The following is a 57,671-nucleotide window of genomic DNA, read 5'->3' as shown; positions in this document are numbered from 1 at the left end:
GCGGTTCCAGAAATGGAAATCGAGGACGATGAGGAATTACTGCGCTCACTCGAATCGATCGAGGAATTCGAGCGCCGCCTTGCCCTGGAAGAGGGGCTTGAGGACCAAGACCAGTCCGAACCGGAGGGAGGCGTAATCCCCGCCCTCGCCGATGGCGATCCGGTCGAAGAAATCGGCGATGCCCCGATCCGCGATGCCGAATTGCTCGAACCGCTGCCGCCGCTGGCAAGTTTCGAGGTCGAGCCAGTAGAATTCGCCGAAAGCGAAGCCGATCGCGAACTACTCGAAGTTGAATATGTCACTGAGCTAACCGGGATCGAAGATGCCGACGCGCAGACCGAGATTTCGGTGCGAGACATGTTCAACGATCTTTCCGCCTTGGAGAAAGGCGATGGCAAGGCCGCCAATGTTGCGCAGGTCGCTGCGCGGCTTGAGGAAGACAGCCAACTGATCGAACGCATCCTGGCATCGGAGGGCTGGTATGAGGCCACGATAAGCACGCGGATTGATCGCTCGGGCGCCGCCAACGGGCAACCGCTCGCGGCCCTTCTCCAAGTCTCTCCGGGCTCGCGCTACACCTTCTCCGCCATCGAAATCGTTGCGGAGCCCACCGAGCCAACTGATCTGATATCGGAGAACCTCGCGCTCCAAGTGGGCGAGCCGATTATCGCGACCCGGGTCCAGGGTGCCGAGGCGCAGGTGGCGATTGCGCTGCCCGAGCAGGGTTATCCATTCGCCGAAGTGGGTGAGCGCGATATCCTGCTCGATCAGGACACCAAGGAAGGCGTCTACACCCTTCCCGTAAACATCGGACCGAGAGCACGGTTCCGCGGGTTTACGACAACAGGAGATCTCGCGTTCGACGCCAAGCATATCGATGTGCTCGCGCGTTTCGAACCGGGTGAACTCTATGACAGCCGCAAGGTCGACGATTTGCGCCAGGCGCTGGTCGCGACCGGCCTGTTGAGCACGGTAACCGTGCGGCCGCAGCGAACCGGGGAGATCGCCGAGGGCGCAACCGAGTACGTTGAGATTGCAGTCGAGCAGGATGCCGGTCCGCCGCGTACGATTGCCGCGAGCGCCGGTTTTGGCACAGGAGAAGGCGCACGCGTCTCGGGCAGTTGGACACACCGCAACCTGTTCCCTCCAGAAGGCGCAGTCATTGCCAGCGCTACGCTTGGCACCGCCGAGCAAGGGCTGAGCGGGACTTTCCGCCGTGCCAACGCCGGACGGCGCGATCGCACCTTCGAAGCGGTGGCAGAGGCATTTCACAGCAGCTACGATGCGTTCGAGGCCTTTACCGGACGACTCGCTGCTCGCGTCAGTTACGATTCCACGCCGATCTGGCAGAAGCGCCTGACCTATGCCTACGGCGCCCAGATCATCGGCACGGTCGAGGACGATTTTTTCGAGGCCAGAGGCGTACGCGAGAACCGGACATTCCTGATCGGCGGCCTCACCGGTCAGGTCGGTTTCGACCAGTCGGACAGCCTGCTCAATCCTACCAGCGGCTTCCGGCTTACCGCACTCGTCGAACCGGAAGGGTCGCTCCAAGGCAATTTCTCTCCATATGTCCGGGTCCGCCTCGATGGCTCGGCCTATTACCCGATAAGCGACTCGATCGTCATCGCAGGCCGCGCACGCGTCGGCACGATCCAGGGTGCGGCGCGGTTCGATCTCGCGCCTTCGCGCCGCTTCTATGCGGGCGGCGGCGGGTCGGTACGCGGCTTCGGCTTCCAGCAGTTGGGGCCCCAGTCACTCGAGCCCAATCCCAGGTTCGATCCCGATGATGCTGAAGAAACCGACGATCCGCTCGTGTCCCGCCCCATTGGCGGGCGCAGCGTCAATGAAGCTGCCGCCGAAGTGCGCTATCGTTTTGGCAACTTTGGCGTCGTGGCGTTTGTCGATGTAGGGCAGGCCTACCGTGACGAGTTCCCCGATCTTTCCGATCTGCGGATCGGTGCCGGCCTCGGAGCGCGCTATTACACCAACTTCGGCCCCCTGAGGGTCGACATCGCGACGCCTCTGGATCGCCGCCCCGGTGAATCGCGCATCAACCTCTATCTCTCGATCGGCCAGGCCTTCTGATGGCGGAGGATGTCGATCTGGCAGAAGCCGACGCGCAGGACCACGCTGTGCCGCAACGATCAGGCAGGGCTCGCATCGTGCTGAAATGGGCGGCAATTGCGCTGGCCGGACTAGCGCTGCTGGTTGCGGCCCTGATATTCGGATTGAACACCAGCGCCGGGAAGCGGTTGATTTCGGACCAGATCGCAGGGCTGGAGAGCGAAAGCGGCATCAGTATGAGCATCGGCCGGATCGAAGGCTCGATCTATGGCGCGATGGTTCTCCACGATGTCTCGCTGTCGGATCCGAAAGGGGTTTTCCTCACCTCCCCACGGGTCGAGCTGGACTGGAATCCGGCAGCCTATCTTGGCAGTCACATCGACATCCATTCGCTCAACAGCCGAGTGGTGCGCCTTCAACGCATCCCCGAGCTGAACGAGACGGATCCGGACGATCCGCTGTTGCCCGACATCGACATCGATATCGGAAGCTTCACGATCGAGCGCTTTGTGGTCGAACCTCAGGTCACGGGCGAGCGGCAAGTGGCGATCATGTCGGGCAATGCCCGGATCGCAGATGGCAGGGCGCAGCTCGAATTTGACGGGCGCACGATCGGCGGTAGCTCGGATGAGGGCGGAGACCGTTTGGCGCTGGTGCTTGACGCTGTTCCAGAAGAAAACCGGCTGAAGCTGGATCTTGAACTGGTCGCCCCGTCGGGCGGCGTCATTGCTGCAATTGCTGGCATCAATGAGGAATTGGGAATCCGCGTCGCGGGCGGCGGGGATTGGGCCAAGTGGGACGGAGCGCTCACGGCTCGTTCGGGTGCGCAGCAGATTGCGCAACTCGCGCTAACCGCGCGCGACGGTACACTGGGAGTCAAAGGCCCCGCGCGTCTGGCGAGCCTGTTCGAAGGGCCGACCGCCGCGCTGCTTGGGCCAGAAATGACGGTCGATATCGAAGCGCAGGCCGAAGGTCGCCGCCTTGACCTCGCCGGAAGCCTCACCAGCGCGGCAATGCGGGTGAACACCAACGGAATCGCTGATTTGGGTGAAAGCCAGTTCGAAGAACTCAATGCGTCCTTCGTTCTGCTTAGACCTTCTGCATTGGCGCAAAATCTGCGCGGAAGCGGCCTGCGCGGCAGGATTGTGCTCGATGGCGCATTCGCGGCGCCGACGGTTCAATACCAGCTCAATGCCAATCGCCTCATCCTCGATGAAATGGGGATCGAGAACCTGCGGGCCGAAGGGGAAGCACGGATCGATGCGGACCGAATCCAGATACCCGTCAGCGCCAGTGTCGCCCGCATAACGGGGCTCGATACGGTGGCCGGTGGGGCACTGGAGAATATCCGGCTTACGGGCGATCTTGCAATCGACGGGCCGCGCATCCTGTCCGATAACATGCGGATCCGTTCGGACCGGATCGATGCGACACTGATCCTCGCCGCCGATATGTCGAGCGGGATCTACACCGGGGCGATAGACGGCCGGATCGACAACTACCGGATCGAAAGCGTCGGCATCTTCGATATAACGACCGACCTCGATCTCGAAACCGAGCGCGACGGATTTGCGCTTGCGGGTCGGATCGGAGTGCGGTCGCGCCAGCTGACGAATGAATCGGTTCGAGAGTTCCTCGGCGGTCCGGCGGTCGCCGGTGCCGATGTCCGCTATCGATCGGACGGGAGCATAACCTTCCGCAACCTTCGGTTGCGCGCTCCGCTCGTCACGGTGACGGGGGGCAGCGGCAGCTATAGCCCGAGCGGCCAGATTGCGCTCATCGCCGATGCCGATTCCAGCCGCTACGGCCCGATCGGGATCAGGGTCGCGGGCACCATCGCCGATCCGCGCGCCACGATCACTGCCGAGCGGCCGGGTTTCGGCATCGGTCTGGCGAATTTCGAAACCGCGATAACCGCCGCTGCGGGGGGTTACCGGCTCAATGCGCGCGGCGATACCGATTATGGGCCTCTGATTGCCGATATCATCCTCGGTAGCGGCGAGGTCGCCACCATGGAGATTTCCAGTGCCAATCTCGGCGGGATCGATTTCAGCGGATCGTTGCGTCAGACACCCGCCGGTCCCTTTGCTGGCAGGCTTGTTGCAAGTGGTAACGGCGTCGACGGGATTGCCACGCTCGGCGCTGCCGGTCCGCATCAGGAGGCGCTGATCAACCTGCGCGCACGCAATGCAGCATTAGGCGGTCCAGCGCAGTTGAGGATCGGCTCCGCTATCGTCGATGCGCGTGTGGTGCTGCGCGACACGCCGACGGTCGCTGCCGACATCCAGTTGGCAGGGGCGCGGCTGTGGGGACTTACCGTTGCCGCAGCGCGTGCACGGATAGACTATCAGGATGGAAACGGCACCGCGCGCATCCTGGCCGAGGGACGGAGCGGCGCTCCGTTCCGTGTAGCCGGCAATGTCCAGATGACCCCAGACCTGTGGCGCGCCGCAATCGACGGACGCATGCGCGGGATTAGCTTCAAGACTGTCAAGCCGGCGCGGATTGTACCGCGCGACGGGGAATATGAGCTGCTCCCCACCACGATCGATATCGGCCGCGGCTCGGTACGGCTGGCCGGCCAGTACGGGACCGGCCTCAAGATCCAGAGCCGGCTCGATTCGGTCGATCTCGAAGTCGTCAATGCTTTCATGCCGGGGCTTGGCATCAACGGCCGGGCGAGCGGAAGCCTCGACTTTGCCCAGGAGACCCTCACCGCCTTTCCAAGAGCCGATGCCCGCCTGACGATCAAGAACTTCACCCGGACCACGGCCGTTTCGGTAAGCCAGGCGACGGACATCAATGTTGTCGGCAAGCTGCTCGCCAGCGGCGGCGACGCGCGCGCTGTATTCCGGCGGCGCGGTTCCGTGATTGGGCGGATGCAAGCGTCGCTCAGCCCGCTCCCGCCTGGATCCGGCCCCTGGCTCACCCGACTGCTTGAAGCTCCACTACGCGGCGGTGTGCGCTACAATGGACCAGCGGATACCCTGTTCTCTCTCGCCGGCCAGCCAGACCAGCGTCTCTCCGGTCCGATCGGAATAGCGGCCGATTTCTCCTGCCGGGTTTCGCGCCCGTGTCTTGACGGAATCGTGCGCGCCAACAAACTGACATATGAAAACCAGACTTACGGTACGCGGCTTTCCGATATGAAGGTTGAAGGACGCTTCAGCGGCGAACGGCTGGAAATCGAGCAGCTGACGGCGGCAGCCGGGGACGGCTCCATCGCAGCAACGGGATATGTCTCGCTTGCTTCCGATGATGGCTATCCGATGGACCTCCGCGTCACGCTTGACGATGCGCGTCTCGCGCGCTCCGAAACACTCGATGCCACTGCCACAGGTGAGTTGCGCCTGAGCAAGTCTGCGGGGGCCGATGCATTGCTTTCCGGCGCGATCCTGCTTCCGGATACCCATTACGAGATCGTGCGGGAAGGCGCCGCGCAGGTTCCCGAACTCAGCGGCGTGCGCTTCAAGCCTCCCAAGGGTCCGCAGCGGATCACTGGCGACGAACCGGCAGACGTGGTGCCCGGTATCTTCTCGCGCTTGCGCCTCGATATCGCACTGGAAGCACCCAACCAGCTCTCCGTATCGGGCATGGGGCTCGAATCCGAATGGAGCGCGGACTTCCGGGTGACCGGGACAAGTTCGGATCCGCGACTATCCGGGGAAGTCAGCCTGATCCGCGGCTCGCTCGGTTTTGCCGGCCGGCGCTTCGAACTGAGCGAAGGCCGGATTAACTTTACCGGTGGCCGGGAGGTAAACCCGTCGATCCTGCTCGTCGCAACCGAGGATATCGACGAAATCCAGGTAAACGTGAATGTCTCCGGTCGGGCGCTGAACCCGCAGGTCAACTTTACCAGCTCGCCCGGTTTGCCGCAGGATGAGATCATATCGCGTATTCTTTTCGGTAGTTCGGTCGAGAACCTTTCAGCCATCCAGGCAGTGCAGCTGGCATCGTCGCTCAACTCGCTGCGCAGCAGCGGCGGCGGACTCAATCCGCTCGGCAAGCTTCGCTCGGCGACGGGTATCGACCGGCTACGTATCTTGGGGCCTGACGAGGCAAACGGGCGCGGCACAGCGCTGGCGGCGGGCCAGTATCTCACCGACGATGTCTATATAGAGCTGGTAACCGATGCGCGGGGATTTACCGCCACGCAGATCGAGGTGAGCCTCACGCCTGCGCTGTCTGTCCTCAGCCGGGCCGGCGGTTCCAACGGAACCGATGTCAATGTACGCTACAGGATCAACTACTGATGCGCTGGCTGGCGATCCCTGTCCTGCTGCTGGCTTCAATCGCAGCAGGTTGCAGCGACGAAGAGGACTTCGACGAGCGCTACGAGGACACGCACCGGGAGATCACCGAGAGGGCGAAGTCGATCGATGCCGAACTCGTACGGGAGGAAGGCGCTGCAGCCGAGCCCGGCGCCAATGCGGCCCAGCCCGAGACGACCAGCGACGAGTAGCTGACGCAAAAAATCCCCGCCCAAACGGACGGGGATCAATGCGCGATCGAGGTGCGAAGTGAACGCCTACGCGGTTGCCGGTGCAACCGACGTTTTCGGCGGGGTGTTGTCGTTGGTCGAGCTCTTCTCAGCGTCTTGCTTGTCAAGATATTTCTTCACCGCGTAGCCGCCGGCACCTAGCACCACCATCGCGGGAATGCTCATGCGGGCAATTACGCTGGTAGCTAATACACCCAGCGCAGCACCTGTCGGGCCGCCAATGCTAGTGGTCTGTTTGGCGACTTTGTCGCCTACGAATGCTCCGATTACCTTGCCAATCATGCTTTAATCTCCTTTTGCATGATCAACGACTTAATCATCTGATTGTTCCGGCAATCAGTGTCCGGTGGCAGCCCCAGCCCCCCTTGGGACACGAATTGATTCGACCAGCCGGTCGATTTCTGCAGGGGGCTGCGCTGTCATCCTGGCAACCGCAATCGCCACCGCGAAATTGATGAGCATCCCCACCACGCCGATCCCCTCGGGCGATATACCGAACAGCCAGTGCTCGGCGGTATTGTCAGCCGGATTCCAGAGTTTGAACCATGCGATGTAGAGAAAAGTGAACCCTAGGCCGCTCACCATCCCTGCAATTGCGCCTTCGCGGTTCATGCGCTTGGAGAAAATGCCCATGAAGATCGCCGGGAAGAGCGAAGCAGCTGCAAGACCGAAGGCGAAAGCCACCACCTGCGCCACAAAACCGGGCGGATAGATCCCGAGGATCCCCGCCACCACAATCGCTGCGGTCGCGGCCAGTCGAGCCGCCAATAGCTCGCCCTTCTCGGTAATATCGGGTTTGAATGTCGACTTGAGCAGATCGTGGCTGACAGAGCTGGAGATCACCAGCAGCAGGCCCGCCGCAGTCGATAGCGCAGCAGCGAGACCACCCGCCGCCACCAGCGCGATCACCCAGCCGGGAAGCTGCGCAATCTCCGGATTGGCCAGCACCATGATGTCATTATCGAAATAGACCTCGTTGGCATTGTCAGTTGCGGCGTTGTCCAGCAGCCGCTCGCCCGAATTGCCACTGCCGCCTTCGGTGTAGACCGGCGCACCTTCAAACGCGGCGCCCGGAGCAATCTGCATCACCCCGTCGCCATTTTTATCCCGCCAGGCGATGAGGTTGTTCGCTTCCCAATTCTTGAACCACGCGGGCGCCTGAGCATATTCGGTCTGGTCGACTGTCTGGTTGAAATTGATTCGCGCAAAGGCCGCCACAGCCGGCGCGGTGGTGTAGAGCAGCGCGATGAAGACCAGCGCCCAGCCCGCCGATTTGCGCGCGTCCGATGCTTTGGGCACGGTGAAGAAGCGCACGATCACATGCGGCAGGCCGGCGGTGCCAATCATCAGTGCGGCGGTGATGCAGAACACGTCGATCATTGACTTGCTGCCATCGGTATACGGGCCGAAGCCCATTGCTTGCAGCGAGCTGTCGAGCTTCTCGAGCACATACATGCCCGAACCATCCTGCACCACCGAACCGAGACCCAATTGCGGCACCGGATTGCCGGTGATCAGCAGCGAGATAAAGATCGCTGGGACCATATAGGCGAAGATCAGCACGCAGTATTGCGCCACCTGCGTATAGGTGATGCCCTTCATCCCGCCGAGCACCGCATAGAAAAATACGATCGCCATCCCGATGATCACGCCTATCTCGACTTCGACATCGAGGAAGCGGGAGAAAACGATTCCCACGCCGCGCATCTGGCCCGCGATATAGGTGAAGCTGATGAAGATCAGGCACACCACAGCCACGGTGCGTGCTGCCTTCGAGTAATAGCGCGCACCGATGAAGTCGGGCACGGTGAATTGCCCGAATTTGCGCAGGTAGGGCGCGAGCAGCAACGCCAGCATCACATAGCCCCCGGTCCAGCCCATGAGGTAGACCGAACCATCGTAGCCCAGGAACGCGATGAGCCCCGCCATCGAGATAAAGCTCGCCGCGCTCATCCAGTCAGCCGCCGTGGCCATGCCGTTGACGACCGGATTGACCCCGCCGCCCGCGACGTAGAATTCCTTGGTCGATCCGGCACGGCTCCAGATCGCGATGCCGATATACAGCGCGAAGCTCGCGCCCACGAAGAGATATATCAGCGCCTGCGTGCTCATTGATCTTCTCGTTCTGGGGGGTTCTCCCCTTGCGAGGTGTCCTCGTCATCGTCGAGCGCATAATGCCGCTCGATCCTATGCATCTTCCAGGCGTAGAAAACGATCAGCGCAATGAAGACATAGATGGAGCCTTGCTGAGCGAACCAGAAGCCGAGCGGAAAACCGCCGATCATGAACTGGTCGAGGAAATCGCGAAACAGGATGCCTGCGCCGAAGCTGGCGAAGAACCAGATGCTCATCAGCCAGCCGAGCAGGCGCAAATTTGCGCTCCAATAAGCCCTGGCGTGGTTGCCGTCTGTCTCTGCGGCTACCGAATCCGTGCTCTCGTCCATCAAACTCCCCCTCGCGGTGCAGTCTGCCCAGACCACACCGTAACGCAAGCGCGGATTTGAGAGGCAGGGATCGCGCTAACGCTGCGCTGCGGTCTTTTGCCTTAAGGCGGAGGCTGGCGTTTCGATCGGGACATCGAAGCGCCGGACATAGTCACCCAACTCGTCCCGCACTTGGTCGGGAGTGAGGCCAAACTCTTCCAGGCTGTAACGATGCGGATGCCGCTTGAGTGAGCGCGAACGATCAAGATAGCTCTCCATACCTGGCACCGCAGGCTCCATGTCGAGCTCGAGGAAGCGATAGACCCGCTCCATCGTGCCGCGCCAATCGCTTTCCATTTCTTCGTACTGGACATCGATCATGCGATCAGGCGGGATCGCCGAACGCGCTTCCTGCATCCGCTCGACCTGCAGCCGCGTCTTGCGCAGCCATTCGCGGCCCATACGGGCAGGATCGGCATGGTCCGAATAGATGATCGTCTGGTTCCAGGCGAGCGACGTCGCGCTGCCGACCACGGCATTGGGATCGCGGTGGGTGAAGATCAGCCGCGCATCGGGGAACACCGTCAGCAGGGCCTTCAGATCGAGCATGTGCTGCGGCGTCTTGAGGATCCATGGGCGGATCGATGAAATCTGCTGCGACCAGCCGACAAGGCGGAGAAGATCGGCAAGGTAACGATAGGCTGGCGTTGCATCCTCGCCCTCGCACCAGCGCCCGTATTCTGGCACGTGCCACTGCGCTTCGTGCTTCATACCCCACATCGATGCGACAAGCAGCCCGAGTTCTTCCTCTGGCTCGAACGGACCTGTGGGATGGATCGAGAGCGTCCGCGGATTGGCCAGCCTCGCCACCCGCATGATCCGCTTGGCGAGGACCGGGCGGAAGTCTTCTTTCTTGCCCTCCAGCACTTCATTGAAATCGGGGCGCGGCACCGGGCTGATCGTCTCAAAGCTGCGCATATGAGAAAATCGCCGGTCGCTAGCGAGGAGCCGATGCATTCGCGTGGTGCCCGAGCGCATCGGCCCAACGATCACCACCGGGCGTTTGATCGGGCGCGCAAGGACTTCCGGATGACGCTTGAACCACATCTGCGCCCACAGCCGGTCTTTCAGCACCTTGTGGAATTGCTGCATGGCGGAGAAATCGCCCGCAACATTCAGCCGTGCTTCGTTGCGGACCGATTCCAGCAGCACCTCCATCGGTCCCTCGAACCAAGGGTCGCCATAGTCATCAAGCCCGGTTGCCGCCGCGGCCTGGCCGAGCAGGAAGTCTTTCTCTAGCCTCGCAGGCTGCACCATTCCCACCGCGCGGCCAGCGCGGACAAACTTTTCAGCAATGTCTATAAACGCAGTACGGCTGGGCGGCTGGATCGGTCGCTGGTCCAAGATTTCTCGCCCCCGCTGCGTAAAGGCTCCAAAAGCCCTTGTGATCCAATCCTCTAGCGGATCGAATGTTCCGATCAACCCCGCCGCAATTTTGCTCGCCAAGCTGGCTGGCATTTGTTCGCGCGAGAGGGCATATGCCTGCGCCATGCACGATATCCGCATGATCCGCGAAAATCCGGAAGGTTTCGACAAGGCGCTGGAGCGCCGCGGCGCAGAGCCGCTGGCCCACGCTATAATTGCGCTCGATTCGCGTCGGCGCGAGGTCACGACCCGTCTGCAAGAGATGCAGAATCGCCGTAACGAGGCCTCCAAGGCGATCGGTCAGGCGATGGGCAAGGGCGACACCGAGACAGCTGAAGCGCTCAAGGCCGAAGTCGCCGAAATCAAGCAATCGATGCCCGATTTGGAAGAGCAGGACCGCGCGCTTGCGAAAGAGCTGGAAGACGCGCTGGCGGTGATCCCGAACTTACCGGCAGACAACGTTCCCGCAGGCGACGACGAAGAGGGCAATGTCGAGGTTTCACGCTGGGGCGAACAACGCAATTTTGCGTTCGATCCCAAGGAACATGCCGATCTTGGCCCCTCACTGGGCATGGATTTCGAGACCGGCGCGCTCATCTCGGGCGCACGGTTCACGTTCCTTCGCGGCGATATGGCGCGCCTGCACCGCGCGCTCGGACAGTTCATGCTCGACCAGCAGACCCGCGAGAACGGCTATACCGAATGCAATCCCCCGGTGCTGGTGCGCGACGAAGCCATGTACGGCACCGACAAGTTACCGAAATTTGCGGACGATAGTTTTCGCACCACTGACGATCGCTGGCTAATCCCGACGTCCGAAGTTAGCCTGACCAGTTCGGTCATGGGCCAGATCGTCGACGATGCGGCGCTGCCCATGCGGTTGACCGCGCTGACGCTGTGCTTCCGCAGCGAGGCGGGCGCGGCAGGCAAGGACACACGCGGCTTTATCCGCCAACACCAGTTCGAGAAGTGCGAGCTGGTCAGCATTTGCCGCCCCGAAGAATCCGAAGCCGAGCACGAACGCATGACCGCAGCAGCCGAAGGTATCCTGCAGGCGCTCGACCTGCCCTATCGCAAGATGCTGCTGTGCACAGGCGACATGGGATTTGGCGCGCGCAAGACCTATGATCTGGAAGTGTGGCTGCCCGGACAGGGCGCCTATCGCGAGATATCCTCGTGCTCGAACACCGGCGATTTCCAGGCGCGGCGGATGAACACGCGTTACAAGCCCGAAGGCTCGAAGAAGACCGAGTTCGTCCATACGCTCAATGGCTCGGGCCTTGCGGTCGGGCGCACGCTCGTCGCGGTGATCGAAAACTATCAGCAGGAGGACGGTAGCATCACCGTTCCCGAAGCGCTCGCGCCCTATATGGGCGGCGTGGCGAAGATCGAGCCTGCCGCCTGATGCGCATCCTCGTCACCAATGACGACGGAATCCATGCTCCCGGCATCGCGCTTCTTGAGGAAATAGCCCACGCGATCAGCGATGACGTGTGGGTTTGCGCACCGTCGGACAACCAGACCGGAGCGGGCCATTCGCTGACCCTCTCGATGCCGGTGCGCATGCGCAAGCATACCGATCGCCGTTTTTCGGTCACCGGAACTCCAACCGACGCGGTGAATATCGGCCTCAAGCAGGTGCTCGACAGCCCGCCCGACTTGCTCCTGTCGGGCATCAATGCCGGGGCGAACCTGGGCGACGACATAACTTATTCGGGCACAGTTTCGGCAGCGATGGAGGGCGCGCTTGCCGGGGTGAAGTCGATCGCGCTGAGCCAAGTGATGACGCGCGAGCGCCCGCCATCCGGTGACCGTTTCGACGCGGCACGCGGCTGGGCGGAGAAAGTCATCCGCCTGATGCTGGATGTCCCCTTCGCCCCGCGCACACTTGTGACGGTCAATTTTCCGTGGTGCGATGCCAAGGACGTATCGGGCGTGCGCGTGGTGCGCCAAGGTTTTCATGACTACGCCCGCTCCTCGGTAGTCGAAGCGCACGACCCGCGCGGCTTTCCCTATTACTGGTTTGGGCTCGACGCGATCGAGAACACTCCTGATCACGGCACCGACCTTGAAGCTATTGAAGGTAATGCGATTTCCGTCACTCCGCTGCAACTGGACTTGACCCATCACGCCTCACTCGAAAGACTGGGCGAATGCTTCGGATGATCCGCAGATGAGCGAACGCCGCACCGACTGGGGTTCTGAGAAGGCTCGCCGCCAGACGTTTCGCGGGCGCAAGTTCCGTCCGCTGCGGCGGGCGGTCAGCATCCCGGTATGGGGTGATCTGGGATTGCGTATCGGCTTTGCGCTGTTCCTGATCTTCGTCGTCATCATGATCCACTGGTGGGATCGTGCCGGGCTGGTCGATAGCGTCGATGGTGACATCAGTTTCCTCGATGTCGTCTATTTCACCATGATCTCGGTCACGACTACCGGGTTCGGCGATATTGCCCCGGTAACCGATCGAGCACGCCTGATCGAAGCCGTTATCGTCACACCAATCCGCTTCGCCGTGTTCTTCATTTTTGTCGGCACGGCCTATACCTTCATCATCAAGCGCAGCTGGGAGAAATGGCGAATGGCCCGTATCCAGGAGCAACTCACTGGTCACATCGTGGTTTTGGGCTACGGCATTTCGGGCTCGGAGGCGGTCGAGGAGCTGATCGAGCGCGGAACCGAAGCTTCCGGGATCGTGATCATCGACCCCGACGAAGAGCGCTTGCGCGAAGCCGAAAAGCTTGGCTGCAACGTCATGGCTGCCGATGCAACGCGGGACGATACGCTCAATGCCGTACGCATCGAAGAGGCTCAGCGCGTGCTCGTCTCTGCGGGCCGTGACGATACATCGATCCTGATCGTGCTCACGGTGCGGCATCTCGCGCCCGATGTTCCGATCAGTGTCGTGGTGCGCGCGAATGACAACGAGCTACTGGCCCGCCAGGCCGGAGCAGACAATGTTATCAACCCTGTCCGCTTTACGGGGCTGCTGCTGGCTGGCTCGGCCAAGGGCGCTCATATCGCCGATTACATGGCCGATCTCGCTTCGGTCACCGGGCGCGTGCAACTGGTCGAGCGCGAGATTACCGAAGAGGAATGCGGCTGCGCCATCTCGGAACTCCATAGCGGCGGGCGCGGATTACGCATTTACCGCGACGGCAAGGCCTTGGGTTTCTGGGAAGAGGAATGCCAGAACCTCCAGCCGGGCGATATCGTGGTCGAGATCATCCCGACCGAGAACGGCACAACCAACGGCGATGGGCAAGACAGCGAGAAATAATCCGTCTGACTCGTCGGGTCACAGTTTGCCTACGGCATGTAGGCGTGGACCAATCCCATCGCGATGTAGAACAGCAGCCAGTAGCCTGCATCGATGAAGAACAGCGTCTTGCCCTTCTGGCTGAACAGGTAATTTGTCCCGATCGCCGGAACGATAAAGCCGAGCGCGGCCCCGAAAGCCGTCATCACCTTGGCGAAAACCGATAGCTCGGCTCCGTAGCTGGCATAGCTCGCAAAGGTATGCGCCAGAGTCCAGCTCGCCACGAGCGAGAACAGAAACGCGCCGCCATAGATCATGCCCATCTTGCCGTCCTTGACCTGTTCTTCGGTCAGGCCGACCGCGCCCATCCACTTCTTGCCCATCACGGGACCATACCAGATGCCGCCCACGACGAATCCGGCCAGTGCAGCCAGCACGATCGCCAGCCAGTTGACTTCAAGCATGTTTGCCCCCCTCTCCCACTCAAACTGCTGCAAAGTGTAGCGTAAAGCTGCAATCGGGTGTAGGGGCGCGCTCCGATGAGCGAAGCAGCAACCATATTACCCGAACCGAAGCGCGTTGGCATGGTCAGCCTCGGCTGTCCCAAGGCTTTGGTCGATTCCGAGCGTATCCTTACGCGCCTGCGTTCCGACGGCTATGCCATGAGCCCGGACTACGCCGGCGCGGACGTGGTGCTGGTCAACACCTGCGGCTTCCTCGACAGTGCCAAGGAAGAAAGCCTCGAAGCGATCGGCGAGGCGATCGCCGAAAATGGCCGCGTGATAGTCACTGGGTGCATGGGCGAAGAGGCCGAGACGATCCGCGCGCGCTTCCCGCAAGTGCTCGCGATCACGGGGGCTCACCAGTACGAGGATGTGGTCGAAGCGGTGCATGAAGCCGCGCCGCCGAGCCAAGGGCCATTCGTAGACCTGATCCCGCAGCCTGAAGTAAAACTCACTCCGCGCCACTACAGTTACCTCAAGATTTCAGAGGGGTGTAATCACTCCTGCGCCTTCTGCATCATCCCGCAATTGCGCGGCAAGCTGGCCAGCCGCCGCATTGATGCGGTGCTGCGCGAGGCCGAAAAGCTGGTGGCGGCAGGCACGAAGGAACTGCTGGTCATCAGCCAGGATACCAGCGCTTACGGGGTTGATACCCGCCATGAAGAGCGAGATTGGAAGGGCAATCCGGTCCGCGCGCATATGACCGACCTGGCGCGCGAGCTGGGCCAGTTGCGCACGTCTCAAGGCGACGTGCCTTGGGTCCGTCTGCACTATGTCTATCCTTACCCGCATGTCGATGCGGTAATCCCGCTGATGGCCGAAGGTTTGCTGACACCTTATCTCGACATCCCGTTCCAGCATGCATCGCCGAGCGTGCTGCGCGCCATGAAGCGCCCTGCCAACGAAGCCAAGATCCTTGAGCGGCTGAAGAAGTGGCGCGCGATCTGCCCGGAGATCGCAGTCCGCTCGAGCTTCGTAGTCGGCTTCCCCGGCGAGACCGAGGACGATTTCAGCTATTTGCTCGATTGGCTGGAAGAAGCGCAGCTCGACCGCGTGGGCGCTTTCCGGTTCGAGCCGGTCGAAGGCGCTGCAGCCAATCTCCTGCCCGATCCGGTCCCCGAAGCGGTAAAAGAAGAACGCTATGCTCGGGTCATGGAAGTGACCGAGCGGATCAGCGCTGCGAAACTGCAGGCGAAGATCGGAAAGACCATCCGCGTAATCATCGACGAAGTCGGCGAGCCTGATGAAGATGGCGACATCGGTGCCACCGGCCGCAGCCAGGCCGACGCGCCCGAGATCGATGGAGCAGTCTACCTGCGCGATGTCCCTGCGGCTCTGTCACAGGGCGATTTCGTCGACGTGACAATCGAAGACGCCGACGCGCACGATCTCTACGGCGCGATTGCGCGCTGATCTGTGCGGATGGCCCGGAGGTGGAACCCCCGGGCCATTGCCAATCTTGCGATTATCCGCCCTGTAATTCCTTCACCAGGTTCGGTGCCGGATAGAGCGTTTCGAGCGCCACCTGAATCGCCTCGGTCGAGACCGAAACCGAGCGGTTCATGGTGCCATCGTAGCCGTAGTTCCCGCCGATCGAGTGGATATTGCCGTCAAACGCGGTACCGATAACCGTCCCATCCCTGTCGATTACCGGTGAACCCGAATTGCCGCCAATGATGTCATTGGTGGATACGAAATTGTAGGTGGCGTCCGCATCAAAATGGCCCTTGTGCGCAGCGAACGCGGACGGAAGATCGAACGGCTCGTAGCCCGTTGCGCGGTCATAGGTACCGCCCATTAGCGTACGATAAGGCACATCCTGGCCGCGCTCTTCCCAGCCCTTCACCTGGCCGTAGGATATGCGCAGCGTGAATGTCGCGTCCGGATAGACGCTGTCACCATAAGCAGCGAAGCGGGCATCAGCGAGCTTGCCGTTGGCGATCGAAAGCGGCGCCGAATAATTCTCGTCGATCCACTTCTGGTTCTGGCGCTGGAGCGGCTCCAGCCTCAGGGCGTACTGGATCAGCGGATCATCCGAAGCCTCGATTGCCTCCATTCCGCCTTCCCATAGGGCCTTGCGCACTTCAGGATCAGCCAGCTTGGTTTCCGTCACCAACCGTTCGGCCAATGCCTCAGGGCTTTCCTTGCCCAGCAACAACTGGCTCTGCGGATCGCCAACGCCGAGGTATTCCCGCGCCTTAGAAAGGCTCCATTCCAGCCACATTTCTTCGAGCCACGGATAGATCGGCTTGGCATCGGTGATGTTCTTTTCGAGCAGCGGCAGCGCACTGTTAGTGTAGCCGGGCAGCCTTTCCGCATTGGGCTTTTCGCGCTCGATCGCAGCAGTCACCAGCGAATTCGCGTAACCGAACAAATCGCCCGATGGAGTGTCGTAGCGATTGGACAGATATACGTTGCGCAGTCCGGCGACAGCAGCGTCAATATCCGACCATGGATCGCCGATTTCCGCATTGCCAGCCACCTGCGCCCGAAGATCGGCCTCTTGCGCTGCCAGCCTGCCCATAAAGCCGGCATCGTTGAGCGCCCTCGACCAGCCGATGAACACTTTGAGGCTGTTCTCGATCTGGTCGAGCGTATCCTTGCCTTCACGGGTCTTCTCAGCAGACTGGCTCATCTCGTTGATAAGCCGGCCACGAAATTCCGACACGGTCGCCAAGAGTATCGGCACCTGGACCTCACGATTGAAGGCCAGCCTGCTCTGCGTATAGAGGCGCGAAGTCGATCCGGGATTGCCCACAACGAAGGTGATCTCGCCTTCTTCGGGAGCGCGCGGATTCCACTCAAGGTGGCTCGGCGTGCTCACCGGCTTGCCGTTTTCGTAGGCGCGCAGGAAGCTCGCATCCATTGAGTAGCGCGGGAAATTGAAGTTGTCGGGATCGCCGCCGAACTTGCGCGCGCGATCTTCCGGAGCCCAGGCAATCCGAACGTCCGAGTACTTGCGGTACTTGTAGAGCTTGTACTCGCCGCCGCCATAGAGCGAGACGACCTGGCAACGCTCGGTCGCCAGATCGTTACAATTGGCGGATTCGATCTCTGCGATTTTGGCATTGCGCGCCATGGTCAGAGCTTCGCCAGTCATACCAGCGAAAGACGCCTTCACGTCCGAAGTGACGTCGCTGATCGAGGTTACGACTTCGGCTTGCTGACCGGGGCATTCCTTTTCGTCCGCGCGGCTGGCGGCGATGAAGCCCTTCTCAAGCAGGTCATTCTCACTTGTCGAATTGTCGAACAGGCAGGTCGAGATGCAGTGATGGTTGGTCAGGATCAGCCCATCTGGCGATACAAAACTGGCCGAACATCCGCCAGTGAGCCGGACAGCTGCAGCCTGCACCTTGTCGAGCCACACCTGGTCGGGTGCCCAACCGTAGTCCTTGGTCATACGCTCGGTCGGGAAGGCGTCGAACGTCCACATGCCTTCATCGGCCTGCGCCGAGGTCGCAGCGAAAGACGCGCTGACAAGTGAAACACCAGCAATAAGCGCTGAACGTAACTTCATAATCTACTCTCCGGTTGCATTTGAAACCGCAATTGGCGATTTGCCCTTGCCAAGTCCAGCCATTCGCTAAGCTGAATGACGATTTCTCACATTGGTGAAACTTACTTGCCTCGCAATCGTTTCGAGAACACATGACAATCCGGATCCAGACCAACTTCACTTTCCAGTGCGACCAGCCGACCGACGTGATGCTGCAGTTCGAAGCAGCCGACATTCCGGAACAGCACCTGCACGAGGTATCGAGCAAGATTTTCGCCAATGAGAACTTCGCGCGGGTGCCCGCGCAGGACGATATCGGCGAGCGGATCTGGCTCAATGCCGAAGGGCGGATCGACATTGCCTATACCGCGCAGGTCGAGATCGAGCGGATGACCCCCTCGGTCTCAGGGCTCGACAAACTGCGCCCGCGCGATCTTCCTGGCGATACAATCAAGTACCTGTTCGATTCGCGCTATTGTCAGGCCGATCGACTGCAAAGCTTCGTCGAGGCCGAGTTTGGCGATCTCGAAGGTGGAGCGCGGATTGCCGCATTCCGTGACTGGATCGCAGAACACCTGACCTACGAGCCGGGAAGCAGCAATGCCAACACCACTGCTCTCGACAGCTTCGTCGAACGGCGCGGGATTTGCCGCGATTTCGCCCATGTCATGATCGCCCTGAGCCGCGCTTCGGCAATCCCCGCCCGCTACGTCGCCTGCTATGCACCGGGCGTTACCCCGCAGGACTTCCACGCGGTGGCCGAAGTCTTTCTCAAAGACGGTGACGGTAGAGCCGGCGGCGCGTGGCACCTGGTCGATGCAACCGGAATGGCCGAGGCGGCGGAAACGGTGAAGATCGGCGTCGGCCGCGACGCAGCCGATGTCAGTTTCCTGACCAGCTTCGGCAGCATACAGTTGCTGGACCAGCAAGTGAACGTTATCACGGGCTAAGCCATTCTATTCCGCACGCCACTGGCGAGCGGGCCGCATCACTGCTAGAACAAATGCTGCGATGCACCAATTGGGCGCGTCGCCCCTGCAAGTCCGCAGCTGGCAGGATCGTATTTGGGGAGACGATTGGACATGGATTTCACAGCCGACCGGCTGCTCTTGTTTGGTGCGACGGGTGACCTGGCGCAGCGCATGCTGCTGCCATCGCTGTGCGCTCTCGATGCAGATGGCCTGTTGCGCCCCGATCTCGAGATTATTGGAACTGCGCGTTCGGATATGGACGATGCGGGCTACCGCCAGTTTGCGCGCGAAGCGCTGGAAAAGTACCTCCCCGCCGATCGCCGCGGCAGCATGGCAAATTTCCTCAATCGTCTGTCTTACCAGTCGCTCGATGCAACCACTCTCGATGGGTTTGACGCCTTGGCGAAGAAGGTCGGCGAACCCCAGCATGGTCTCGCGATCTTCCTTTCGACCGCGCCGAGCCTGTTCGAACCAACCATCAAGGGACTGCAGCATGCCGGGCTCGACGGCGCGAATGTCCGAATGTGCCTGGAAAAACCGCTCGGAACCGATCTCTCTTCTTCGTGCGAAATCAATGACGCTGTCGCCAGCGCCTTTCCCGAAGAGCGCATTTTTCGCATCGATCACTACCTCGGCAAGGAGACGGTCCAGAACCTCCTTGCGCTCCGTTTCGCCAATATCCTGTTTGAGCCGCTGTGGAACGCGGCGCATATCGATCACGTCCAGATAACGGTTGCCGAAACCGTCGGGCTGGAATCGCGCGTCGCTTATTACGACGATTCCGGCGCCCTGCGCGATATGGTGCAGAACCACATGCTGCAGCTGCTCGCGCTGGTCGCGATGGAACCGCCTTCGAGCTTCGATGCAACCGCCATCCGCGACGAGAAGGTCAAGGTACTGCGTGCATTGCGCGAAGTGGGCGAGGCTGAAACGGTTACCGGACAATACCGCGCCGGAGCGATTTCGGGCGAAGCCGTTCCGGGATATGACGATGAACTGGGCAAGGAGTCGGACACCGAGACCTTCGTCGCCATCAAGGCGCATGTCGACAATTGGCGCTGGAAAGGCGTGCCTTTCTACCTGCGTACCGGCAAACGCCTGCCCGAACGCGTGACCGAGATCATCGTCCAGTTCAGCTGTGTGCCGCACTCGATTTTCGCCGAGAAGGGCGCGAAATTGAAACCAAACAAGCTGGTGATCGGCATCCAGCCGAAGGAAAACATCCGCATGTCACTGATGGCGAAAGTCCCCGGACTAGACCGCGAAGGCGTGCGGATGCGCGAAGTGCCGCTCGATATCGCCATGCCGGACGCCTTTGTCGGTCAGCACCGCCGCATCGCCTATGAACGCCTCCTGCTCGACCTCATCGAAGGCGACCAGACGCTGTTCGTGCGCCGCGACGAGGTCGAAGCGCAGTGGGAGTGGATCGATGCCATCCGCGCCACATGGGAGGAAGAGGGGCAAACCCCAAACACCTACACCGCCGGCAGCTGGGGTCCCTCCGCCTCGATCGCGCTTGCCGAACGCGACGGGGTAACCTGGCATGAGTAATCGGGCATGAGCGAGCAAGGCAAGCTCGATACGGTTCCCTCGCTGGTCGAGCGGCTGCAGGACCTGCACCAGCGCACGCGCGAGACGCCGCTGTTCAATCCGGTGTTCCAGCTTTCGCATGACATCTCGCGCCGGCTCGAATCGGGCGCACTTGACCTCGGGAATATCGACAGCCTGATTGCCGAGTTGGAATGCGATGCCCTGCAGAGCCGGTCCAAGCGGCTGCGGAGGATGGTCGGGCCGATCGGGAGGCCGCATGACTGGATCGGCACGGCAACTGACTTCCAAACATTCCGCGCGACTTGGGAAAAGCCGCAACTTCACGCAGTGTTTACCGCGCACCCCACTTTCCTGCTGACACCGCAGCAGACTGGCGCTGTCGCCGAGGCAGCCTCGGGTGAGGAGGATATCGGCAAGGAGGCCTGCGTCGCGCCGCATGATCGGCCTGCGATTACGCTCGATTTCGAACACGAGCGGGCCTTGCGCGCGATCGCCCATGCGCAGGACGCGCGCGATGCAATGGTCGGGCAATTGCTGGGCGAGGCCGAGCAGCGCTGGCCGGAAGAGTGGCGCGAACTTGCTCCGCAACCCTTCCGCTTCGCCAGTTGGGTTGGCTACGACATGGACGGGCGAACGGACATCAAATGGTACACCTCGATCGCCTATCGCCTCGGCGAGAAAGCCCAGCGTCTCGAGCGCTATGTCGCGCAACTCGAAGCAATCGATGCCTCGCACGCGCTGCTCGGTACACTCCGCCCGGCTGCACAATACGCAGCAGAGCGTGCGCAGGATTTCCTCGAGGACCTTTCGGAGCCCACTGCGCTTTCCGCCGCAGCCAATCGGCTGACCGAACCGCATGAGCACAAATTGCTCAGCCTCGCGCCGATTATCGCGCAGCTTGACGCTGAAGCAGCGGAATCCGACCGGGAGCGCGCAGTCGCATTGAAAGTGCTCACCGCGGCAATGCGCGCCGACGGGCTTGGAATGGGCTGGGTCCATTTCCGGGTGAATTCGAGCCAGCTGCACAATGCCATCCGCCGCCGGATAGATCCTGACAACACCCTGGATCTCGCCAGCCGCGGAGCGATAGCCGCGCTGCGCGAAATCCTCGCCACGGTAGAGCCGCTACGCAGCAACTTCGCAGCGCTGGCGATCGAAAGCAGCACCGCGATCCGGCAATTCCTGGCAATGGCGCAGATCCTGCAGCATGTGGACGCGGACACGCCGATCCGCATGCTCATTGCCGAGTGCGAGCAACCGACCACCATCCTCGCCGCTCTCTATTTCGCACGGCTTTTCGGGATCGAGGACAAGGTCGATGTTTCACCGTTGTTCGAAACCGAAAGCGCGCTCGAGCATGGTGGCCGTTTCCTCGATGCCCTGCTCCGCGAACCAGCTTACCAGGATTATGCCAAGAAGCGCGGCCGGGTCGCGATCCAGACCGGCTTCTCGGACGCCGGCCGTTTTGTCGGGCAGGTCCCGGCAAGCCTCGCGATCGAACGCCTGCAGGGCCGCATGGCCGAAGCCATGGCCAAGAACGGCCTCACCGAAGCAAGTGCCTTGATCTTCGACACGCATGGCGAGAGCATGGGCCGCGGCGCGCATCCGGGCGGCTTTCCCGACCGGCTCGAATGGCCGCTATCCCCCTGGGCGCGGCGCCGTTTCGCCCGCGCGGGTATCCGGCTGGAGCCCGAAGTCAGTTTCCAGGGCGGTGATGGCTACCTCTATTTCGAAACGCCCGAACTGGCACGTGCCACACTGGAAACAATTGCCGCCGAGCGGCCCGCGGAAACCGATCCCGATGCGCCAACCGACCCATTCTATCGCCGCACCGACCTGAGCCTCGATTTCTACCGCGCGATCCGCAGCCACCAGCGCGAGCACTTGGAAAGCAAGACTTACAGCCGCGCGATCACTGCCTTCGGCCTTGGCCTGCTCAATGAGACCGGCAGCCGCAAATCGCGCCGCCAGTCCGACCTGTCGGCGGATCGCGACATGTCACTGCGCCAGATTCGCGCGATCCCGCACAATGCAATCCTCCAGCAACTCGGCTATCCGGTGAACATCATCTCGGGGATCGGCAGTGCGGCGGACGGCAATTACGAAGACCTCGCCGCGCTCATCAGCGATAGCCCGCGTGGGCGCCAGATTATCCGCCTCGTGCGCGCTTCCAATGCGCTCGCCAGCATCAAGACGGTCGCCGCATTCGGCGAACTGTTCAACTCTGCCTATTGGGCAAGCCGTCCCTATCGCGGGACCGAAGAAAATCTTGCCCAGGCTTGTGAATCGCTGGCGGAATATCTCACCAAAGACGATCGCAACGGGGTGTTCCGCCGTCTGGCCTCGCGGTTGCGGGTCGACGCACTCAAGCTGCACCGCCTCCTTGATCTTCTTCCCGATGAAAACCCGCTCGAAGACCGCGAGGATATCCGCCGCCGGATCGGCGTGCTGCAGGCGCTGCGCCTCGCGCTGCTCCAGCACATGTTCCTCAAGGCCGTTTCGATCCCCGCCTTTAGCCGCGCCAACGATATCAGCCGCGACGACGTGCTGGAGATGGTCTTCACGCTGCGAGTGGACGATGCCCTGCGGCAGCTGCGCCGTGCCTACCCGACCAGTTTCCCGCAGATCGACGACTTCGCGGTTGATGAACCAAGCGACTATCCCGACGGCGAAGGCGAAGGTTATTCGGCGATCCAGAAGAACTACATCGATCCGCTAGAGCGCGCTTACGATCTATCGCTCCGCGTCAGCACCGCCATCGCCAACGAGTTCGGCGCGCACGGCTAGCCGCGCCGCGCGGGCTCCTTCGTGACGAACCAGCCATCTGATGTGCGGGCCAGCATCGCACCGGCGATGTTGACCTGTTCTCCCTCGCCGGTCTCGCGCATCAGCCGCGCGAGAGCGCCTAGTCGTGGTGGCTCGGCGATTTCCTCGATCATCCTTGCGACCACCCGCAATTGCAGCGCAAGCGGGGCGTAGGATTGGTATTCCAGTGTGCCGCCCACCGCGTGCACATGTCCTGTCCACTCGCGCTCGGCCGCCCACACCAGAGCCTCTTCGGCATCTGCGAGGTTGGAAGCGCTTGCAGCGACGGCTTCGATATCGAGCCAGTCGGCCTCTGAAAGCGCCTTGCGAATACGGGCACGATCGAATTGTTCGTTCGTATTCGAAGGGTCCTGGGCCGCTGCAACACCGCTAGCCGACAAGATTAATTCCAGTTCGGCTTTGCGCCAGCCTAAAAGCGGCCGCAGCAACGGAATATCGGTGCCGGGAATGGATGTGGTGCGCCTCACTCCCGCAAGGCCTGATAGGCCTGAACTACGGTTGAGCCGCATCACAAGCGTTTCGGCCTGGTCGTCAGCGTGGTGGGCAGTCAGGACTGCATTGAGCGAATTTCTCACAGCCCATTGGGCCAGTGCCACATAGCGCGCGGCACGCGCCTCCTGCTGGAGATTGCCGCCTGCCACTTTAACCGCAAGCGTTTCGTGCGGGACTTCGAGTTTGGCGCACAGATCGGCCACCAAGGCGCATTCCGCGCCGCTTTCCTCGCGCAATTGGTGATCGACGCTCGCTACAGTGATCCGACCGGGCATGGCATGCGCGGCAAGCAGCAGCAAAGCGAGGCTGTCGGGGCCACCTGAAACAGCCAAGCCGAAAGTCGCGCTTTCGAGATCCGCACTCCAGAGCGCTTCGAGATCGGCGCGAAATCGCGCGGCTAATTGAGGATCGAGCTTCGTATCAATTGCACGATACTTTCGCGCGATTGGCTTCGTACTGATCCTGCAAGCGCCCGGCGGCCAGCGCCGGATAGGTTTCGCCGAATTCGGCGAGCGCAATGCAGGCTCGGTCGGTATCCTGGAGCGCAATCATGGACTCAGCAAGATACAGCAGGCTGTCGGGCGCGCGGCGGTCCTGCTTATCAGCCTGGTAATTCTTGAGGAACCAGGGCGCAGCCTCGCGCGGCTTGCCATCGTCGAGATACGCGCGTCCCAGCAGGTTTCGGCCATAGGTCGTGCGCGAATGATTGGGGTATTGCTCGAGGAACAGCGCCAACTGCTGCTGCGCCTCAGGGTAGAAGCCCGCATTCCACAGGCGGAAACCGTAGGTGTATTCGTCTTCGCCGGAATCGTCGGTTTGGGGCTTGGCGATGGCCTGCACCGCGGCGAGCCGCTCATCGGTGGGTCCCGCCGGAAGCAGGTCTGCGGGCGCGCTCGGTTCAGGCTCCGCAACCGTTGCGGCAGGCGCTGGCGTAGCTGCAGCAGGCTCCGATGGTGTGGTCGCTGGTTCGCCGTTTGTCTCCGCAGTGGTCGCCGAAGCACCTGCTGCCATTTCGAGTGCCGCAATCCGCGTAGTAAGCGCGCGCAGCGAGTTGTCATTCTCTTCGACCTGGCCCGTCAACCGCTGGATCTGCGATTCCATTGCATCGAGCCGCGAGAGGATATCCGTGACAGCCGTGGTCGATGGGGTGGAAACCGTAGTGCCCTGTCCCTGGGCGGAAGAAATCTCCGGTTCGAAGAAGCGTCCGTCCCCGCCAGGGAAAACCTTGCGCTGGAGCGCACGCACTTCGGCCTCGAGCTTGCGGACGCGCTGTTCGCTATTGTCCTGCGCCATCACCGGCAGTGCTGTGAGCGCCGTAGCGCCGAGGGCTGCTGAGGCAATGGAAAGGCGGATCGTTCGAGCGATTGTCACTTGTGTGCTCCCGTATCTGGTCTGGTCCGGCGGCGTAGGAGAGGAACGCCCGTCCCCGCCACCCTGCTATAGAGCGCCATTGTTGTCGAGCATGGCTGAATGCTACGTGGCCGAATTGTCCACCGGCAAGGGCGTTTCGTCATTTGAAGACGCGGATTCCTGCTGCGCGGGCGCGACTATCGGCGGTGTAGCTGCCGCACTTGGCTGAGGGCGGGGTGTCGCCGCTGTCGCCTGTGCGCTTGGAGTAGTAGCCGGGCTCGCGCTCACCGCTGGCGAAGGTGAAGGCCGCGAAACCGTAGAGGCCGCTCGCATAGTGGCAGCAGGCGCCGCGTCACTCACTACCGTTTCATTGCGTGCCAGCAGCGATGCGGCATCGATCGCGACATCACGCAGAACCGTGTCTTCCTCGGCCAGCTTGGGCACCGCACGGCCGCCGATGGTGATGGCCAGTGCATCAGGGCGTCCGGTCCATATTTGCGGGGTAGCTGCATCGGCGGGGACCGCGAAGCGCTCGCCTTTCGCCATCTGCTTTTCGAAGAGGCGGCTTCCGTTACCGTCATAGAAACGCGCCCAGATGCCATCCTCCAAAGCGGTGAATACGACTTCTCCGCCGGGATCAATGGCAGGTTCTTCGCCCGCTGGGATTTGCGGCGTCTCCTCTGCCACGGGATCTTCCGCCAAAGGCGCCGGGCCAGAACCGGGTGCAATATGGCTGCGGTAGAAGGAAAAGCCGCCGATGATGAGCAGCAGCGCAGCGAGACCCGAGAACCACGCTAGTCTGCGCGAGGGAATGCGCGCCGGATCACCCGGATCGAACTGGTCCGCATGATCGCGGCCATGATCCCCGCCGGCGGACAGCTCGGCGCGGACATCGGCAGCAATTAGTTTCTCATCGAGGCCAAGCATCCGCGCATAGCTACGCGAGAAGCCCACTGCATAGGTGCGTGCGGGTAGCGCGCCAAAATCACCATTCTCGATCGCCAGCAGGTGACGCTCGGGAATCCGTGTCTCTGCGGAGACCTGTTTGAGGTCCAAGCCCTTGGCTTCGCGGGTTTCGCGCAGCATCTGTCCCACGCCGCCAAGCGTGAGCTGCTGCTCTTCCTGCCCCTCAATCTCTTCGTTCATAAACTGACCCGTGCGACCTGTGGTTTTGTGTTGACGGACCTCATGCGGGGGCGCGCTCTTGTGTCAAGCTCCCCGAAATGGGTCTGTTTCGCTTATAGACCGAACGCGCGAAACGCGCGATGAATTCATTCAAGCTCGATATCGCGCGCACTCGCCCAGTCCATCAGCGCCTTTCGCAATTCGGGCGGCGGCGAGGCCAGCCAGCCGTCCATCGCGGTAGTGATTTCTTTCAGATCCACCTTGCGCACCAGTTCCTTGATCGGACCGACCGCCGCCGGCGTGATCGAAAAGCGGCGATAGCCGATACCCAACAAGGCCAGCGCTTCCAGGCGCCGCCCACCCATCTCGCCGCACACGCCAAGGTCGATATCGTGCCCAACCAGGTTTTTCGGAATACGGCGCAGAAAACGCAATATCGCCGGGCTGGCCCATTCGTAGCGGCTGGCGAGCTTGGGGTTGGCGCGGTCCGCCGCGAGCAGGAACTGCGTGAGGTCGTTGGTGCCTACCGACAGGAAAGTGAGCTTGCCGACAAGCTGGTCAAGCACTTCGGCAAGTGCCGGCACTTCCAGCATCGCCCCGTAGTGGATCGCCTCGGGTGGTACCCTCTTGCGCTTCTTCAGGTAGGCAAGCTGGTCTTCGAACACCGCCTTGGCCGCATCGAATTCCCACGGCTCCGAGACCATGGGGAACATCACATAGAGCGTGCGGCCCGAAGCCGCCTCAAGCAGCGCCCGCGCCTGAGCCTTGAGCAGGCCCTCGCGCTCGAGCGACAATCGTAGCGCACGCCAGCCCATCGCCGGATTCTCGTCAGCACGACTTGATTCCGATTCGAGATAGGGGACAGCCTTGTCGCCTCCGATGTCGACCGTGCGGAAAATGACCGGCTTGTCACCTGCCCCGTCGAGCACGTCGCGGTAGAGCCGGGTCTGCTTCTCACGCTGCGGCAGGGCCGCCGAAACCAGAAACTGGAATTCGGTGCGGAACAGGCCAATGCCATCGGCGCCGGTGAGAGCCAGCGAGGCAACATCATCGCGCAGGCCGGCGTTCATCATCACTTCGATCCGCGTACCGCAGCGCGTGAAGGGTTCGACATCGCGCAGTTCGGCATAGGCTGCCTGGCGTTCCTTGGACTTGGCGAAGCGGCCCTTAAAGGCATCAAGCATCGGCTGGCTCGGCCGAATGGTGACACGCGACTGGTCGGCGTCGAGCAGGATCTCGTCATCATCGCCCAGCACACCGCGAAGGCTCTTGGTCTGGCCTAGCACCGGAATGCCCATGGCCCGCGCCACGATCACGACATGCGCGGTTAGCGAACCTTCCTCGAGCACGACGCCCTTAAGCCGCCGCCGGTCATATTCGAGCAGCTCGGCCGGGCCCAGATTGCGGGCGATCAGGATCGTGTCCTGGCGCAGGCCTTGTGTGGCGGCGGTGCCCAACTGGCCCGAGACGATCCGCAGCAGACGGTTCGACAGGTCTTCCAGGTCGTGCATCCGGTCCGCCAACAGCGGGTCATCGATTTCTCGCATCCGCATGCGGGTGTGTTGCTGGACGCGCTCGATCGCCGCCTCCGCGGTCAGCCCGGAATCGATCGCTTCGTTGATGCGACGCGACCAGCCTTCGTCATAGGCGAACATCTTGTAGGTCTCGAGCACCTCTTCGTGTTCGCCACCGACACCGAATTCGGCCTGGCTCGCCATATTATCGATCTGGTCGCGCATGCGATCAAAAGCGCGGTAAACTCGCTGGCGCTCGGCCTCGGTATCCTCGGCCACGATCTGGTCGATCGTGACACGCGGCTGGTGGAATACTGCTGTGCCTCGAGCCAGTCCTTTGACCAGCGCCAGCCCCTCTACGACCACAGGCCCTGTCTGCGCCTCGGTGCGCCCGAGCGCCTGCTCTTCGTCAACCAACTCCGCATTGGCGATCAATTCGGACAGCACCATTGCAGTCGTCTGCAGGGCTTCGATCTCGATATCTTCATAGCGCCGCGGATCGACATGCTGCACATTGAGTACACCGATCACCCGCTCGTGGTAGACAATCGGAACCCCGGCGAAGGAATGGAATTTGTCTTCGCCGGTTTCCGGGCGATACTGGAAGTCGGGATGCGCTTTTGCCTCTGCAAGGTTCAGCGTTTCCATATTTTGCGCGATGCTGCCGGTCAGGCCCTCGCCGAAATCCATCCGGGTTACGTGGACCGCGCTTTGATTAAGGCCGCGCGTGGCGAAAAGCTCAAGTGCCCCTTCGCGCAGAAGGTAGATCGAGCACACCTCGCTATCGAGCGCTTCACCGATGATTTGCACAACACGGTCGAGCTTGCCTTGCGCGTGCATGCGCGCGGCCATCACTTCGTGAAGGCTGAGAAGTATCTGTCTGGCTGCTGCGGCTGCGCTCATGCGCCACCGCCTATAGCAAAGCCGGTGCTATGAAAATGGCGCGCGGTGGCTGCGCGTCAAATATGTTCGAGCTCTTCCTTGATCTTGAGCTTCTTGAGTTTGATCTGCTTGATCGTCCCTTCATCCGGCGCTGGTCGGTTCATTTCGTCTCGAAGTTTGGCTTCGAGACCTGCATGCTTTGATTGCAGTGCTGCGACGTGGGACGATTCCATTGGCATCTCCTCAAGGTTGTGCGACCCAGGAAACGACTCGTCCGGCGCGGACGAGCCGCGTTCACACATCAAGCCACAAAATCGACGGTTTGCGAAGCCCCTTTTACAGAATTTCTGCTAACCGACGCCAAGACTGCGACGAATCGCAAAGTTGGGATACCGGGATTGACCGAACAGGAACTCAGGAAGCGCCTGGAAGCGCTGAAAATCGAACACCGCGATCTTGATGCGGCGATCGAGGCACTTTCCGAGGCCGGCCGGCAAACGGGCTTCGTGGACCAGTTGCAGCAACAGCGATTGAAGAAGCGCAAGCTGAAACTGAAGGATCAGATCGCTGCTATCGAAGATTACCTTCTTCCAGATATTATTGCTTGAGTTTCCGTATCTTAATCCAGAATCGAATGTCCCGATATGGGACAGGGGACATGGGTGTGTGGATGGAGATGGTTAAGATACTGGTGCCGTTCATCTCGAGGCCCTAGCTCTTTATACATGCGATGGACGAGTGACATCAGCGAGCCGATTATCGAGGCGCTTTATAGCGAAGCCCTCGTCATGGCCGACGAAGTCCGGGCCCGGTTTGACCTGGCACCGGTCGAAGATGGTGTTGTCCAGTCCGACAGCGAGAAGCTGGCGCATTCGGTCGAAGGGCTGCGTACCACCACGCGGATGATGCAAATACTTGCCTGGCTGCTTAACCAGCGCGCCTATTTCTCGGGTGATCTCAGCGAAACGCAGCTGCGGCGCCACGGAAAACTTCCCGATGATCGCGAAGCCGATGCCGAGCAAGTCGCACTACTCGAAGTGGAAACGCAGGAACTGATCCGCCAGACCGAACAGATGCATAGCCGCATAGCCCGGCTCGACGACGCGTGGCGCAGCGGCTTCGAAGTCAATATTCCCACGGTCCGCCAATTGCGCGGTCGTCTCGAAGAGGCTGTCGGAAGCCTTTAGCGCTAGCTCGCTGCAAGCGCCTTATTCCATCGCGCCAGGCGCTCTACCCTGACAGCCTGATCCATATCCGGATCGAAGCGCGCAAGCTGGCCGCGCATAGCTGCAGCAGCTGTTTCCAGATCATCGTGCAATCCGCAGCCGCTTGCCGCGAGCATTGCGGCACCCAGCGCAGTGGTTTCGACGAAATCGGGCCGCTCGACCGGGAGATCCAGCACATTGGCTAGGTCCTGTGCCATCCAGTCATTGGCGCTCATCCCGCCATCGATCCGCAATGTCTCCCACGGTGCACCATCGGCGGCGAAGGCCGATGCAAGATCGTGGGTCTGATGCGCCATCGCCTCCAGCGCCGCGCGCGCAATCTCTGCCTTCCCGCTGGCAAAACTCAGGCCCGCGATCACACCGCGCGCTTCGGAGCGCCAATGGGGCGCTCCCAGCCCCGATAGCGCCGGGACAATCACCACCTCGCCGCTGCTATCGATCGACCGCGCCAATGCCTCCGTTTCCGCCGCAGTTCCTATAATGCCGAGGCTGTCACGCAGCCATTGGACAAGGCTGCCCGCCACGAACACCGAACCTTCGATCGCATAGATACGCTTGCCGCCGAGCTGGTAGAGCACGGTTCCTAGCAAGCGATTGTCTGAAGTGGGAATATCGCTGCCCTTGTTGGTCAGCACGAAAGCGCCGGTGCCATAGGTGGCCTTCGTCTGGCCCGGCGCCAGGCAGGCCTGGCCGATGGTCGCCGATTGCTGGTCGCCGGCCAATCCCGTAATCGGGATTTCCGCACCAAGCCATTCCGATTTGCAGTGGGCGAGCGCGCCGGAATTGTCGGTTACTTGGGGAAGCGTCCCAAGGGGCACTTCGAACAGATCGCACAGCCCTTCGTCGAATTGCGCGCCATCGAGCGCCATCAGCAGAGTGCGGCTGGCATTACTGGCATCGGTGATATGCGTGCCGCCCGAAAGCTTGAACACCAGCCAGCTCTCGATGGTCCCGAAGGCGAGCGTGCCCTTGTCGGCTGCACCTTGGACCGCCTGTTCGTTGCGCAGTAGCCAGCGCATCTTGGTGCCCGAGAAATAGGGATCTAGCAGCAGGCCGGTCGCCGTCTGGACGCGCGGTTCCTCACCCTGCTCCTTGAGCGCGGCGCAGAAATCGGCCGTTCGGCGATCTTGCCACACGATGGCGCGCGCCAGCGGCTCGCTTGTATCCTTGTCCCATGCAACCACCGTTTCGCGCTGGTTGGTGATCCCGATGGCCGCGATCCGATCCGCGCCGCCGATCTGCTGGGTGACCGAGCGCGCGCATGCCAGGGTCTTGTCCCAGATTTCGGCGGCATCGTGCTCGACCCAGCCGGGCCGCGGATAATGTTGGGTCAACTCTTCCTGCGCGAGCGCCTGCATTGCTCCATCGGCGCTGAACGCCATCGCCCGGGTGGAGGTGGTGCCCGAATCCAGAACCAGTATCGTTTCGCCCATCAGCAATCCTCTTCGTTGGCCGGCCAGGAAGCCGTCTCAGCCGACCCTATCTCTATCGGGGCGTGACATGCGGCAAATCGCGCCCCATATGCAAGCCATGCCCGAGATACCGCCCAAACCATGGCCCACCGGGAAGGCCGAACAGCTCGAGCCGCTGGTTCGGCGCGTGCTCGCACCCAACCCCTCGCCCTTCACCTATACCGGTACGCAGACCTATGTTGTGGGCGGCGAAGCAGGCGTGGCGGTGATCGATCCCGGTCCGGATGAACCCGATCATGTCGCGGCAATACTCGAAGCGATCGGCGATGCTCCCGTAGTCGCGATTATGTGCACCCACACGCACCGCGACCACTCACCCGCAGCAAAGCCGCTGGCCAAGAAGACCGGCGCGCCGATTGTCGGCTGCGCACCGATCGATCTCGAAAATCTCGACCTTGGTGAATTCCGCGCGGACGAGGCGTTCGACGCCACCTATGAACCCGACCGCGTCCTGCTCGACGGCGAAGCCATGACCGGTCCGGGTTGGACATTGCGTGCAGTTCACACGCCGGGGCACGTTTCGAACCACCTGTGTTTTGCACTCGAGGAATCGGGCGCGCTATTCACTGGCGATCATGTCATGGGCTGGTCGACCAGCGTGGTGATCCCGCCCGATGGCGACATGGGCCACTACATGCTCAGTCTCGAGAAGCTGCAGAACCGCGAGGACACGGTCTATTACCCGGCGCATGGTGCGCAGGTCGACAAGCCGAAGCAACTCATTCGCGGCATGATCGGCCATCGCAAGCAGCGCGAGAACCAGATCGTGCGGCTATTGAGCGAAGGTGCCAAGAGCGTGGAACAGGGCCTCGTCCCGCTGATGTACAAGGGGCTCGATCCGCGGCTGGTCAAGGCCGCAGCGATGTCTGTCGAAGCGCATTTGCTCGATCTGGAACAGCGAGGCCTTGTCGCTCGTTCCGATAATGTATGGCAGACGATCTGAAAGAACGCAGCGCCCCGGTGGCAAGCCCGCCGACTACGCGAGAGACACCATTGGCAAGGGTACAAGCCGTGCCATGGATGATCGTCATCCTGCTGCTGGCGGCAACCGCATGGCTGACATGGCGCGCTTTCATTTATCAGGAAGAAGGCGATCCGGTGGGCAGCGCCATGCTCGCCTTCGAAAAACAAAATTCACTGGTGGTGTTCTCCTCACGCTTCGAAGTGGTTGCCGAAAGCGTGGATCGTCGCGGGATCGCTGGGATCGACATCCTCAAATCGCGTCAGGCCGCGATCATTCCCGCTACCGTTGAATACCGGCTCGACCTGTCGCAAATGGATCGGGACCGTTTCCTGTGGGACGAGGAGAGCGAGAACCTGTCGGTGATCCTGCCGGTTCTGAAGATCTCGCGGCCCAATCTCGATGAGGCAGAGCAGCGCGTATTTACCGAAGGCAACTGGGTCACCCGCGATGCATCATCCGATCTTGCGCGCAGCAATTCGCGTGTCGCCGAACGCAAGGCAGCAGAATTCGCCAAGAACCCGGAAGTCCTCACGCTCGCGCGGCAAGCGGCGAAAGATGCAGTGCGGCAGAACCTCGCGATCCCGCTACAGGTAGCAGGCTATGGTGATGTGACAGTCGATGTGCGCTTCGACGGAGAAGAAGTGCCGGCAAGCTAGGCGGTTAGCGCTTCGTACTTGCCGTCGACAAACGCCTTGCTCAGCTCGAATTTCTGGATTTTGCCCGATCCGGTGAGCGGATATTCGTCGACCCACACCCAGTAAAAGGGAGTTTTCTGCGGCGATAGGCGCTCGCGAACATAGGCTTTAAGCTCGCCCGGCGACGGCGCATCCACACCTTCGGACTTGCGCATGAAGCAGGCGACCTGCTCGCCCCATTTCTTGTCCGGGATACCCGCCACGGCCACCTCCGCGATCGCGGGGTGCTCGATCATTGCGTTCTCGATCTCGGCGGGGAACAGGTTCTCGCCCCCGCGGATGATCATCTCCTTCACGCGGCCGGTGATTTTTACAAAACCGCGCGCATCGATGGTCCCGAGATCGCCCGAGTGCAGCCAGCCCTCCTCGTCGATTGCAGCAGACGTCGCTTCGGGATTGTCATTATAGCCCGCCATGACGTTGTACCCGCGGACGCAGATCTCGCCCTGCACTTCCAGCGGACATACCGAATTGTCGTTCACATCGCGGATCGACACTTCCATATGCGAAAGCGGCTGACCGATGGTCTGCGTGCGATCGACATCGTTGTCGTCGCGCCAACCCATCGTAATCACGGGCGAGGCTTCGGTCTGGCCGTAAACCACCTGAATCGGCGCGCCGAATACCTCCTCGGCATTGCGAGCGAGATCGGGCGCAACCATCGCCGCACCGCTCATAAGCGCCTTTGCGCCCTGCATCTTGCGGCCCGACCGGCGTACTTCGTCGATCATCATGACCAGCATTGTCGGCACTCCGCCAACGAACTCGGGTTGCTCGCGTTCGATCACCTCGATCATCATCACCGGATCGAAGAATGGCAATGGCGTGATCGTCCCCCCGACGACCAGCGCCGCGAATACCTGCGCCGACGCTGCTGCGTGGAATAGCGGAGTGGGCAGGACTTCCTCTTCCCCCGCCTGGAAATTCCAGCGCGCGAACATATCCGCGCCGTTCTGCAACACCGCCCCTTGGCGCAGCAATACGCCCTTGGGAAAGCCGGTAGTGCCCGAGGTGTATTGGATCTGGAGGATGTGATTGTGGTCGGTTTCTCGTAGCTCGCCAGGAGCGTCACAGGCATGGAGCGCTTCGTTATCGCTAATATCGATGATCGTCCCGACTGTATCCAGATCGCCGCAGGCTTCGTCGATGATCGGTCTCAATGGCGTACCGCGCGCATCGGGCCCGTGGTAGATTGCCTCGGCACCAGACTGCTCCATCACGTAGCGCAGCTCTCGCGGGATATAGGCCGGATTCACGGTCACGATCGACAGGCCAGCAAGCGCGGCAGCGTACTGCACGATCACCCATTCGGGGCAGTTCATAGCGTAGATCGCGATTCGGGCTCCCGCCGCATGGCGCACCGCCATCACCCGGCCAAGCCGCTCGCAGTCATCGCGTAGCTCGGCGAATGTCCACTCGCGGCCAATCGCGCCATTGGGCAGAATCTCGCGCAGAGCCTTGATATCGCCGCACTTCTCTGCCTGTTCGCGCAGCAAACCGGCGATGGTCATCTCGCGAAACGGGGTGTCGGTCTGCGCTGGAAAATGCGATTCGGTGAGCTTGACGTTATACATGATCGTTCTCCCGAGTCGGCAGGCTAGCAGCGCCGGTCACTAGCGATAGTATTTTCCCGACGCGGGAATTGACGCGTGCTCGAACGCACGCTTTATTTGGCGAGGGAGATCGAGAGGGGGAGTTAAGCCATGGCAAGCATAGCCGATCCGCAGCATCAGCGTGTACGCGGCAGCACGCGCTTTTTCACGATCATGGCAGTGATCATGTCACTGGTGATCGTGGCCGGATTCTCGGTTCAGCTGGCGATGGGCAGGTCGACCTTTTCCGTACCGTGGCCATATCATGTGCACGGCGTGATCTTCATGAGCTGGATCGGGCTTTACCTCGCCCAGCACTTCTCGATCTCGGCGGGTAATGTCGCGCTACACCGCACGCTTGGCAAGCTCGCCTATTTTTGGATTCCGCTGATGGTGGTGTTCGGCACCGTCATCATGATCGTGGTCGCTCGACGTACAGGCGGCCCGTTTTTCTTCCATGTCAGCGAATTCTTGTGGAGCAACATTATGCTGGTGTGGTGCTTTGGCGGATTGGCGTGGTGGGCGCTGAGGCGACAGCGCTATACCGGCTGGCACCGGAGACTGATGCTGTGCGCGATGGCGATCTTGACCGGTCCGGGGCTGGGACGACTTCTACCGGCTCCCTTGATGATCCCGCATGCGTGGACGATCATCACTCTATGCACGATGGTCTGGCCGCTCATTGGAATGATTGTCGATTGGCGGCGCGATGGCCGCGTCCATTCCGCCTATTGGTGGGGGCTGGGCATCTATTTCGCGGTGTTCGTCATCGGCTTGGCGGTTGCACATACAGGTTTTGGTATGAACGTGACCGAGAGCGTCATTGCCGGAACGCCTGGCGCCGAGCGCCCGATGGAAGCGTTCCTGCCGCCCGGCTTCACGATGTAGCCCGGCTCAACGCCACTTGCAGGGAACGCACTCGCTTATCTGCCCGTTGCATCTATATGGGTGAGCACACGCAACCACACGGATCCGATTCATGAGCGTCGAGACGAAACTTCCTACCGGTGACGACCTGCTGGCCGAGATCAACCGGCTGCGCAAAGAGAAGAATGCGGTGATCCTCGCGCACTATTACCAGACGCCGGACATCCAGGACCTGGCCGATTTCGTCGGGGATTCGCTCCAGCTGTCGCAAATGGCCGCCGAAACCGACGCCGACGTGATCGCCTTTTGCGGCGTTAAGTTCATGGCCGATACCGCCAAGATTCTCTCGCCCGAAAAGATCGTCGTGCTGCCCGATATGGACGCAGGTTGCAGCCTCGAAGACAGCTGCCCGCCGGAAAAGTTCAAGGCTTTCCGCGAAGCGCATCCTGATCATATCGCGCTGACCTACATCAATTGCTCGACCGAGGTGAAAGCCCTCAGCGACGTGATCGTCACCAGTTCGAGTGCCGAAACGATCCTCCAGCAAATCCCCGAAGACCAAAAAATCATCTTCGGACCTGATCGTCATTTGGGCGGCTATCTGAGCCGCAAGTTCAACCGCGAAATGCTGCTTTGGCCGGGCGTGTGCATCGTTCACGAGGCTTTCAGCGAGACAGAGCTCCTCAAGCTGAAAGAGCAGCATCCCGATGCGCCCGTCGCTGCGCATCCAGAATGCCCGCCGACCATTATCGACCATGCGGACTATGTCGGATCGACCAGCGGTATCCTCCAGTTCGCCGAGACCTTCACCGGTGACACGCTGATTGTCGCCACCGAGCCGCACATCATCCATCAGATGGAAAAGGCGCTGCCGAACAAGAATTTCATCGGCGCGCCGGGTGCGGACGGCAACTGCAGCTGCAATATTTGCCCCTATATGGCGCTCAACACGATGGAGAAGCTCTACGCCTGCCTGCGCGATCTGGAGCCGCGTATCGAGATCGAAGAAGGCCTGCGATTGCAAGCCAAGCGGAGCCTCGACCGGATGCTCGAAATGGCCAGCGGAACCATCGGCCAAGGTGATCTGGGCAAGATCTAGGATCGCGCGACACGGCCCCTAGGCCTGTCCTACAGCCCGCCAATCCTGCTACCCGGGTTGGTGCGCGGATGGCGCGCGCGCATGTAGGATCGCGAAAGTTGACATTCACGTCCACGATTTCTAACTTATCTCATTGTTTTTGCATCGATAGGTCGGATCGGCGGAGTTTTGCAAAGACTCCCTGTGAGTGCTCCATTCTGCGACAGAAGATAGACACCCGCGCAACCAACCCAAAGTTCGCGCGTTCTCACGGAGTACAGCAGGGGAATCGCGCATGAGCCAACGCCTGAAAGCCGCCTGGGAAGCGGTCAATGCCAGCTATTGGTTCTATCCCGCGCTGTTTGCGGGCCTGGCCGTGCTGCTTGCCCTGTTCACTGTCCACCTCGACAGGAGCGGATGGGCCGACTGGCTCGGCACCATCGAATGGCTACAGCCTGCCCGGCCTGAAGGGGCCTCCAACATGCTGACGGTGATCGCCGGAACGATGATTGGCGTCGCCTCAACCGTTTTCTCGATCACCATTGCCGCAGTTGCCTATGCCAGCGGGAATTATGGCCCGCGATTGCTGACCAATTTTATGGAGGATCGCGGCAACCAGTTCAGCCTGGCAACCTTCATCGGTACCTTCGTCTATGCCTTGACCGTGCTCCGGTCCGTGCGAATGGCGGACGAGCAAACCTTGTTCACTGCTGCCGAAAGCACGGCCATGTCCGGCTTCGTGCCGCAACTTTCGCTGCTTGTCGCTTACGGACTGATGGCACTTTCGATCGCGGTGCTGGTGTTCTTCCTCAATCATATCCCCGCCTCGATCCGCATCAACTCGGTACTAGAAGGAATCGGCCAGCGGCTGATCAACGATATCGGCGAGCGCTTCCCCGACAGCGCCAGCGCGGCGGTGGAAATGAAAGCACCGGAGGGGCGCCCGGTGACCGCCGACGATACCGGCTATATCCAGCGGGTCGACTGGAACCGGCTCGAACGGATCGCTCAGGCCGCCGGCGGTCATCTCAAGCTGGGCGTGCGGACTGGCGATTTCGTCCATCCGCAAGTGCCGCTCGCCTTTTGGTCGGACGACGACCAGCTCGACGATCTGCGCGACGATGAAATTCGCCAATGCTTCGCGCTGGGGGGCATGCGCACGCCGGGCCAGGATCTGCATTTCCTGATCGACGAACTGGTCGAAATCGGCCTGCGCGCACTTTCGCCGGGTATCAACGATCCATTCACCGCAATCACGGCAGTCCACTGGCTGGGTGCGGCCACAGCCGAGTTAGGCGGTCGCGATCTCACCCGGGCTTACGGTGGTAATGAAGATGCCGACGAGGACCGGCTGGTGCTGCTGGATGACGATTTCGCGCACTACATCAAGCGCAGTTTCGGCGCGATGCGCTCGGCGGTAGCGACCAGTCCGGCGACAGCTGCCGTCACCTTCGAGGCGCTGGTAAATGTCGCGACTTCGCTTGATGATGAGACGCGCCGCAAGGCGCTCGCCCAAGAGGGCGAACAATTGATGCGTCAGGCCCGCGAAAGCCTTGCCGGGCCGGATCTCGAAACGGTCGAGGCCCGTTTTCGGACGTTCGAGAAACGGATTGTGCGTTAGCCGCTGCGCATCCGCGCGATGACAAGCGCACTGCCGACCAGCACCATCCCGGCGATGTCGAGCGGTGTGAGCAGCTCGCCAAAAACGCTGAACCCGATCAGTGCTGCGACCGCGGGCTGGGTCAAGAGCGCCAGTCCGATGACCAACGGCGGGAAATGGCGGAGTACGAAGACCAGCAGGCCTTGTCCGACGAGCTGGCTCGAAATGAACAGGACGATGATTGGAGTCCAGTCGGTCGGCCAGACCGGCTCTCCAAGCACCAACGCGATCACGAGTAACAACGGGCTCGCGAAGATGCTGACCCAGACCAGCAGGCTCCAGCCGCCGATGGCTTGCCGCGCGCCTTGCAGATTGATGAGATACACCGCGTACAGCAGCCCTGCGGCGAGGCAAAACAGGTCGCCGATGAAGGTCGAGGTCGAAATCTCCAGGCTGCGCCCCATGAGGATCGCTGCGCCAGTGAGCGCGAAGACAATCGCCAGCCATTCGTATCCGCGCGGAGACGCACGCGCCACGATGAACCCCCAGAACAGCAACACGATTGATCCGGCATTGCCAAACAGCGTCGCATTGCCGAGCCGTGTCAGTTCGATGCCGATGTGCCAGCTGGCGAGATCCAGCCCAAAGGCGATTGATCCCAGTGCGACGAGGACAAGGGTGCGGCGCGGGATGCCGGTCAGCTTCTGTCCGGTGCTACGCGCGAGCAAGGCTAGGAACGGCAACGCCAGAAACAAACGCCAGAAACCGGCGGAAACCGGGCCAGTATCCGCCAGCCTGACGAGCCATGGCCCGCAGGCGAGCGCCACATTGCCGACCAATAAGGCGAGAATCAGCAGAGCGCGCCGCAGCGGCGAATCCTCGCCCGAATGAGTTGCACTCTCAATACTCATGCTTGCGCCCTAGCGCGCCGCGCGGCAGGGTCGAAGAAAATAGTATCAGCCCACATCAACGGAGAATCCGCTTTGCACGACATCCTGTTCCAGCCGCTCACCATGGGCGCGATCGAGGCCAAGAACCGCATCTTCATGGCTCCTCTAACGCGTGGCCGTGCCGCCAATGAGGGCGTCGTCCCCACCGAGATGATGGTCGAGTACTATCGCCAGCGCGCTGGATCAGGGCTGATCATCAGCGAGGCAACCGGCATCAGCAAGGAAGGTTCCGGCTGGCCATCTGCACCGGGTATCTGGTCGCAGGAACAAGTAAAAGGTTGGCAACCGGTAACCAAAGCCGTTCACGAAGCTGGAGGGCAAATCGTGCTTCAACTCTGGCATATGGGACGGCTCGTACACCCCTACTTCCTCGGCGGAGAAGCGCCGGTATCGGCTTCGGCAACGACCGCGCCTGATCATGCGCATACGCCCGAAGGCCGGCTTCCGCATGGCGAAGCACGCGCCTTGCCGACCGACGAGGTCGCTCGCGTGGTGGAAGATTACCGGATCGCTGCGGCCAATGCCAAGGCAGCCGGGTTCGATGGCGTGCAACTTCATGGGGCCAATGGCTACCTCGTCGACCAGTTCCTGCGCGACAGCACCAACCTGCGCGATGACAAGTATGGCGGACCGGCCACCAACCGCGTTCGCTTCCTGCGCGAAGTTCTCGAAGCATGCGTGGGCGAATGGGGCGCGGACCGAGTTGGAGTGCGCCTCTCTCCCAATGGCGAAACGCAAGGCTGCGATGACAGCGATCCAGCAACCACATTTGGTGAGGCTGCCAAGGTCTGCGAAGAGCTGTCGCTGGCCTTTGTCGAATTGCGCGAGCCGGGTCCGGACGGTACTTTCGGTGCGACCGAAGTACCCAAGCAAAGCCCGATGATCCGCGATATCTATTCGGGCAAACTCATCCTCAATAGCGACTATGACGCAGCTTCTGCGGCGGCAGATATCGAGGCCGGCAAGTGCGATGCCGTAAGCTTCGGCCGCCCCTACATCTCGAACCCTGATCTTGAAGAACGCATCCGCGTTGGAGCCGAGTGGGCACCCAACAAGAATGTGCCCAAGTCGTGGTACTTCCCGGTTGAAGAAGGTTACATCGATTACCCGACGCTGGCGGAAGAACAGGCCCAGGCAGCGGCAACAGGCTAGACGGAGATGATACGATGAAATCCTGGCTCATAGTGCGCGCAGACGAAGAAGAGCAGCTGGCAATGGCTGCGACTTCAGGAGCCGGGGTTGTCGTAGCCGATTGCGGCTATGCCGCGAGCGATCGCAAAAAGGAGGAAGCACGCATGGCCGCGCGCGACTGGCTTTCTTCGCACCGCCAGCAAGTGCTCGCGCAAGGCAAGTTCGAGCGCTGGGCGCGGATCAGCCCGATCCATGATCCTGCCTGGCGCGCCGATCTCGAAGTGGTGATGCAGGCCGGACCCGACGGCTTGCTCCTGCCCGAGTGCAGTGGGCCGGACCAGCTTCAGCAACTTGCCGCTGAAATCTACGAAGTCGAGCAGCGTAATGGAGTCGCTCATGGCGCCACGCGGATCGTTCCGCAGGTGGGAACCCGGGCCGGTGACGCGATGAGGATCAGGGCATTCGCGGAAGAATCTCATCCACGGCTTGCCGGGCTGACCTGGGATTCGCGGGCGCTGGCGCGCTCGCTGGGTGCGCGGCGTACCCGCGACGGCCGCGGTGTTTTCACTGACGCGATGCAGCAAGTGCGGGCGAGCGTTCTACTAACCGCTCATGCGCGCGGCGTGATGGCGATAGAATCTGCTCACGCCGTATCCAAGGATGTCGAAGGAGCAGAAAATGCCGCGAAGGCAGCGCGGGCGGACGGTTTCACCGGAATGATGGCGCGCAATCCGGCGCATCTCGCGGCGATCAACAAGGCATTTGAGCCGACCGGCGACGAGTTGGCCGACGCACAGGCGATTGTGGCTACCTTCGCCAGCAATCCGGGGCAGGAATCGGTGGCCCACAAGGGGCAGCGGATCGGCGCGCCCGAACTCGCGCGAGCCAGGCGCTTACTGGGTCAGGAAGATGCACCCGGGATGAGCACGCTGCAGGAAGCGCGCCCGATCGTCTGATCAATCCGCGTCTGCGGGCGCTTCGGCAGGGACATCGCTTTCGCTTTCAGCCGGCGCTTCTTCGGCATCTGCTTCGCTGTCAGTGTCTGAATCCGAGCTTCCATCCGCAGCGGGCCTGGTGTCGACCCGCAGCGGCGGACTTTGCGAGCGGATCGTATCGAGCGGCAGCATTTCATCGCTGATTGTCCCGCCGCGTACTTCGCCAGAGGCGGTACGGTCGTCGTCACTGCTCCGATCGACTTTCTCTTCCCCGCAGCCGGCCAGCATCAAAGTGGTTACAGCAATAATTCCGAAAACCGCTCTCATTCAGCCAACTCCTTCAGCGCGGCACCGCGCCGCTTCGAGCGTGCCGAGAAAATCCCCGGCGCGTTTCTGCAAGACTTCATCGAAGGCTTGCACCGAAACGTCCAGCCCCAATCGCTTGAGACTGGTTACGCCGAATTCCTCGATCCCGCACGGAACGATGCCGCCAAAATGCGACAGGTCCGGATCGAGATTGACTGAAAAGCCATGCATGGTGACCCATTTCTTGATCCGCACCCCGATGGCGCCGATCTTCGCCTCCCGCCCATCAATATCGCGCGTCCAGATGCCGATCCGGCCTTCCGCCCGCCAGCTTTCGACCCCGAGATCGTGTAGCGTCGCAATCACCCACCCTTCGAGCGCATGGACAAAACAGCGCACGTCGCGCCCGCGTTTGGTGAGATCCAGTAACACATATCCCACACGCTGGCCTGGGCCATGATAGGTATAGCGTCCGCCGCGTCCCGCCTCGACTACCTCGAAACGCGGATCGAGCAATTCGTCTTTCGCAGCGCTGGTGCCCGCAGTGTAGACTGGCGGATGTTCGAGCAGCCAGATCAGTTCCTGCGCGTTTCCGCTTGCAATAGCCGCATTGCGCTCGAGCATAACTTCCAGCGCCTCACGATAAGGCACCTGGCCGCTTTCGCGGCGCCATTCGATCGTCTCGGCGGATAGATCGGCCATAGACATTGCGTGGCGATGCGCGGCGCGCTTATCAAGAGGCAAGCGCTTCAAGGATGTTGGGAATGGCAGTGAAATTCGATGCAAACCGTGCTTGGAGCAAGGCAATGAACATGCTCTCCAGCAATCGGCAGGTAGTGCTCATCATCGCCGGGGTGTTCTTTTTTCTGCCGAATTTTGCGCTTTCTCTGCTGGCTCCGGAGATTGCCAATCCACTGGCTGAGACTACTCCTGCCGAAACACCCGATGAGGCTATGGCGCAGCTGTCTTCGCTTGGTGCAGGATTCTTTGCGGGCCTGGTTGGTCTTGCGTTGATCCAGGCGGTGGGGGTGCTCGGTCTGCTGCGTCTGCTCACCGATTCGAACCGGCCCACTGTTGGCGAAGCGTTGCGCGGCGGCCTTGCCGGACTGCTTCCCTATGTTCTCGCCCAGATTATCCAGGCTTTCATCTTCATGTTTGCAGTGGGGCTACCGTTCGGGCTCCTTGCGGCTACGGGCAATCCAGCGGCAGCGACATTTGGTTTCGGACTGGCATTGGCACTGGGCATCTTCCTGTTCGTACGCTTTGCCCTCCTCTCGCCCGTGATCGCGATCGAGAGGATTCATTCGCCCTTTGCAGCACTCGGCCGCTCCTGGAAGCTTACCAGAGGCAAAGTCGGATCGCTGATCCTGTTCTTCGGGCTTTTGTTCATCGCAGTGATCATCGTGATGACAGTCCTTACCATCTTGTTGGGCCTGGTGTTTGCGGCAATCGGAGGGCAGACCCAACTGATCGGGGCTGCGTTCCTCGGATCGATTGCCAATGCCATCGTGGTCACGCTTTTCATGGCGGTGCTGGCTGCGGTTCACCAACAGCTTGCAGCACAAGCCGAAACGTAAATCCCATTGCAAGGCCGGGTTGCCGAGCGTAGCGCCGCGCCATGTCTGACAGCGATCCCGAACTTCCGGCAAATGCCTCGCTGACAAGCACCTCGGCGCCCGTGCCGGGGCGCACAATATCGCGCGAACGCATGTCGCTGCTGTTCGTGGTCATGCTGGTCACTGCTGCGGGCAATACTGCCATGCAATCGGTGATGCCCTCGATCGGGACGGCACTCGAAGTAGATGATGTCTGGATCAGCCTCGCCTATACTTGGTCAGCCCTGCTCTGGGTGATCTGTGCACCGATCTGGGCGCGGCGGTCGGACCAGCGCGGGCGCAAGGCGATGATGGCCGTGGGCCTGGTGGGATTTATCGTTTCGATGGCGCTGTGCGGCTTCGCACTATGGCTGGGGCTCGCCGGAGTCCTCACCGTGAGCGCGGCGCTGGTTGCCTTCGCTCTCGCGCGCAGCCTCTATGGCGGCTTTGGAAGCGCTGCGCCCCCGGCGGTGCAAGCTTACGTGGCGAGCCGCACACCGCGCGCCGAGCGCACCCAAGCGCTTTCGCTGATCGCATCGAGCTTCGGGCTGGGAACGGTGATCGGCCCAGCGCTGGCACCGCTGATGGTGCTGCCGTTCCTGGGCCTGACCGGTCCGTTTATCATCTTCGCTGCCATCGGGGTGCTGACGCTCATCGCTCTGCGCTGGCGGTTACCCAATGACGAACCGCAGTTCCCGGCACGTGGCAGCGCTTACGACGCGCCCTATTCGGTCGGCTCCAGCAGTAGCGGACAGGACGATAGCGAAGACGACGAGAACGGTATTGCGGGTGAATCCGGTCCGCCGGCTGATCCCAAGCGTCTGCGATGGTTCGAGCCCCGGCTGCGGGCGTGGGTCACGATCGGCCTGCTTGGCGGCCACGCGCAAGCCATGGTGCTGGGCATCTCCGGCTTCCTTGTGCTTGACCGGCTTGATCTGCGCGACACGCCGGCCCTTGGCACAGGGCCAGTGGGCCTGGTGTTGATGAGCGGTGCAATTGCCACCCTCCTCGCGCAGTGGGGGTTGATCCCACGCCTCAATCTCGGTCCTCGCGCAGCCTCGCTCTCGGGAATCGCAATTGCTGCGATGGGCACGGCTTACCTTGCTGTAGCCAGTAACATCCACACGATCGCACTTGCCTACTCGATTGCATCGCTCGGCTTCGGCTTGTTTCGGCCAGGGTCAACCGCAGGCACGTCGCTCGCAGTGACTCGCGCAGAGCAAGGCCAGGCTTCGGGCATCACCGCATCGGTCGCTGGGGCGAGCTTCGTCTATGCGCCCGCTCTGGGCGTGTGGCTATACGGTCATTCAGACTGGCTGGGGTTCGGCCTGATCGTTGCGCTCTGCGCGATTGTATTCCTTTATGGCTACCTCACCTTGCAGCCGGACAGCGAGCTCACCCGCGAGCGCAAACGCTAGGGTCCCTAGACTAGAGAATTTCCTCGACCGTCTCCTTGGGGCGGCACAGTCGCACGCCTTTTTCGGTTTCGACCATCGGGCGATTGATCAGGATCGGATCAGCCGCCATCGCGTCGAGCACGGTATCGGCATCGGCACTGGGCAAGCCGCGTTCCTCTGCATTAGTACCGCGCAGGCGCAGGCCCTCGGCGGGTGTCATTCCAGCATCGGCAAAGAGCTGCGCGAGCTTGTCGCGGCTTGGCGGATTCTTGAGATATTCGACAACTTCGACTTCTACCCCATCGCGCTCCTCAAGGATCGCCAGCGTATTGCGCGAAGTGCCGCATTTGGGGTTGTGCCAGATAGTCGCCTTCATCGAATTTCCCTTCATCCTGTGGTTTTCCCGACCTAGCGCGCTGAAAATTTGCCGCAAGGCGATTTGAGTGCTTGCAATTGCGAATTACTCGCAATAGCAGCAGGAGCATTCGAGAATCATTCTCAATAAGGACTTCCATGCCTCACTTTCAAATTTGTTCCAGCGTCTTCGCCATAGCCGCCTCGCTGGCAGCGATGCCCGCTTTCGCCGAAACGACGAGTGACGCCGAACACCAAGATCGCGAGTACCTGCCCACAGATATCATCGTCACGGGCGAGCGCGAGGATGGCTACGCCACCAATGACGGGTCGACCGCTACCAAGACCCCGACACCGCTGATTGACGTACCGCAGACAGTCGCATTCATCACCGAAGACCAGCTTGAAGACCAGTCGATCCGGCAGCTGGGCCAGGCGCTCCGCTATGTCCCAGGCATCAGCCTCGAAACAGGTGAAGGCCACCGCGACGAGATCTTCATTCGCGGGCAGGAGACAACGGCCGACTTCTATCTCGACGGGCTGCGCGACGATGCACAATACTATCGCTCGCTCTATAACATCGAGCGCATCGAAGTGCTCAAGGGCGCTAATGCGCTGATCTTTGGACGCGGCGGTGGTGGCGGCGCGGTGAACCGCGTAGCCAAGCGGGCAAAGCTGAATGGCGATGCACCCGTCTTTGATGCCTCGATCGACAATTTCGGCGCATGGGCGCTTAGCGGCGATGTGACCACACGCGTCAGCGATGGCGCGGCAGTGCGCCTTAACGCGACATACGAGGAATTCGATTCCAATCGCGACTTCTATGATGGTCATTTCATCGGCATCTCGCCGACTGCGACTTTAGCGCTGGGTGACGCAACACAGCTGATCGCGACCTATTCCTACGACAATGACGAGCGTCTGGTCGATCGCGGCAATCCCGCCGATGGCAATGGCCCGTTGTTCGGCTTCCGCGACACCCTGTTCGGCGCCCCGGAGTTCAACGATACGAGTGTGCAGGTCCACATCGCTCGCACCCGGTTGGAACACGAGTTCTCGGGCGGGCTTTCGGCCAATGCTACGGTGCAGTTTGCGGACTATGACAAGGCTTACCAGAACATCCTGCCGCGCGGATTGGTGAACGATGGCGCAGATGTCGAATTCTCCGGCTACCGCGACACCCAAACCCGCCAGAACTGGATCGCACAAGCCAATTTGGTCTGGCAGGTCGAGACCGGGGCGCTGGATCACACGATCCTCGCCGGCGTTGAGGCAAGTTGGCAGGATTCCGCGAATGGCCGCGCCAACGCGGTCTTCAACGACGGCATGGGTGGAACCACCAGCCGGGCAATCTTGCCGCTCGACGTCAGCTTCGACTTCCCAACCATCAGCCTGACCGCTCCGGTACGTGATCGTCGCAGCGAGCTCGAAGTGCTGTCGGCATATGTGCAAGACCAGATCGCAATCGGCGATTACGTCGAAATCATAGCGGGTCTACGGTGGGATCGTTTTGATCTCGAGACGATCGACGCGCTGAGCGACACACCTGGCGCGCGGGTCGACGAGAAAGTCAGTCCGCGTTTCGGGCTGGTGGTCAAGCCGCGCGAGAATATTTCGCTTTACGCCAGCTATGCCGAGAGCTTCCTGCCGCAGGCGGGCGACCAGTTCTTCCTGCTCACACCGGGCAATGCGGAATTCGAACCCGAGAAGTTCACCAATTACGAGATCGGCGTGAAATGGGCACCGCGCCCCGAATTGCTGGTCACGGCTGCGCTATTCCAGCTCGACCGGACCAATACCCGCGGGCCCGATCCAAGCGATCCCACGCTGACTGCGCTGGTCGGCGAGAGCCGCACGAAGGGCCTCGAATTCAATCTGGTCGGCGAAATCACGCCGCAGTTTCGCGCGAACATCGGCTACACATATCTCGATGGCGAGATCACCAACACCAGCACATTCGGCTCTGAAGGTTTGCGGCTGCAGCAGTTGCCGGAGCACCAGATCACCGCCTGGACGCACTATGACCTGACCGACAGCTTCGGGCTGGGCCTCGGTGTGATCTATCAGGACGAGCAATTCGCCAGTTTCTCAAACAAAGTCACCCTGCCCGGTTACGTCCGGGTCGATGCCGCTGCCTATTACACGGTGAACGAGCGCATCCGGCTGCAGCTGAATGTGGATAACCTTTTCGACGAGAAGTATTTTGCTTCCGCACATGGCGATAACAATTTGCAGCCGGGCGACGCGCTGACAGCTCGGATCGGGCTGCGCGTCGAAATGTGATGGCCGGCTAGCTTGTCTCTTCGGGTAGCGGGGAATTGCTGCGTAAAGCGGGAACGCTGCGCGCTGCATCCTCGATGCTCGTACCCGGCGCAGCCGGCCCGGCAATTGCTTCGCTCCGGTTGGCTACCCGCGCGGCGCGCTGGATCGCGCTGACCAGCCGGGGATAGACCCCGCAGCGGCACAGATTGGGGACCGCCTGCTCAATGTCCTCTTGCGAAGGACTGGCATTCTGCCGCAACAATGCGGCTGCGGCCATCACGATACCTGGTGTACAAAAACCGCACTGTATCGCCTGCTCGGCAACGAGGGCCTGCTGGACCGGATGGGATCTATCGCGCGAAAGCCCTTCGATGGTTGTGACGACACGGCCTTCGGCCTCACCGATGGTGACCATGCAGCTGCGGAGCGCCTGCCCGTCGATATCGACCATACAGGCACCGCAATCACCGACGCCGCAACCATATTTGGTGCCAGTAAGATTGGCCGCATCGCGCAGCGCCCACAGCAAGGGCGTTCCTGCGTCCATATCGAACCGCAAGGGGCGGCCATTGACGGTCATGCTTGGCATTGTTGCGCTCTAGTCAATAGCCCGCCGGTCGACAAGCAGTCGGTCGTTCGTCGATGATCAGCTTGCCTACAATTATCACCCCGCTATCAGGCAGGGATGAGCGAGACGGCCAAACTGACGCGTGGACCCATCCGCGGCCATCTCGTATCGCAGACATTGCCGGCCATCATCGGTGTCGCATCGCTGATGTCCGTGGGCCTGATCGACGCCTATTTCATTGGACAACTCGGCAGCGCGCAACTGGCGGCAATCTCGTTCGTATTCCCGATCAGCGTAGCGGTAGTGAGCCTCGGCGTCGGTACAATGGTGGGTATCAACTCGGTCGTCTCGCGTACGCTGGGAAGCGGCGATCTGGCCCGTGCCCGCCAGCGCGGGAATTTCGGGATCCTGTTCGCGGTCGCGCTAGGGCTGATGATGTCGGCTCTGCTTTATCTGCTGCTCGACCCACTGTTCGGCCTCATGCAAGCCGACGACGAATTGCTACCGATCATCCGCGAATACATGGTGCCATTTTCGCTCGGGCTGCCGGTGATCCTCACGATTATGGGCGTCAACGGAGTGCTGCGCGGCCAGGGGGAAGCGAAGAAAACATCCTACGTTTCGGTGACGTATGCAGTCGCCAACATGATACTGGATCCGATTTTGATTACCGGAGCTTTCGGTTTTGAGGGATTTGGCATTGCCGGTGCGGCTTATGCCACGATAGTGGGCTGGAGCATCGGGATCGCGCTGGGCCTGTTCCTGCTGTCGAAGACGGATATCCCGTTCCAGCCGCGCCGCATCGGCGGACTCGATTTCGGCAGCTCGCTCAATGCGATCGGCAAGGTCGCGGGGCCTGCCGCCTTTTCCAATGCCATCAACCCCATCGGCCTCGCTGTGCTGACTGCGCTTCTCGCCTCGCAAGGCGAGGCTGCAGTCGCCGGGTTCGGTGCCGCCGGGCGATTGCAAAGCTTCGTGGTCGTGCCGCTACTGGCACTATCGGGATCGATCGGGGCGATCGTGGGGCAGAATTGGGGTGCCGACATGCCGGAAAGATCCCGCCTGGCCATGCTCGAGGCCGGAGCTTTCTGTATCGGATATGGCCTCCTAATCGCGGTCCTTTTGTGGTCGACCGGGGGCTGGTTCGCCGACATCTTCACCGACGATGCCGAAGTGATGGCGAACTTCACCAGCTATCTCTCGATCGCGGCGTGGGGGTATGCCGGTTATGGCCTCCTGATCGTTGGCAATGGCGCGCTGAACGCTATCGACAGAGCCAGCGTGTCGCTCACCCAGAGCTTCGCCCGAGTGTTCCTCGTGATGCTGCCATTTGCCTGGGTAATGCGCGGCGATTGGGGCGCAGAAGCGATCTACGCGGCCGAGCTGACGGCCAACTTAGTAGGAGGTGCGATCGCCGCAGGCGCCGCATGGTGGTTCCTCGGGCGGCGCCCTCGCATGGTGCAGGCGGCGGAGTGACACTTCGTTAACCATATTCCCGCATAGCGTAGCCCTCAATAATGGGGGCGATGCGTTAATGGACGACCTGCTGGCAGAATTCGTGGCCGAAACCCGCGAAATGCTTCAGGCAAGCGAAGGCGAGCTCGTCGCGTGGGAAGCCGATCCGGCTGACCGTTCGCGGCTCGATGCCATTTTCCGCTTCGTCCATACCGTGAAGGGCAATTGCGGCTTTTTTGACTTCCCTCAGCTTGAGCGCCTCAGCCATGCCGCAGAGAGCGCGCTGGCCGAAGTCAGAGCCGGTCGCCGGCGCGCCGATAGCGGCTTGGTGACAGCCGTGCTGGCAGTGATCGACAGGATTGCCGAGATGGTCACTTCCATCGAGAACGGACAGGCCATCGAAGCGAATGTTCAGGATGGCGCACTAGTCGCTGCACTGGAGGCCGATGCTTGCGATCTGGGCGATGTGGCCCCTCAGCCCCGCGCTGCCGCGCCAACGGTGAATGGTTCTGCCCCCGCGGCACAGCAACGCACGATCCGCCTACCGGTGGAGTTGCTTGACCGGGTCATGAGCGGCGTTTCCGACCTTGTTCTGGCGCGTAACGACCTCGCCCGCCGCCTTCGCAGCGGCGGCGAAAGCTCCGACATCGAAGGCCAGTTTGATCGGCTGTCCACCATCCTCGGTGATGTCCGCGAGGCGGTCTCGCGCATGCGGATGCAGCGGATCGAGCAACTCTTCAACATGGTGCCGCGCATGGTCCGCGACTTGTCCGCCGAGCTCGGTAAGCAGGTCATGGTGGAGATCGACGGCAATGGCGTTGAACTAGACCGCGAGATGATCGAGCTCCTGCGCGATCCGCTGACCCACATCATTCGCAACGCTATCGACCACGGTGTCGAAGCACCCGGTGAAAGGCTGGCTGCCGGCAAGCACGAGATCGGGCTGCTCAGCGTTTCCGCAGTCCAGTCCGGCAACAGTATCAAGATGCGGGTCAGCGACGATGGCCGCGGCCTCGACAGCGATGCAATCGGCAGCAAATCGGTCGCAGCGGGCATCGTAAGCGAAGCCGAATTGTCCCGGATGGACGATAGCGAAATTCTCAACCTGATCTTTGCACCCGGCCTATCCACCGCAGAAGAAGTTAGCGCCATCTCAGGACGCGGCGTGGGGATGGACGTCGTTCGCTCGAACATCGAACGGCTGGGAGGATCGATCCAGGTATCGACCACCCGCGGCGAACAGACAGTGTTTCAACTGACGATGCCTTTGACCCTGACTATCATTGGCGGCTTGACCGTCGCGATCGGCGACCAACGATTTGCCATTCCGCGATCATTCGTCGATGAGATCGTCCATGCCCGTTCGCATGCGCTGGAATTCGCCAGTATCGGCGATGCAGCGCTTGTGACATTCCGGGGCGAACGCATACGTTTCATCGATTTACGCGCAGAATTGGCACCAACGGAGACTACATGCAAAAATGCGTGCGGCGCGCTCGTCATCGTTCGGCTGGCAACAGGCGAACGCCTAGCATTGGGCGTCGACCGCGTGCTCGATCACGAAGAGCTGGTGATTAAGCCGCTTTCGCCGGAGCTAGCAGCTGCGGAGCTTTATGCGGGCCTGACGCTGCTTGATGACGGACGGCCCATATTGCTGCTCGATGTCATAAAGCTGGCGCAGAAATCCGGTATTGCCGTGCACGAGGCCGCGCGGAACGATCGGTCGCTTGACCCTGACGAGAACAAGACAGCCCCGCCTGCACGCAAGGTAATGGTGTTCGAGAGCCTCGACGGACGCGCTCAGGCGATGCCGATGGAGTTGGTCCGCCGGATCGAGGCGATCGACGCCAATCAGCTCACGATCGAGAATACCCGCGTGCAAACGGTCATCGATGGCCGGATATTCGCAGTGACAGGCGTCAACGCAGATGCCCAGCTCGATGGCAGCATACGCCTTATCCGGATCACCGATGGTACTGCCGAGCTCCTTCATGCTGCCGCCGACATTTCCGATTCCAAATCGCTTACCAATCCGGTCATCCCAGATGCGGATGATCCGACCATTGAGGGTTCAAGCCTGATTGATGGCAAGCCGGTCCCAATCCTTGACGGCCATTGGCTCTTCGCTTCGCAGGCGCGCGTTGGCGCGCCTGCTGACGCCCCATTCTGCCGCATGCCCCATGGCGACGAGTGGTCGGCGACGATCCTTGAGCCCCTGGTGGAAGCGGCTGGATATCGGGTCACCCGCGACCCGGAGGTCAAGGCGCAGATCGCCTTTGCGCTGGCTGATGGCGAGAAGTCGGAGCAGGAGACTTCCGCAGATCGGATTGTGTATCTGCGCGCCAATCGCGTCCCTGCGGCTGGTAAGCCGGACAGTATCTATCGCTACGATCGTGAGGCGATCCTTTCCGCTCTGCGTGAAGCAAGTAGCGGAGGCAGGAAGTGAGCGAGCTGGTTGTCATCGCCCAGATAGCCGGTCGCCGGATTGCGATCGATGCAGCGCGCGTAAGCTCCGTTGTAGACCTAGCCGATATCGTCCGGGTTCCCGGAACGGCCGATTACATCCTGGGCGTTACTGCCCTGCGCAGCCGTCCCATGACAGTGATCGACACCTGCCTTGCCATCGGCCAACCGGGTGACGGTGATCCGGCCGGCGCGCGGGCTTTAGTGATTGAGAATGATGGCCATCACTATGCGCTGCTAGTCGAAGATGTGTTCGACGTGGCCGAAGTACAGGGCGAGCCAATGCCAGTGCCCGGTGAGCTGAACGGCGATTGGAACCGGATCGGTATCGCTCTGGTCGAGACCGGCAATCAGCCCGCATTGTTGATCGAACCCACGGCCCTGCTTTGCGGACCCCACAGGGAAGCAGCTTAATATTATGGTTACCAGTGCACTATACCAAAGGTGCGCAATAAGGGGCGCAAGTGTATGAAATCCTGTCTCGTCATCGACGATTCACGCGTGATCAGGAAGGTTTCGAGACATATACTCGAAGCCCTTGGATTTGCAGTCGAAGAAGCCGAGAACGGACGCGAGGGCCTGGATCGCTGCGCTGGAACCATGCCCGATGTGATCCTGCTTGACTGGAACATGCCTGTGATGACGGGCATCGAATTCATCACACAGCTGCGCAAGAGCCCGGGCGGGGACCAGCCCAAAGTAGTGTTCTGCACAACCGAGAACGATGTCGCGCATATTCGCGAAGCGATCAGCGCAGGTGCAGACGAATACGTGATGAAGCCCTTCGATCACGAGACGCTGCAGATCAAGTTGCAACTGGTCGGATTTGAATAGGGAGCGCGCCATGCGGTCCCTCGCCGAAATTCGCCACGATCAGCATAGGAGCCGAACAGGTGCCGGCGCGGCCATCAGTGTGATGGTCGTGGACGACTCTCTTACCGCACGCACAGCGATAGTCCGGATGATTGATAGCGCAGACGATATCACGGTGACCGCCACCGCGGCATCGGCAGAGACGGCAATTCGCCAGCTGGGCGAAACACCTGTCGATGTGATCCTGCTTGATCTCGAAATGCCGGGCATGGGCGGCCTAGAAGCCCTGCCTAAACTCATCGAAACCGCATCCCAAGCGCAGATATTGGTGGTATCAGCACTTACACAGCAAGGCGCCGAGCATACGCTGGCCGCGCTGTCCATGGGTGCAGCCGACACCATGCTGAAGCCCCGATCAGGCGGGTTCACGCCCGCATATCGAGATGATCTGGTTGACCGGATCAGGGCGCTGGGCCGCAGATCATATCCCGCTCAACGGATTAGCGCCGCATGTCACACTGGCATTGCCAAACGCTTCGGCAAGCAACCGCGCATGATCGCCGTGGGCGCTTCTACCGGCGGCATCCACGCACTGTCGCAGCTGCTCAAGAACCTGCCGGCCGGTCTTTCCCTACCGATTGTCATCACCCAGCATCTGCCGGAGAGCTTCGTGCCGGTCCTGGCGCGTCAGATCGAGATGTTCGCGATCCGTCAAACGCATGTCGCAAAAAACGGCATGCCGGTTACGCCCGGCTGTATTTTTCTCGCGCCGGGCAATGCGCATATCAATATCCGCAGTCGCCGCGGGCAATTGGAGATCAAACTTTCGCATGAGCGCGTCGAGAGCGGCTGCATTCCTTCGGTCGATCCGATGCTCGCCAGTATCGCGGATGCATGCAGCGGTGAAGCACTCGGGATAGTCCTTTCGGGGATGGGCCGTGACGGTGTGATCGGCGCCGGGCAACTGGTCGATGCCGGCGGGACAATCTTCGCGCAGGACGAGGCAAGCAGTGCAGTGTGGGGCATGCCGCGCGCCGTATGCGAACAGGATCTCGCAGCAGAAATCGCCTCCCCTCAGGAATTGGCCGGGAAAATATTGCAATTGGCAGGAGTTGCATCGTGGACCTGAACGATGTCTCGATCCGCTACATCGCCGATCTGCTATGCGAGCGAACCGGCCAGCAATTGACCGAGGGGCGGCTATGGCGGATCGGTACCGCTCTCTCCGGCATTTACCGGCAACGCGGGATAACCAATATCGAACAGCTGGTTTGCCTGCTCGACAGACCGGAAGAAAAAACGCTTGCGCAAGAAGTTGTCGAGGCTCTGCTGAACAATGAGACCTACTTCTTCCGCGACCCCCTCTATTTCGAGACTCTTGCGGACAAAATCCTTCCTGATCTTGCCGAGAAGCGTCGGCACAAGCGCAAGCTCACAATCTGGTCAGCAGGCTGCTCCACGGGGCAGGAAGTGCTTTCGCTATCGATGATCTTCGCCGAACAAGCGAGCCGCTGGAATGACTGGCAAATAGAAATCCTGGGAACCGACATTTCGGGTCAGGCGATAGACGCCGCAAGAAGCGGGAAATACTCGCAATTCGAAATCCAGCGCGGCCTCGCCGTAAACCGCATGCTCAACTTCTTCGAAGAGTCGGAAGCCGGCTGGCTGAGCAGCGACCGAGTCTCGCGGCTTGTGCGCTTCAGCCGCCACAACCTTCTCGATCCGCCTCCTTCTGCATCGCCGTTCGACCTTGTGTTGTGCCGCAATGTCCTGCTGTATTTCGACGGCTCCACGCGGGATCGAGCATTCGCGCGGCTGCAGCAAGCGCTAGCACCCGATGGCTGGTTGATGCTTGGGGCCGGCGAAACCGTAGTGGGTCAGACGCGCAGGTTCCATATCGAGTCTGGCTTGAGCGGGATCTATCGGCCCAGCGGTCCTGTCAGTGTAAAGCAACTGCGGGCCACCCCTGCCGGAGGCTAGAAACCGCGACTTTCCAGATGCTTCGGCAGTTAAGGTAAACAGAAGTTTACTCTTCCTTAGCCAATTGAGCCTACCGCGGTTGCTTGGACGTTCCAAAGCCGCGCCAAAGGGGAAATCTGTGGCAACCGGGGAGGGCAAATTCGGTCTATCGTCGCGCGCGCTCGTATTCGCGCCGTTGGCGGTGCTTACCCTGATTTTCGGCACAATCGTCACCATGTCCCTCACCAATGTGTTCGGGGACTCAAACTCCCGAAATCTCCTTCTCGCCGGATCTGCAATTTATGCTTTGGCCGTACTCGGATTTGTGCGCATCGGGTTGATCAATGTACGCGAACTCGAACGTCTTGGCTTGCGGGACAGTCTCACCAATCTCCCCAATCGTCGCGCAATCCATGTGGAAATGGCTCGCAACTCGCGGCCTGGCGAGGAGCGAGCGATGGCGCTGCTCAATCTGGACGGCTTCAAGTTCGTAAACGATCACTACGGTCATTTCGTCGGCGACAAGCTGATCAAGCAATGTGCCAAACTCTTCACTGAGGTCTGCGACAAGGAAGCAAGATGTTATCGCCTGGGTGGTGACGAGTTTGTTTTCGCCAAGACCGGTCCGCTCTCCGGAACCATTCTTGAGGGGATTTGCCGCAGCGTCATCGAAGCACTCGATAAACCCATGTCGGTGGATGATCGCCGTATTTCGCTTGGCGCGAGCATTGGTCTGGCACGCGGAGACGGGCTGGACGGTGTCGACTCCTCTGAGATGCTGCGCCGCTGCGACGTTGCCTCGCTCGCTTCCAAACGCGGCGGGAAAATGCGCTGCACCTGGTTCAACGAGGCATTCGACCGCAGCCGCGACGCCATTCGCCAACTCGACGAGGAACTGCGCCTGGCGCTCGCCGAAGGTCAATTTATCCTCCACTACCAACCGTTGGTGGACGCCCGTACACGCGAAGTCGTTTCGGTCGAGTCCCTGATGCGCTGGAATCGCCCTGACGGGAAATCGATCGGGCCTAATATCTTCATCCCTATCGCCGAAGAATCGGGCCTGATCAACGCGATCGGACTGTGGGTCTTGCGGCAAGCGTGCACCGATGCGCTCGCCTGGGACGGGATCACGCTTTCGGTCAACATCTCTGCGGCCCAATTGCGCAACCCCGAGTTCCCGATCCACCTCGGAGACATCCTTGAGGAAACCGGATTTCCGGCGGACCGACTCGAACTCGAGATTACAGAAACCAGTCTTGTCCTCGATCCGGCAGTCGCCGAGCGCAGTTTGGATGTCATCCGCGATTTCGGCGTCAATGTCGCACTAGACGATTTCGGCACGGGATACGCTTCGATCGGGTTCCTGCGTCAATTCCGTTTCGAGAAGCTGAAGCTTGACCGATCATTGGTCGTACAGGCGGGCGAGGACGATGGTTCACGGGCGATGATGCTCTCCAGCATAACGGTTGCCCGGGCAATGAAGATGGATGTGACAGCCGAAGGTGTCGAAACACAGGAACAGGCAGACATGGTGCGCGCTGCCGGCTGCGACCAGATCCAGGGTTGGCTCTATTTCAAAGCCATGCCGCCCGAAGAAATAGCCCAATATCTAAGCGGCCCCGCCATTCCGGCGGCAGATCGCTCCGAAATTTCCAGGAAGAAGTCAGCATGACCATGCAATCACCGATTGTCGCTGATGCAGATGCGACAACCATCCCCGAAGACACGCGCCCCGCGATCGAGGCAATCATTCCCGAAGCGGTGGAACCCAAGGGTGGCTTTCTGGTTGGCCTGTTTCGTAGGGCACCGACTTATGTGAAGCTGATGATCACTGTCGGCCTTCCTCTGCTGATTATCGCAGCGGCCAGCACGATTGTGCTGATCTACACCGGCCGCATCGAAGATGCGCTTGAAAGCGGTGCTCCAGGCTCGGTCGATGCGGCCACGCAGCTCGCACATACGATGCGGACAATCGCGCTCGGGACGATAGGGATCGGCGTCATCATGCTCGGTATGATCCTGCATGTGCTCCAGCGCGATATAGTCGACACGGCGCGCAGCATTGTGGATGTTATCAGCCGCCTCGCCAATGGAGAACGCCACCTATTCGTGCCGGCACAAACGCGTTCGGACGAGTATGGCGAGCTGGCCAGGACAATCGAAATTCTGCGCCTCGCAGCAATCGAGCGCGACGCGCAAATCAACGAATCAATCGAGGTCTATAAGGAACGTGACACATTGGCCGCCCAGCGCGCCAAGGAGCGGATAGATCTCGCAGCGCATTTCGAAACGACCGTTGGCGATGTGGTCGGAGGGGTTGCGAGCGCCGCCGACCAACTTCATTCGACTGCGACCAACCTGGCAGCTTCGGCCGAACAGTCGGTCGCACAGACCGAACTGGTGTCGCAGGCCATGTCCGAAGCCTCGTCTGGCGTAACCGCAGCTGCGGCGGCGAGTGACGAGTTCGCGATGTCGATCGGTGAAATCAGCCGCCAAGCTGCCAGTTCAGCCGAATTGGCGCGCGAGGCCAGCGAGGCTACAACCAGCGCTGATGAAACTATTTCCAAGCTTTCGACTTCGGCCGAGCAGGTCGGTCAAATCGTTGAGCTCATTCAATCGATTGCCCAGCGTACGAATCTACTCGCGCTCAATGCTTCTATCGAAGCAGCGCGCGGCGGTGAGGCGGGGCGCGGATTTGCCGTGGTTGCCGCTGAAGTGAAGGATCTCGCCGCACAGACGAGCCGCGCGACAGAGGAAGTGGCGGACCAGATCCGCCGTATGCAGGAAACTACTGGCGCAAGCGTTTCAGCGCTCCGCTCGGTTGGCGAGCGGGTCAAACAACTCGAGACCACGGCTATCTCGATTGCAACAGCTGTCGACCAGCAATCGGTCGCCGGGCAAGACCTGGCACGCAGCATTGACGTTGCTGCGCGTAGCACGGACGATGTTGCCACCCACATCGCACAAGTGCGCGAAGCATCGGTATCCAACGGCGTCGCCTCGAACCAGCTGCTGAATTCGGCGACGGAACTCGAAGGTCAGGCCGGGACGCTACGCAACCAGTTCAATGAGTTTCTGTCGCACGTGCGTGCGGGTTGAATCGCAAAGCAAGTGAAGCTGCGGGCTGACCTAGTCTGTTTGCCCGGCGCGCCATTCGCGCTTGATCTTCTTGGCAAGGCTCCATTTGTGGACTTCGGTTGGCCCGTCGTAGATCCGGAAAGCCCGCACTTCACGAAATAGCTGTTCGACAATGGTGTCGCCGGTCACGCCTGTGCCGCCCATCGCCTGCACACAGCGATCAGCAATCTGGAACAAGGTTTCAGCCACGAAGGTTTTGGCCATCGAACTTTCGGTGGTGCCGAGGTCACCGGTGTCCAGAACCTTTGCGCACCAATCGATCATCAGTTCGCACGCCTGCAGGTCGATCCTGTTTTGCGCGAGCATGAAACCGACCCCCTCGTGGTCGATCAACTGCTTGCCGAAGGCGGTACGCCTGCACGCATAGTCGGTGGCGATCTCCTGCGCGCGAACGGCAAGGCCCAGCCAGCGCATACAGTGGGTCAGTCGAGCCGGGGCCAGCCTGATCTGCGCGTATTTGAACCCCTCC

Annotated in this window: 49 protein-coding genes (2 of these 49 running past the window's edge); 30 read left to right on the top strand and 19 right to left on the bottom strand. The window is 61.0% G+C overall.

The genetic code is table 11. The features are described 5' to 3' along the window. The 3 genes in view from ACEWMW_RS07280 to ACEWMW_RS07270 are tightly spaced (each overlapping or abutting the next) and all read left to right on the top strand, a layout consistent with a single transcriptional unit that may run on beyond the window. Nucleotides 1-2,088, top strand: the 3' portion of a protein-coding gene (locus ACEWMW_RS07280; protein WP_409413218.1) for an autotransporter assembly complex protein TamA. It extends 219 nt beyond the left edge of the window; only the last 2,088 of its 2,307 coding nucleotides appear in the window; its start codon lies beyond the left edge, outside the window; its stop codon occupies nt 2,086-2,088. Further along, nucleotides 2,088-6,320, top strand: a complete 4,233-nt coding sequence (locus tag ACEWMW_RS07275; RefSeq protein WP_409413217.1) for a translocation/assembly module TamB domain-containing protein — start codon at nt 2,088-2,090, stop codon at nt 6,318-6,320. Before ACEWMW_RS07280 ends, ACEWMW_RS07275 begins: the two co-directional genes overlap by 1 nt. Next, entirely contained in the window at nt 6,320-6,529 is a 210-nt protein-coding gene (locus ACEWMW_RS07270) for a hypothetical protein (RefSeq protein ID WP_409413216.1), read from the top strand. The genes ACEWMW_RS07275 and ACEWMW_RS07270 overlap by 1 nt, the downstream gene beginning before the upstream one ends. 66 nt (nt 6,530-6,595) lie before the next feature. Here the strand turns inward: ACEWMW_RS07270 and ACEWMW_RS07265 are convergent, their stop codons facing one another. The 4 genes from ACEWMW_RS07265 to ACEWMW_RS07250 form a co-directional block, all read right to left on the bottom strand. Further along, a complete protein-coding gene (locus tag ACEWMW_RS07265; RefSeq protein ID WP_409413215.1) occupies nt 6,596-6,850 on the bottom strand; it encodes a hypothetical protein in 255 nt (84 codons plus the stop codon). A 54-nt stretch (nt 6,851-6,904) separates the two neighbouring features. Beyond that, nucleotides 6,905-8,680 (bottom strand): sodium:solute symporter family protein, encoded by a 1,776-nt coding sequence (locus ACEWMW_RS07260; RefSeq protein WP_409413214.1) that lies wholly within the window; start codon nt 8,678-8,680, stop codon nt 6,905-6,907. Continuing rightward, nucleotides 8,677-9,012 (bottom strand): DUF4212 domain-containing protein, encoded by a 336-nt coding sequence (locus ACEWMW_RS07255; RefSeq protein WP_409413213.1) that lies wholly within the window; start codon nt 9,010-9,012, stop codon nt 8,677-8,679. The genes ACEWMW_RS07260 and ACEWMW_RS07255 overlap by 4 nt, the downstream gene beginning before the upstream one ends. Before the next feature lie 75 nt (nt 9,013-9,087). After that, nucleotides 9,088-10,395 (bottom strand): sulfotransferase family protein, encoded by a 1,308-nt coding sequence (locus ACEWMW_RS07250; protein WP_409413212.1) that lies wholly within the window; start codon nt 10,393-10,395, stop codon nt 9,088-9,090. A gap of 145 nt (nt 10,396-10,540) precedes the next feature. On the opposite strand from ACEWMW_RS07250, the gene serS reads away from it, so the two are divergent. From serS to ACEWMW_RS07235, 3 genes are read left to right on the top strand one after another with little or no spacing between them, the layout of a single operon-like run. Next, a complete protein-coding gene (serS, locus tag ACEWMW_RS07245; RefSeq protein ID WP_409413624.1) occupies nt 10,541-11,821 on the top strand; it encodes a serine--tRNA ligase in 1,281 nt (426 codons plus the stop codon). Then, nucleotides 11,821-12,582, top strand: coding sequence for a 5'/3'-nucleotidase SurE (surE, locus tag ACEWMW_RS07240; RefSeq protein ID WP_409413211.1), 762 nt, complete (start codon nt 11,821-11,823; stop codon nt 12,580-12,582). Before serS ends, surE begins: the two co-directional genes overlap by 1 nt. 7 nt (nt 12,583-12,589) lie before the next feature. Then, nucleotides 12,590-13,693 (top strand): potassium channel family protein, encoded by a 1,104-nt coding sequence (locus tag ACEWMW_RS07235; RefSeq protein ID WP_409413210.1) that lies wholly within the window; start codon nt 12,590-12,592, stop codon nt 13,691-13,693. A 29-nt stretch (nt 13,694-13,722) separates the two neighbouring features. Here the strand turns inward: ACEWMW_RS07235 and ACEWMW_RS07230 are convergent, their stop codons facing one another. Further along, nucleotides 13,723-14,136 carry a DUF1761 domain-containing protein gene (locus tag ACEWMW_RS07230; protein WP_409413209.1) on the bottom strand — a complete coding sequence of 138 codons (414 nt, stop codon included), beginning with the start codon at nt 14,134-14,136 and terminating at the stop codon, nt 13,723-13,725. Nucleotides 14,137-14,211: 75 nt separating this feature from the next. On the opposite strand from ACEWMW_RS07230, the gene rimO reads away from it, so the two are divergent. Further along, nucleotides 14,212-15,588: a 30S ribosomal protein S12 methylthiotransferase RimO gene (rimO, locus tag ACEWMW_RS07225; protein WP_409413208.1), complete on the top strand. Its 1,377-nt coding sequence runs from the start codon at nt 14,212-14,214 to the stop codon at nt 15,586-15,588. 52 nt (nt 15,589-15,640) lie between these two features. Here rimO and ACEWMW_RS07220 read toward each other — a convergent pair whose 3' ends face one another. Next, on the bottom strand, nt 15,641-17,692 hold the full coding sequence (locus tag ACEWMW_RS07220; protein ID WP_409413207.1) for a S46 family peptidase: 2,052 nt from the start codon (nt 17,690-17,692) through the stop codon (nt 15,641-15,643). A gap of 131 nt (nt 17,693-17,823) precedes the next feature. On the opposite strand from ACEWMW_RS07220, the gene ACEWMW_RS07215 reads away from it, so the two are divergent. The 3 genes from ACEWMW_RS07215 (at nt 17,824) to ACEWMW_RS07205 (ending at nt 22,980) form a co-directional block, all read left to right on the top strand. Beyond that, a complete protein-coding gene (locus ACEWMW_RS07215; protein ID WP_409413206.1) occupies nt 17,824-18,621 on the top strand; it encodes a transglutaminase-like domain-containing protein in 798 nt (265 codons plus the stop codon). Between the two features lie 132 nt (nt 18,622-18,753). After that, entirely contained in the window at nt 18,754-20,193 is a 1,440-nt protein-coding gene (gene zwf / locus ACEWMW_RS07210; protein WP_409413205.1) for a glucose-6-phosphate dehydrogenase, read from the top strand. A 6-nt stretch (nt 20,194-20,199) separates the two neighbouring features. Then, a complete protein-coding gene (locus ACEWMW_RS07205) occupies nt 20,200-22,980 on the top strand; it encodes a phosphoenolpyruvate carboxylase (protein WP_409413204.1) in 2,781 nt (926 codons plus the stop codon). Here ACEWMW_RS07205 and tilS read toward each other — a convergent pair. The 5 genes from tilS to ACEWMW_RS07180 form a co-directional block, all read right to left on the bottom strand. Next, on the bottom strand, nt 22,977-23,843 hold the full coding sequence (tilS, locus tag ACEWMW_RS07200) for a tRNA lysidine(34) synthetase TilS (protein ID WP_409413203.1): 867 nt from the start codon (nt 23,841-23,843) through the stop codon (nt 22,977-22,979). The genes ACEWMW_RS07205 and tilS overlap by 4 nt on opposite strands. 88 nt (nt 23,844-23,931) lie before the next feature. Beyond that, nucleotides 23,932-24,804, bottom strand: a complete 873-nt coding sequence (locus ACEWMW_RS07195; protein WP_409413623.1) for a tetratricopeptide repeat protein — start codon at nt 24,802-24,804, stop codon at nt 23,932-23,934. Between the two features lie 180 nt (nt 24,805-24,984). Beyond that, nucleotides 24,985-26,007, bottom strand: coding sequence for a helix-turn-helix domain-containing protein (locus tag ACEWMW_RS07190; protein WP_409413202.1), 1,023 nt, complete (start codon nt 26,005-26,007; stop codon nt 24,985-24,987). Between the two features lie 125 nt (nt 26,008-26,132). Beyond that, complete coding sequence (ptsP, locus tag ACEWMW_RS07185) at nt 26,133-28,403, bottom strand: phosphoenolpyruvate--protein phosphotransferase (protein ID WP_409413201.1); 2,271 nt, start codon at nt 28,401-28,403, stop codon at nt 26,133-26,135. A 56-nt stretch (nt 28,404-28,459) separates the two neighbouring features. After that, nucleotides 28,460-28,615 (bottom strand): DUF465 domain-containing protein, encoded by a 156-nt coding sequence (locus ACEWMW_RS07180; RefSeq protein WP_409413200.1) that lies wholly within the window; start codon nt 28,613-28,615, stop codon nt 28,460-28,462. 165 nt (nt 28,616-28,780) lie between these two features. Here ACEWMW_RS07180 and ACEWMW_RS07175 point away from each other — a divergent pair, with 165 nt between their 5' ends. Together ACEWMW_RS07175 and ACEWMW_RS07170 are read left to right on the top strand one after the other, a co-directional pair. Continuing rightward, entirely contained in the window at nt 28,781-28,990 is a 210-nt protein-coding gene (locus ACEWMW_RS07175; RefSeq protein WP_409413199.1) for a YdcH family protein, read from the top strand. 117 nt (nt 28,991-29,107) lie between these two features. Next, complete coding sequence (locus ACEWMW_RS07170) at nt 29,108-29,569, top strand: DUF1465 family protein (protein WP_409413198.1); 462 nt, start codon at nt 29,108-29,110, stop codon at nt 29,567-29,569. A gap of 2 nt (nt 29,570-29,571) precedes the next feature. Here the strand turns inward: ACEWMW_RS07170 and glpK are convergent, their stop codons facing one another. Beyond that, the gene (gene glpK / locus ACEWMW_RS07165; RefSeq protein ID WP_409413197.1) at nt 29,572-31,041 is read right to left on the bottom strand and encodes a glycerol kinase GlpK; all 1,470 of its coding nucleotides are present in this window, start codon (nt 31,039-31,041) and stop codon (nt 29,572-29,574) included. 97 nt (nt 31,042-31,138) lie between these two features. On the opposite strand from glpK, the gene ACEWMW_RS07160 reads away from it, so the two are divergent. Together ACEWMW_RS07160 and ACEWMW_RS07155 are read left to right on the top strand one after the other, a co-directional pair. Then, nucleotides 31,139-32,023 carry an MBL fold metallo-hydrolase gene (locus ACEWMW_RS07160; RefSeq protein WP_409413622.1) on the top strand — a complete coding sequence of 295 codons (885 nt, stop codon included), beginning with the start codon at nt 31,139-31,141 and terminating at the stop codon, nt 32,021-32,023. Continuing rightward, nucleotides 32,008-32,700 carry a DUF4230 domain-containing protein gene (locus ACEWMW_RS07155; RefSeq protein WP_409413196.1) on the top strand — a complete coding sequence of 231 codons (693 nt, stop codon included), beginning with the start codon at nt 32,008-32,010 and terminating at the stop codon, nt 32,698-32,700. Before ACEWMW_RS07160 ends, ACEWMW_RS07155 begins: the two co-directional genes overlap by 16 nt. Here the strand turns inward: ACEWMW_RS07155 and ACEWMW_RS07150 are convergent. After that, the gene (locus ACEWMW_RS07150; protein ID WP_409413195.1) at nt 32,697-34,313 is read right to left on the bottom strand and encodes a class I adenylate-forming enzyme family protein; all 1,617 of its coding nucleotides are present in this window, start codon (nt 34,311-34,313) and stop codon (nt 32,697-32,699) included. The two genes, ACEWMW_RS07155 and ACEWMW_RS07150, sit on opposite strands and share 4 nt — an antisense overlap. A 129-nt stretch (nt 34,314-34,442) precedes the next feature. Between ACEWMW_RS07150 and ACEWMW_RS07145 the strand changes: the two genes are divergently transcribed. The 3 genes from ACEWMW_RS07145 to ACEWMW_RS07135 all read left to right on the top strand — a co-directional run bounded on the left by ACEWMW_RS07145 (nt 34,443) and on the right by ACEWMW_RS07135 (nt 37,897). Then, nucleotides 34,443-35,219 (top strand): hypothetical protein, encoded by a 777-nt coding sequence (locus tag ACEWMW_RS07145; RefSeq protein ID WP_409413194.1) that lies wholly within the window; start codon nt 34,443-34,445, stop codon nt 35,217-35,219. A gap of 91 nt (nt 35,220-35,310) precedes the next feature. Continuing rightward, nucleotides 35,311-36,297: a quinolinate synthase NadA gene (nadA, locus tag ACEWMW_RS07140; RefSeq protein WP_409413193.1), complete on the top strand. Its 987-nt coding sequence runs from the start codon at nt 35,311-35,313 to the stop codon at nt 36,295-36,297. 274 nt (nt 36,298-36,571) lie between these two features. Further along, nucleotides 36,572-37,897 (top strand): DUF2254 domain-containing protein, encoded by a 1,326-nt coding sequence (locus ACEWMW_RS07135; protein WP_409413192.1) that lies wholly within the window; start codon nt 36,572-36,574, stop codon nt 37,895-37,897. On the opposite strand, the gene ACEWMW_RS07130 is transcribed toward ACEWMW_RS07135, so the two are convergent. After that, entirely contained in the window at nt 37,894-38,787 is an 894-nt protein-coding gene (locus ACEWMW_RS07130; RefSeq protein WP_409413191.1) for a DMT family transporter, read from the bottom strand. The genes ACEWMW_RS07135 and ACEWMW_RS07130 overlap by 4 nt on opposite strands. A gap of 72 nt (nt 38,788-38,859) precedes the next feature. Here ACEWMW_RS07130 and ACEWMW_RS07125 point away from each other — a divergent pair, with 72 nt between their 5' ends. Both ACEWMW_RS07125 and ACEWMW_RS07120 read left to right on the top strand, forming a co-directional pair. Then, complete coding sequence (locus ACEWMW_RS07125) at nt 38,860-39,978, top strand: alkene reductase (protein ID WP_409413190.1); 1,119 nt, start codon at nt 38,860-38,862, stop codon at nt 39,976-39,978. A 14-nt stretch (nt 39,979-39,992) separates the two neighbouring features. Then, entirely contained in the window at nt 39,993-40,913 is a 921-nt protein-coding gene (locus ACEWMW_RS07120) for an HpcH/HpaI aldolase/citrate lyase family protein (RefSeq protein WP_409413189.1), read from the top strand. Here the strand turns inward: ACEWMW_RS07120 and ACEWMW_RS07115 are convergent, their stop codons facing one another. Beyond that, entirely contained in the window at nt 40,914-41,219 is a 306-nt protein-coding gene (locus ACEWMW_RS07115) for a hypothetical protein (RefSeq protein WP_409413188.1), read from the bottom strand. Further along, nucleotides 41,220-41,900 carry a lipoyl(octanoyl) transferase LipB gene (gene lipB, locus ACEWMW_RS07110; RefSeq protein WP_409413187.1) on the bottom strand — a complete coding sequence of 227 codons (681 nt, stop codon included), beginning with the start codon at nt 41,898-41,900 and terminating at the stop codon, nt 41,220-41,222. 62 nt (nt 41,901-41,962) lie between these two features. On the opposite strand from lipB, the gene ACEWMW_RS07105 reads away from it, so the two are divergent. Further along, nucleotides 41,963-42,775, top strand: a complete 813-nt coding sequence (locus ACEWMW_RS07105) for a hypothetical protein (RefSeq protein WP_409413186.1) — start codon at nt 41,963-41,965, stop codon at nt 42,773-42,775. 41 nt (nt 42,776-42,816) lie between these two features. Next, nucleotides 42,817-44,211, top strand: coding sequence for an MFS transporter (locus ACEWMW_RS07100; RefSeq protein WP_409413185.1), 1,395 nt, complete (start codon nt 42,817-42,819; stop codon nt 44,209-44,211). A gap of 10 nt (nt 44,212-44,221) precedes the next feature. Here the strand turns inward: ACEWMW_RS07100 and arsC are convergent, their stop codons facing one another. Then, nucleotides 44,222-44,566, bottom strand: coding sequence for an arsenate reductase (glutaredoxin) (gene arsC, locus ACEWMW_RS07095; RefSeq protein WP_409413184.1), 345 nt, complete (start codon nt 44,564-44,566; stop codon nt 44,222-44,224). Nucleotides 44,567-44,703: 137 nt separating this feature from the next. Here arsC and ACEWMW_RS07090 point away from each other — a divergent pair, with 137 nt between their 5' ends. Next, entirely contained in the window at nt 44,704-46,827 is a 2,124-nt protein-coding gene (locus ACEWMW_RS07090) for a TonB-dependent receptor (RefSeq protein WP_409413183.1), read from the top strand. Nucleotides 46,828-46,834: 7 nt separating this feature from the next. Here the strand turns inward: ACEWMW_RS07090 and ACEWMW_RS07085 are convergent, their stop codons facing one another. Then, nucleotides 46,835-47,395, bottom strand: a complete 561-nt coding sequence (locus ACEWMW_RS07085; protein ID WP_409413182.1) for a (2Fe-2S)-binding protein — start codon at nt 47,393-47,395, stop codon at nt 46,835-46,837. A 96-nt stretch (nt 47,396-47,491) separates the two neighbouring features. Between ACEWMW_RS07085 and ACEWMW_RS07080 the strand changes: the two genes are divergently transcribed. The 8 genes from ACEWMW_RS07080 to ACEWMW_RS07045 all read left to right on the top strand — a co-directional run bounded on the left by ACEWMW_RS07080 (nt 47,492) and on the right by ACEWMW_RS07045 (nt 57,163). After that, a complete protein-coding gene (locus ACEWMW_RS07080; protein ID WP_409413181.1) occupies nt 47,492-48,850 on the top strand; it encodes an MATE family efflux transporter in 1,359 nt (452 codons plus the stop codon). Nucleotides 48,851-48,908: 58 nt separating this feature from the next. Continuing rightward, entirely contained in the window at nt 48,909-51,275 is a 2,367-nt protein-coding gene (locus ACEWMW_RS07075) for a chemotaxis protein CheA (protein WP_409413180.1), read from the top strand. After that, nucleotides 51,272-51,706 (top strand): chemotaxis protein CheW, encoded by a 435-nt coding sequence (locus ACEWMW_RS07070; RefSeq protein ID WP_409413179.1) that lies wholly within the window; start codon nt 51,272-51,274, stop codon nt 51,704-51,706. The genes ACEWMW_RS07075 and ACEWMW_RS07070 overlap by 4 nt, the downstream gene beginning before the upstream one ends. Nucleotides 51,707-51,760: 54 nt before the next feature. Then, nucleotides 51,761-52,126 carry a response regulator gene (locus tag ACEWMW_RS07065; protein WP_409413178.1) on the top strand — a complete coding sequence of 122 codons (366 nt, stop codon included), beginning with the start codon at nt 51,761-51,763 and terminating at the stop codon, nt 52,124-52,126. A 10-nt stretch (nt 52,127-52,136) separates the two neighbouring features. Continuing rightward, nucleotides 52,137-53,234 (top strand): chemotaxis-specific protein-glutamate methyltransferase CheB, encoded by a 1,098-nt coding sequence (gene cheB / locus ACEWMW_RS07060; protein WP_409413177.1) that lies wholly within the window; start codon nt 52,137-52,139, stop codon nt 53,232-53,234. After that, the gene (locus tag ACEWMW_RS07055) at nt 53,225-54,085 is read left to right on the top strand and encodes a CheR family methyltransferase (RefSeq protein WP_409413176.1); all 861 of its coding nucleotides are present in this window, start codon (nt 53,225-53,227) and stop codon (nt 54,083-54,085) included. Before cheB ends, ACEWMW_RS07055 begins: the two co-directional genes overlap by 10 nt. A gap of 118 nt (nt 54,086-54,203) precedes the next feature. Then, on the top strand, nt 54,204-55,736 hold the full coding sequence (locus ACEWMW_RS07050) for a putative bifunctional diguanylate cyclase/phosphodiesterase (protein WP_409413175.1): 1,533 nt from the start codon (nt 54,204-54,206) through the stop codon (nt 55,734-55,736). After that, a complete protein-coding gene (locus ACEWMW_RS07045) occupies nt 55,733-57,163 on the top strand; it encodes a methyl-accepting chemotaxis protein (RefSeq protein WP_409413174.1) in 1,431 nt (476 codons plus the stop codon). The genes ACEWMW_RS07050 and ACEWMW_RS07045 overlap by 4 nt, the downstream gene beginning before the upstream one ends. Before the next feature lie 30 nt (nt 57,164-57,193). On the opposite strand, the gene ACEWMW_RS07040 is transcribed toward ACEWMW_RS07045, so the two are convergent. After that, a protein-coding gene (locus ACEWMW_RS07040) for an acyl-CoA dehydrogenase family protein (RefSeq protein ID WP_409413173.1) crosses the window boundary here: on the bottom strand, nt 57,194-57,671 show its end. Its footprint extends 710 nt past the window's final position; only the last 478 of its 1,188 coding nucleotides appear in the window; its start codon lies off the right edge, out of view; its stop codon occupies nt 57,194-57,196.

Source organism: Litorerythrobacter xanthomarinus (assembly GCF_046254955.1).
GTDB lineage: Bacteria > Pseudomonadota > Alphaproteobacteria > Sphingomonadales > Sphingomonadaceae > Qipengyuania_C.
Note: the sequence above shows the minus strand (reverse complement) of the source record. Positions and strands in the feature narration are given on the sequence as shown.

Bases quoted from the DNA above. Each gene is read 5' to 3' on its own strand.
- ACEWMW_RS07275 (WP_409413217.1), top strand. From the start codon at position 2,088: ATGGCGGAGGATGTCGATCTGGCAGAAGCCGACGCGCAGGACCACGCT.
- ACEWMW_RS07270 (WP_409413216.1), top strand. From the start codon at position 6,320: ATGCGCTGGCTGGCGATCCCTGTCCTGCTGCTGGCTTCAATCGCAGCA.
- ACEWMW_RS07265 (WP_409413215.1), bottom strand. From the start codon at position 6,850: ATGATTGGCAAGGTAATCGGAGCATTCGTAGGCGACAAAGTCGCCAAA.
- ACEWMW_RS07260 (WP_409413214.1), bottom strand. From the start codon at position 8,680: ATGAGCACGCAGGCGCTGATATATCTCTTCGTGGGCGCGAGCTTCGCG.
- ACEWMW_RS07255 (WP_409413213.1), bottom strand. From the start codon at position 9,012: ATGGACGAGAGCACGGATTCGGTAGCCGCAGAGACAGACGGCAACCAC.
- serS (WP_409413624.1), top strand. From the start codon at position 10,541: ATGCACGATATCCGCATGATCCGCGAAAATCCGGAAGGTTTCGACAAG.
- surE (WP_409413211.1), top strand. From the start codon at position 11,821: ATGCGCATCCTCGTCACCAATGACGACGGAATCCATGCTCCCGGCATC.
- ACEWMW_RS07235 (WP_409413210.1), top strand. From the start codon at position 12,590: ATGAGCGAACGCCGCACCGACTGGGGTTCTGAGAAGGCTCGCCGCCAG.
- ACEWMW_RS07230 (WP_409413209.1), bottom strand. From the start codon at position 14,136: ATGCTTGAAGTCAACTGGCTGGCGATCGTGCTGGCTGCACTGGCCGGA.
- rimO (WP_409413208.1), top strand. From the start codon at position 14,212: ATGAGCGAAGCAGCAACCATATTACCCGAACCGAAGCGCGTTGGCATG.
- ACEWMW_RS07220 (WP_409413207.1), bottom strand. From the start codon at position 17,692: ATGAAGTTACGTTCAGCGCTTATTGCTGGTGTTTCACTTGTCAGCGCG.
- ACEWMW_RS07215 (WP_409413206.1), top strand. From the start codon at position 17,824: ATGACAATCCGGATCCAGACCAACTTCACTTTCCAGTGCGACCAGCCG.
- zwf (WP_409413205.1), top strand. From the start codon at position 18,754: ATGGATTTCACAGCCGACCGGCTGCTCTTGTTTGGTGCGACGGGTGAC.
- ACEWMW_RS07205 (WP_409413204.1), top strand. From the start codon at position 20,200: ATGAGCGAGCAAGGCAAGCTCGATACGGTTCCCTCGCTGGTCGAGCGG.
- ACEWMW_RS07195 (WP_409413623.1), bottom strand. From the start codon at position 24,804: ATGGCGCAGGACAATAGCGAACAGCGCGTCCGCAAGCTCGAGGCCGAA.
- ACEWMW_RS07190 (WP_409413202.1), bottom strand. From the start codon at position 26,007: ATGAACGAAGAGATTGAGGGGCAGGAAGAGCAGCAGCTCACGCTTGGC.
- ptsP (WP_409413201.1), bottom strand. From the start codon at position 28,403: ATGAGCGCAGCCGCAGCAGCCAGACAGATACTTCTCAGCCTTCACGAA.
- ACEWMW_RS07180 (WP_409413200.1), bottom strand. From the start codon at position 28,615: ATGGAATCGTCCCACGTCGCAGCACTGCAATCAAAGCATGCAGGTCTC.
- ACEWMW_RS07170 (WP_409413198.1), top strand. From the start codon at position 29,108: ATGCGATGGACGAGTGACATCAGCGAGCCGATTATCGAGGCGCTTTAT.
- glpK (WP_409413197.1), bottom strand. From the start codon at position 31,041: ATGGGCGAAACGATACTGGTTCTGGATTCGGGCACCACCTCCACCCGG.
- ACEWMW_RS07160 (WP_409413622.1), top strand. From the start codon at position 31,139: ATGCCCGAGATACCGCCCAAACCATGGCCCACCGGGAAGGCCGAACAG.
- ACEWMW_RS07155 (WP_409413196.1), top strand. From the start codon at position 32,008: ATGGCAGACGATCTGAAAGAACGCAGCGCCCCGGTGGCAAGCCCGCCG.
- ACEWMW_RS07150 (WP_409413195.1), bottom strand. From the start codon at position 34,313: ATGTATAACGTCAAGCTCACCGAATCGCATTTTCCAGCGCAGACCGAC.
- ACEWMW_RS07145 (WP_409413194.1), top strand. From the start codon at position 34,443: ATGGCAAGCATAGCCGATCCGCAGCATCAGCGTGTACGCGGCAGCACG.
- nadA (WP_409413193.1), top strand. From the start codon at position 35,311: ATGAGCGTCGAGACGAAACTTCCTACCGGTGACGACCTGCTGGCCGAG.
- ACEWMW_RS07135 (WP_409413192.1), top strand. From the start codon at position 36,572: ATGAGCCAACGCCTGAAAGCCGCCTGGGAAGCGGTCAATGCCAGCTAT.
- ACEWMW_RS07130 (WP_409413191.1), bottom strand. From the start codon at position 38,787: ATGAGTATTGAGAGTGCAACTCATTCGGGCGAGGATTCGCCGCTGCGG.
- ACEWMW_RS07120 (WP_409413189.1), top strand. From the start codon at position 39,993: ATGAAATCCTGGCTCATAGTGCGCGCAGACGAAGAAGAGCAGCTGGCA.
- ACEWMW_RS07115 (WP_409413188.1), bottom strand. From the start codon at position 41,219: ATGAGAGCGGTTTTCGGAATTATTGCTGTAACCACTTTGATGCTGGCC.
- lipB (WP_409413187.1), bottom strand. From the start codon at position 41,900: ATGGCCGATCTATCCGCCGAGACGATCGAATGGCGCCGCGAAAGCGGC.
- ACEWMW_RS07105 (WP_409413186.1), top strand. From the start codon at position 41,963: ATGGCAGTGAAATTCGATGCAAACCGTGCTTGGAGCAAGGCAATGAAC.
- ACEWMW_RS07100 (WP_409413185.1), top strand. From the start codon at position 42,817: ATGTCTGACAGCGATCCCGAACTTCCGGCAAATGCCTCGCTGACAAGC.
- arsC (WP_409413184.1), bottom strand. From the start codon at position 44,566: ATGAAGGCGACTATCTGGCACAACCCCAAATGCGGCACTTCGCGCAAT.
- ACEWMW_RS07090 (WP_409413183.1), top strand. From the start codon at position 44,704: ATGCCTCACTTTCAAATTTGTTCCAGCGTCTTCGCCATAGCCGCCTCG.
- ACEWMW_RS07085 (WP_409413182.1), bottom strand. From the start codon at position 47,395: ATGCCAAGCATGACCGTCAATGGCCGCCCCTTGCGGTTCGATATGGAC.
- ACEWMW_RS07080 (WP_409413181.1), top strand. From the start codon at position 47,492: ATGAGCGAGACGGCCAAACTGACGCGTGGACCCATCCGCGGCCATCTC.
- ACEWMW_RS07075 (WP_409413180.1), top strand. From the start codon at position 48,909: ATGGACGACCTGCTGGCAGAATTCGTGGCCGAAACCCGCGAAATGCTT.
- ACEWMW_RS07065 (WP_409413178.1), top strand. From the start codon at position 51,761: ATGAAATCCTGTCTCGTCATCGACGATTCACGCGTGATCAGGAAGGTT.
- cheB (WP_409413177.1), top strand. From the start codon at position 52,137: ATGCGGTCCCTCGCCGAAATTCGCCACGATCAGCATAGGAGCCGAACA.
- ACEWMW_RS07045 (WP_409413174.1), top strand. From the start codon at position 55,733: ATGACCATGCAATCACCGATTGTCGCTGATGCAGATGCGACAACCATC.